The organism is Lentilactobacillus hilgardii DSM 20176 = ATCC 8290 (genome assembly GCF_000159315.1).
In the GTDB taxonomy this organism is placed as follows: Bacteria; Bacillota; Bacilli; order Lactobacillales; family Lactobacillaceae; genus Lentilactobacillus; species Lentilactobacillus hilgardii.
Genome location: NZ_GG669993.1, coordinates 517,416 through 557,933, shown reverse-complemented (window position 1 = coordinate 557,933; position 40,518 = coordinate 517,416). Strand labels below are relative to the sequence as shown.

Sequence of the window (40,518 nt, the reverse complement as noted above, 5' to 3'; positions counted from 1 at the left end):
ATTTCGTTTGCCAACTATCATCCAAGTGATGCTTATCGGTATTGGAACGGCATGGGGATTGATGTCAAATCAAGCAGGCTAAGTAATTATCGGACTAATGGCTATAAGGGGTCATGGAACGGGTATAACGAAACAACGATTGACGTTGAACAGGCAGGGGCAATTGCACCAGATAGTAATATTCGAACATACATAGGTAAATCGGATATCACAGGAATGGTGAATTCACTTGCTGCCGCTGTTGGACAAAATGTTGTTGACGTTTTATCCCTCAGCTGGGGGCAAAGTGAAGCTCAGGTTGCTTATGAAATTAAGCAGGGAGTCACACCAGCAAAATATAATCAAATTATGAACCTGCTGTTTGAGCAGGCTGCCGCTCAAGGCATTAGTGTTTTTGCGGCTAGTGGTGATAATGGTGCGTATGATGGGATTTCCAGCGGTAATACATCTCTTAGCGTCGATACACCCGCCAATTCGCCGTATGTTACTGCCGTCGGTGGGACAACGTTGCCTCGGACGTATACAGTTAATAAGCAAACGGTAAAAATTGAAAAAGAACGCGCTTGGGCGTCTGAGTTTCTATATCCTAATTATAAAAGTCAAAAATTTTTGGGGTTTGAAGATTGGGTAGAAACCTTCTTTGCCGGAGGAGGTGGCGGGTTTAGTAAGTATAATGCAGTGCCTAAATATCAATCAGGGTTCAGTGGTATCGGAACCTATGATGCGACTAGGCTGTGGTCTTTTAAAAATGGTAAAGCAAAACTTCTCGATACGCCTGTTAATATAAGTGGTAAGAGCAAGGGGCGAAATGTACCTGATTTGTCGGCAAATGCCGATCCTAATACGGGGTACTCTATCTTTATTACGCCTAAAAAAGATTCTTCAGCGACAGGTGAATGGGAAATATCAGGTGGTACCAGTGTCGTAGCGCCACAAATCGCAGCCGCAAGCATTTTAATGTCAAATAATTCGGCTGGTAGACTTGGCTTTTGGAACCCTCAAATTTATCGATTTGCGTCTCAATCCAACTCTCCTTTTACAGTGTTGGATAGTCGGACAAATAACACAAACTTGTACTATACAGGTCAGCCCGGTAAACGATATAACCAGGCAACGGGTTTGGGAACGGCTGATTTCAGTAAATTAGATAAACTATTTAATTCATAAAAATCTGGGAGGATTGTATGGACGAGAATAAAAGATTAAAAGCAGGAGATTATTTTGAACGTATCGGTATCTTTGTTGGATTAGTGATTATTGTGATATTCGTGCAATTCCCACTATCATTTATTATGATGGGAGATTTTTCACACTTGGTTAACAATATCATTGCAGTGGTATATATATTAGGGTTCGTCCTTGCAATTGCGGTTGCTGGATATTTTTATCGAAAATATGCGCACCCCCAAAAAATGTCATTAACAAGCCGAGATATTTCGATGATCTTTATTGCTTACGTGTCTTTCTTTGTTGTGCAAATTGGCTTAGGGCTATTAAATCAGGCAATTTATCATCAAAGTTCAACAGCTAATAACAAGATTATTTATCAATATATGAATACAAACCATCTGACATTAATTTTGATGGGGTTCACTGCGGTCTTTTGTTCACCGATTCTGGAGGAATTAGTATTTCGTGGTTTTTTAATCGGTTCAATGTTTACAGCAAATACCCGGGTTGCTGCAGTAATTGTCAGTGGTGTTTTATTTGCCTTTCCACATATGGAAGATTTCAATGTGATCAGTTTCTTGACATATGCAATATTAGGCGGCACCTTAGCGTATTTGTACGTTAGAACTAAGAACATAAAAGTACCAATCGGGTTACATTTTTTAAATAATTTGATTGCAATGGGCATGATGCTGGTGCAAATTGTACTAAATAGTCGTTGAGTTTAATGGGAGGTAACTAAAATGGGACTTCAAGTGCCGCTTTTAAATGATGTATCGCAAGGAATCAAGGGAAACCTTAATTTAATAACGGATGTTTCCGGTGTAAAAGTGGGCCAGATTACCATTAATGATGGCGATGTCCACACTGGAGTTACCGCCATATTGCCACATACAGGTAATATGTTTCGAAGTAAAGTTCCGGCGGCGTCATATGTGATTAACGGCTTTGGCAAAAGTGTTGGTTTGGTTCAAATTGATGAACTGGGCACAATTGAAACACCAATTGTATTGACAAACACATTTGGCGTTGGAACTGCAATTAACGCTTTAACGAAGCGGATGCTGACTCAAAATATTGAAATCGGAGATACTACTAGTACGGTGAATCCGGTTGTGGCAGAATGCAATGATGGTGATGTATCAAATATTCGAAAAATGTATTTGAGTGAAGATGATGTGTATAGTGCGTTGGACGCGGCAGCCGATCAATTTGAGGAGGGGGCTGTTGGAGCAGGCCGGGGTATGATGTGTTATGACTTGAAAGGTGGCATAGGATCATCATCAAGAATTGTTAAAATTGATGATCAACATCAATATACGGTTGGCGCTTTGGTGATGACAAACTATGGTTATTTAACGGACTTCGTTGTGAATGGTGCTTCGGTAGGGCAACCACTTGCGCAGATGCTTGCAGCCGATAAAGAAAAAGAAGAAAAGGGATCGATTATTACCATTCTTGCAACGGATGCACCACTAAATTCACGTCAACTAAAGCGGATGGCCAAACGGGCAACTGTCGGTATCAACAGAACGGGTGGTTTTATTGGAAACGGTAGCGGTGAAATTGTTTTTGCCTTTTCGACGACCAATTTGGTTGAACATTTTTCTGAGAACCAGTTTGATAAAGTGATTCGATTTAATGACAATAAAATTGACTTATTTTTTAGAGCAACGGCTGCTGCTGTTGATGAGTCCGTTTTAAGTTCCTTGGTACATGCAAAATCCATTGTAGACCGAAAGGGACGCTTGCGTCTAAGTTTGATTGATGCAGCAAAAAAACTAGAGGAAAGCCAGCCTCGATATACAGATATGCTCGATATTATGTTCAAGCAATTAGGGGTGGCAAAATGACTCAGCAAGTTTTACTTGGGGTAGAAAACATCAGCCAGCTGTCGTGGGGCGCAATTAACGGTTGCGAAGCGGCCAGCTTGTTAGAAGGGTTTCATTTTAACCAGGAAGCCGTGGAAGTTAGTTATGGTGAATTTTTATTGGATATGCCAATCAGTCAGGATGGTAATCCTTATCATGGCTTTGGCGGCTCTCCCTTCAAAAACCAGTCTGGAAAGTTTGAAGCAATTTTTACCTGTCCTTTGATTGAATGGGGTCGAAAATATGGGATGCTCAGGGATTTAAGTGGCGCTAATTCCAGTTGGTTATTTGACGAGGTCCAAAGGGGCTATCCTGTTTTAACATATGTAACGGTCCATTTTGAACAGCCAAAATGGGAAAAATATCCTTTTGGGCTGGTACCTGTGAATAATCACGCGGTCATTTTAGATGGTTTTGATCAAAATCGGGTTCATGTGAGTGATCCAATTGATGGAAAATATTGGATGGCCAAAGAAAAATTTGAGACAATCTACTATTCCCGTAAAATGGCGGTTTCGCTAACTAAATAAATATGTAACAAAACCAGGCTTGATGAAAAATTCATTAAAAAAGCCTGTTTTTTTATAATATTTATGCTAAATTAGACTTTAAGTTAGGTTCGTTAAGAATCTCACATATTTTGAGGAGTGATTTATAATGCATATATCTCGTAACATATCGGTGTTAGCGAGTGTCGCTGGCATTTCACTGATTCTTGTTGGATGTGGTCAAAATTCTAGTCAACAAAAGAAGACGATTACAACGTCTACTGATTCTGAATTGACAACGGTTGACCCTTCCAAAACCACGGCTGTTGGGACTTTCAACGTTTTGAATAACGTTGATGAAGGGTTATTCCGTTTGGGTAAAGACAGTAAGGTCGAACCCGGAATTGCAACGTCCTCTACTGTTTCAAAGGATGGGAAGACGTATACGTTTAACCTTCGGAAAAATGCTAAGTGGAGTAACGGTGATCCTGTCACTGCCCAAGACTTTGTTTATTCGTGGCGAAGAACGCTTAACCCTAAGACGGCTTCACAGTATGGCTATCTATTTTCGGGCATTAAGAACGCGGATAAAATTCAAGATAAAAAAGCTGCCGTTTCGTCACTTGGCATTAAAGCTAACGGGAAATATAAGCTGACGGTGACATTAGAGCAACGAATTCCATACTTTAAATTGTTAATGGGATTTCCAGTCTTTTTCCCACAAGATTCGAAAACGGTTAATAAATATGGAAATAAATACGGGACTTCATCCAAGACGCAGGTTTACAATGGTCCGTTTACCTTAACTAAATGGACGGGAACAAATCTAAGTTGGACACTAAAGAAAAACAATCATTATTGGGATAAGAAAAATGTCAAACTTGATAATGTGAAGTTCAGCGTTGTTAAGGATCCATCAACCGGATTGAATTTGTTTAACGAAGGCAAGCTGGATATGGCTCAGTTGTCCGCAACCCAATCTAAGCAAATGAATAATAAAAAGGATCTTGTTTCACGTCAGCAATCTTCTAATTATTACATTGCCTTTAATCAAAAAATTAAAGCTTTCAAGAACCTGAAAATTCGTCAGGCCATGTCAATGATTATTAATCGACCAATGTTAGCTGATAAAGTTGTTTCAGGTGGTGCCATCAGTAATGATAGCTTCGTGTCTAAGGGACTGGCAGTATCACCTAAAGATGGGACTGATTTTACGAAAGACGTCACTGCTCCGGCTTCTATGAAATATAATCCAACCAAAGCCAAGCAACTCTTTAAACAAGGTTTGCAGGAGGTAGGTCTCAAGTCACTTCACTTTACGTTATTAAACTCTGATACTTATGATCAAAAACAATTAAGTGAATATTTACAAAGTGCACTTGAAAAATTGCCGGGACTTCATGTGACATTAAATAATATTCCGGGACGTGTCATCCTATCACGACAAGCGGATCATCAATTCCAAGCTACGGTTGCTAATTGGTTTGCGGATTTTTCGGATCCAATTACGTTCCTGAATATTTTAACGTCGACTAATCCAAGTAATATTTCGCGCTGGAAGAATTCGGAATACGATAAATTAATCGATGCAAGTAATAATGATGATGGTGGGAATGCACAAGCGCGTTGGGATGATATGGTCAAGGCCCAAAACCTTGCATTGAATGATCAGGCTATAATCCCACTTTATCAATCTGGTGAAAAATGGATGATTAAATCAAGCGTAAAGGATGTCGTTTACAATACGGCCGGCGCAAACTATAACTTTAAAAATGCTTATATCAAGTAAGGAGGTAGCTATTCGTGACACCGGTCATTAAAAAGATTGAGATCAGTGAGGCTGCAGTTCCTCTAAAAAGACCGTTTGTAACCGCTCTAAGGACGGTTACAACTGCTCGGACACTCATTGTAAAGGTGGAAGACAGTAGCGGCCTGATAGGCTTAGGAGAGGCATCACCGACACCTGTTATCACTGGTGATAGTGTGTCGAGTATTAAAGAAGCAGTTAATGAAATCATTGGACCAAAACTAATTGGAAAATCTTTGGTGAATTCCGAGGACATTAAGGCAACAATTGACCAATCGATGGTTCATAACTCAAGTCCGAAGGCTGCATTAAACATTGCGGTTAATGATTTAATTGCCCAGCACTATCAGGTTCCTTTGTATCAACTGTTGGGAGGATATGCCGACAAAATTCAAACAGATTACACAGTCAGTGTCGGGACAACCGACAAAATGATTGCGCAGGCTAAAGAATTAATGAATGCCAGTTTTTCAACTTTAAAAATTAAGGTTGGCAGTGACTCGGAATCTTCAGATGTTGAAAAGGTTGCGGCCATTCGAAAAGCAGTTGGCCCATCGGTCAATATTCGGTTGGATGCAAATCAAGGATGGCATTATAAACAGGCTGTGTCGGCGATTAATCAAATGGCGAAGCTGGGCTTGGATATTCAGTTGGTGGAACAGCCGGTTGCTGCTACGGATTTCGAAGGGATGGCTTACGTCACTCAGAATACGCAAACATTAATCATGGCAGATGAAAGTATTTTTTCCGTTCAGGATGCACAGCGTTTGATTTCAATGAACGGCTGCGATTTGATTAATTTAAAGTTAATGAAGGCTGGAGGCATCGATAATGCCCTGAAAATCAATACGCTTGCCGAGACAGCCGGTATACCCTGCATGGTTGGTAGTATGATCGAGTCATCTGTTTCGGTAACGGCTGCTGCACATTTAGCCGCTGCAAAGGAAAATGTGAAATATGTGGATCTTGATGCCTCAATGATGTTTTCCAGCAATCCCGTTAAGGGTGGTATATCCAATAAAGCTAATCAAATTTTTTTGCCACATTTTGCTGGACTTGGATTTGCACAACTGTCAAAATAATTGGTTTTTAACGGCAAAAAATTTTGAATCAATTTATATCAAAATATAAAGGGTAAAATTGTTCATTTAATTTAACTATTGAATGATTTAGCTGTAATCGCGTGTTTCTATACGGATAAATCATTGATTTTTTTATGGGAAGTTGGGTCGAAATTATTTTTTGATCCAATTTTTTATGAGATAGGGCCAGAAAACACGTTCTTTTAAGGACGTGTTTTCTTGTCCCGTTTTTACGGCTAATAAACGATAATTACCTGCAATAAATTTCCTTGTTTTATGAATTTACGTACACAGTAACGTTCTTTATATGCTATAATTTTTATTAAAAAAAGTACAATAGATTAATATATGACCAAATCTCGTTGCATAACGTGAATTACCATAACGCATAAGAGTAGCAGTTTTTAACCAGACACAGTGGGAAAGTTTTCAAACTCCTGGTTGACGGAACCGCCGATGAACCCGGTTTTTAAATTGTTCATCTGAAGATGGTCAAGATGGTCAGGTTCAACTACTAGTGAGCGTGCCTAAACAGCATGACTGACATCAGTGTCCGAAGTTGTCGACAAGTGGGGCAACCAAAGGATCGGGGCTGTCAATCAATAGGCAATCGCTAAGTCCCTTGACGATCAACGCAAACGAGAAAAATAACAAGAGGAGGTATCGTATGACCACGTTGGTTAAAGGGGTTAAACTGCGCTTATACCCTAACTAAGCACAAATCAATCAATTATGGCAACTATTTGGCAACGATCGGTTTGTTTGGAATCAAATGTTAGCGACGGCTAATAAACGTTATGAAAATAACCCGAAAAGTCAGTTTGTTGGTGAATACGATATGAATTATCTGCTTAAACGGTTTAAGCAAGAGTACCCTTTCCTCAAAGCGAGTGATTCCACCAGCTTATTTGTGGTTAACCATAACCTTGCGATTGCCTTTAAGAACTTGTTTCAACATCGGGGTGGTCATCCCCGGTTTAAGTCCCGCCATAGCGCTAAGCAAGCCTATACCGGGCAATCAATCTGCGTCGTAGAGGCTAAGCAGCGTTTAAGATTGCCCAAACTCGGGAGTATTCGGACCAGCAAGACTAACCAATTAGCCGACGCCAAAATTAAGCGCTACACGATTAGTCATGACGCAACGGGGCGCTACTACCTTTCCCTGCAGGTCGAAACCGAAGTTCACGACTTGCCGAAGACTCACCAAATGGTGGGCTTGGATATGGGCGTTGCCGATTTAGCGATTGACTCTAACGGGGTTAAGTACGGGACCTTCAAGGCTAAGTGGTTCGAAAAGCAAGCGACGCGTTGGCAATCCAAGTTTAGCCGGCGCAAGCAGCGGGCAACCGTGGCGATGCGTCAATGGAATCATCACCATCAATTATCCAAGCTGGCACTCAATGATTATCAAAATTGGCAACGGGCTAAAATGACCAAAGCGCGTTATCAAGCGAAAATTGCCAACCAGCGCAAAGACTACCTCCATAAACTGACGACGGCCTTAGTTAGAAACTATGATGTGATTGTGATTGAGGATTTGAAAACCAAAAATCTGATGCGCAATCACCATCTAGCCCAGTCCATCGCAAACGCCAGTTGGTCTCAATTCCGGACCATGCTTGAATATAAGTGTGCCTGGTACGGTAAGCAATTAGTGGTGGTGAGCGCCAGGAACACTTCCCGAATCTGTTCAGCGTGCGGTCAGAATGATGGACCCAAGCCTTTAGCTATTCGAGAATGGACGTGTTCTGAATGCCGAACGCATCACGACCGAGATATTAATGCGGCAGTTAATATCCTTAATTGCGGACTAAAAGCTATTGGTCAGGAACTAGCCATGGTAAAAGAGCGAAGTTCTGTAAGTTAGGTTTTCGGTATACCGATGTAACAGCCTAAATACTACTTCGTGTTCCCAGAAGCTCAGTCATTCATGGCCGAGTAGTTCACTTGCTTATGATTATCTATTTGGATAAAACAGGGTCAATTGGTCCAGGAAGTCGAACTTATTTATTGAAAGTCAAATTCGTGGTATCATAATAAAAAACGAATGGGGGTGTCACGGTGGAAACAAGACGTGTTAAAGTGCCTGTGGCAACTATCTGGAAGTCAAAAAGCGCACCGCGTCCGGTCGATGAACCGGCCTTAAATGGTGATGGCAAGAAATGGGTTACTCAAATGAGTAATGAACAATCTGTAAAACTCAGTGACGATGATCTTTTGGAGACCCAAGCATTGTTTAATGATGAATTGATTATTGATCATTTTGATGGCGATTGGGCAAAGGTCTTTGTCAGCAATCAGAAGGATGACTCTGATTCAAGAGGATATCCGGGATGGGTTCCAACAAAACTGTTGAGTGACCAGCAAATTACCTACCCGCCAGTTACGTCAACGGTTCGGGTTGCTGCCAAGTCTGCACAATTGTATGATGCAAACAAAAAACCGTTGATAGAAATTAGTTTAGGGACAATTTTACCTGAAGTAGGCATTGATGGTGATTATCTTGAGGTCGCAACACCTTTAGGCAAGGCGTACCTTGATAAACAAGCATCAGTTTTACCTGTTTCGGGTCAAAATTCTGGTGAAACAATGGTTGAAATGGCTCGTCAATTTCTCGGCATGCGTTATCTTTGGGGTGGCATCAGTTCTTACGGATTTGATTGCTCGGGACTGGTTTATAGTATGCATCGGGTCTTAGGATTTGATATTCCAAGAGATGCTGATGATCAACATGATGGCGGAATGCCGGTTGCACCAGAAGCTATTTTACCGGGAGACTTAGTATTCTTTGGATATGATCATGGGCGTGGCTATGTCCATCATGTGGGCATGTATATAGGTGAAGGTAAAATGATTGAATCACGGACACCTGGAAAAACGATTGATATTGCAAGCCTCACTGAGCCCAAATTTGCTTCTGAATTTGCAGGCTTTCGGAGATATTGGCGATGAGTAAAGATGAGTTTCAGCTAATTCAAAATTTAGTTTCAAAAGCTCCTGAAACAATTGGTTTGATTATCAAAGTTAATCATGAGCAAAAGCTGGCTGTTAATGCAAATAAAGCATTTCGGTCGGCTTCTTTGATTAAGCTGGCTATCTTAAATGATGTATTGGATAGTCATTTTGATTTGGATAAAGAAGTTCATGTACGGAGGGATAAATTAGTTGGCGGGGCCGGTGTTTTACAGCTCCTTTCCGAAAGAATATTCCAACTGAAAGATCTTCTGGCTTTGATGATCAGTGTTTCTGATAATTCGGCTACTAATTTGGTTATTGACCTTATTGGAATGGATCATGTTAATCAATATTTATCTAAAATGGGATTTTATAAAACCCGTCTTAATAGGTATTTGATGGATACAAATGCTTTAGAAAATGGAAAAGATAACTATACAACACCTGCCGAAAGTCAAAGGCTGTTAGAAATGGCCATTGCTAATCATCCAATGACAAAGACCTGGTTTTTGAATCAACAATTCCGATATAAGCTACCCGGTGATTTTGATGAGACAGGTAATGGCATTCAAGTTTATAATAAAACCGGTGAAGGTTATCAGATTGATCATGATGTAGCAGAATTTGTATATGGCAATAAGGTGATTTCCATTGCATTATTGACATTTGGATCAAGAAGTAGAATGAACACAATCCGGTTGTTTAATGACGTTGGAAAGCTGGGTGCAGACTTCCTTAGCCGTTAGTTTGATTGTTCTTTACTCGTCTGTTTTTGATATAGTGGCAGTGGCTGGGACATAAGTCCAAAAAACATTACTTTTTAAAAAGATCCCGTGAAATCAGCGTTTTTTAAGCTGATTTCACGGGATCTTCACTTTAAGGTAGGAACGTTGTGGTATTGATTTTTAACTATTTTCCCAACCTCCTTTTTTACGTCCAATGAACGCTTATCATCATTACCTGCCAATAAATTTCCTTATTTTATGAATTTACGTGTACGGTAACATTTTTTAATATGCTATAACAATTATTTAAAAAGTACAAATAGATTAGTGTATGGCCAAATCTGGTTGCATAATCCGATTTGCCATTACACACGGGGGAACCAAGTATCAAAACGTGACTTTAACTGGGCACGTTGAAAGGGCTTTTAAACGCATGGCTGACGAAATCGCTGATGAATATGTTTTGAAATCTCTGCCCTCCTACTAGTTAGGCGCACCATCTAAACGATCAGTCACTGACCTGGTTTGATGGCTAAAGGGCATGACGGTTTTTCAACTATTCTGTCAGTGTTCGCAGCTACCTACTAATGATTGGCAACCAAAGGATCACCACTGGTGGTCGCCGAGTGACGATGTCGAAATCATCCTGTCAATGAACAGGCAGTTACTAAGAGCCTTGACGATCAACGCAAACGAGAGGAGGTCTTGTATGACCACGGTGGTTAAAGGGGTTAAGCTGCACTTATAACCCCAATTAGGAACAAACCGGTCAGTTGTGGCAACCATTTGGCAACGGGCTAAAATGACCAAAGCGCGTTATCAAGCTAAAATTGCCAACCAGCGCAAAGATTACCTGCATAAACTGACGACGGACTTAGTTAGAAACTATGATTGTGATTGAGGATTTGAAAACCAAAAATCTGATGACAATCACCATCTAGCCAAGTCAATCGCTAATGCCAGTTGGTATCAACATGCTTGAATACAAGTGTGCCTGGTACAGTAAGCAGTTACTGGTGGTGAGCGCCAGGAACACGTCCCAAATCTGTTCAGCGTGCGGTCAGAATGACGGCGCTAAACCCTTAACTATTCGGGAGTGGACGTGTTCTAAATGCCGGACTCATCATGACAGAGATATTAATGCGGCAGTTAATATCCTTAATTGCGGACTGAAAGCTATTGGTTAGGAACTAGCCGTGGTAAAAGAGCGAAGTTCTGTAAGTTGGGGTTTCGGCATACCGATGTAACAGCCTAAATACTACTTCGTGTTCCCGGAAGCTCGGCCATTCATGTCCGAGTAGTTCACACAAAAGATGGTGCCAAGGCACTTCGAGTGATTAAGGAAATCCGTGCAGGCATTACATGGATAAATTGTTACAACCCAACATTTAACGAAGCTCCTTGGGGTGGCTATAAAATGAGTGGTATTGGTCGTGAATTGGGTGAAGATGGTCTTCTAGAGTATCAAGAAACAAAACAAATTAATATCAATTTAAATCCTGGACCAGTGGGATGGTATGAACACTAGACATTGTTTGTAAATAGCAAAATAGCTAAAAAACGTTTCGAATGGCAGTCCCTGCTAGTAGTAGGAATGAACCGATTCGAAACGTTTTTATTGGTAAAAATATTAAACTTAATTATTTGTCTGCATTGTTGTATGAATCAAGATGTTCATCCAGCATTGTTAGGGCAGTTGTACAATCTTCAATTTGTTCATTGGACAGTTGCAGTAAATCTTGACAACTGTTAACACGATCATAGACAGTATCTCGTTGCTCCAGTGCCTTATCGGTTAATTGAATGATAACTGTTCTTTCATCTTGAGGGCTTCTAGTCCGAGTGATCCATCCATGACTTTCAAGTCGTTTTAACAAAGGTGTTAAAGTGCCACTATCCAGATGAAGATGTTTACCGATCTTCTTAACGGACATTGGTGCGTTTTCCCAAAGGGTTAACAAAGCAATGTACTGTGGGTAGGTCAAGTTAAAAGGTTTTAAGGCGTCTTGGTAAAACTTATTGAATTTTTTATTGGCAGTATAGATCTGAAAACATAACTGGGTGTCAAGTCTGATTGGTTGTGTTTCTGGCATTTGGTTCAACTCCGTTCGCGTAGTGTATAATAACATTGTAAATTATTTTGTTTTAAAAGCAAGGCATTTATTTTAACAACGATTAAATTGTAGTCGATTATCTAACTTGGTTAAGGGGGATTTTTACATAATGCAAATGAGCAAAATTAGATTCAGTACATGGCTTTGTGTTATTAGCGTTATTTCTATGATTGGATATTTAGGTTATTATGGGTACTGGCTTTTTAGAGGTCAGCCAAAGTTTTCAAACCAATCACTGCTGCTAATTGAGGTTGGCATTGGAATTATAATTGCAATGTTACCCTTCTTCATTGAATGGGTTGGCCATTTTTATTTTCCACAAGTGGAATTAATTTTCTTTTACATTTTCCTATACATGTCTATCTTTCTAGGGTCAGGTCTGCAATTCTATGGTGTTCAATATTGGGATAAGTATGAACATATCTTGTCCGCAATTATGCTGGCTGGTTTAGGATATGCTATTTTTCAGGGTATTTCTCGATCAAGAAGGAATGCTTGGGATATGCCATTTTTGATGAGTCTGTTTTCATTTACATTTGGCGTTACATGCGGTGTCTTTTGGGAATTTTATGAATTTACAGCAGATGGCCTTGCCGGATTGAATCTCCAGCGGTATGAAGCTGCAGGTCGGATGCTGATTGGTAGAGCAGCACTTATGGATACAATGACTGATTTGATTTCAGATGTAGTTGGGGCACTGTTAATGGCAGTTATTGGATATCTTTTGATGAAGAGAGATCCTAATGCAAGCCGATTCTTGGTATTTCGATCAAAACGTCAAAATATCTTTTCAAGTTACAACTTTTAGTGTAAAATAAGATATGTTGTTTTGTTGCCCCAATGGCGGAACTGGCAGACGCGCAGCGTTCAGGTCGCTGTTTGAGTAATCAAGTACAGGTTCGAATCCTGCTTGGGGCATATTGATAACGTATTGAAGATTCTTTTAAAAGAGATCCCGTTAAACTAACGTTTAGCGAGGTCTCTTTTTTGTAACTAACACTAGAAAACATAAAAAGAGCGGTTGGACAAAATTTAGGCTTGTCACAACCACTCCATCATGCTTATTAATGAATGTAGACTGTCAGTACTGTTATCATTCCGAAAATGACGCCAGGGACGTTAGATATAATGACTGGCCAATCTTTATAAGTTTTAAACCAACCATATCCGACCCATAAAATGGCATTTACCATGGCTACAAGCGGCTGAATCGGAGAAACCGGATGACCAGAAAAGTTAGCTATGATTTCTGGGATATAAGAAACATACATCGAAATGCAGGTGAAGGTTGCTATTTTGCCTAATAGTTTGATCTTTTTGACATGATTAGGATTAAGGGCTTTTTCTCCTTCTGGATATTTTGAAGTATCGAAACGCATGTTGTATTCTCCTCTTTCGTAAATTACTTTTAACTAATACTCTATTGCCATTTAAAAAGTTTTTCTAAATATTGATGTCTCGCTTTAGCGACAATTATTTGATAGAATATCATGTTATTGTATTTATTTTTAATTCTTTAGTCATACTTAAAGACTTCTTAATGATTAACAATACCATTTTTCTAGAAAAATGAATAATCGTCTTCTATTGTGATTAATTGTATAATTTAAGCCCTACTAATTGCTTTTATTTAATAAAAACAGCATTATAATAATTGTAGAGACGTTGATTACGCTTACACAGAAAGGATGAGACACGATGTATGAACACATTCTTATACCACTTGATGGTAGTCGTAACTCGAAGCAGGCACTAGAAGAAGCAATTAGTTTGGCAAAAAAGTTTGATTCAAAGCTGAGTTTGTTAACAGTTATTAATAATACAAACTTTTATTATGGTGCAGGTGCAGCGGGAATGCCACCCAGCATGTATGATGATCAGAAGAAGATGGCTGATAAGATATTAAGTGACGCTAAAAAGTATGTTGATGAGCAAGGAGTCTCATATGAAACATCAGCAGATGTTGGTAATCCAAAAAACATTATTGCCCATATTTATCCTGATCAGCATGGGATTGACCTGATTGTGATTGGCAAGTCAGGGGTTGATGCTTTAAACCGATTACTAATTGGTTCAACGACTGCTTACGTTGTCAGAAATGCAACAACCAAAGTGTTGGTTGTTAACACTAAAGACTAGTCAGATTGACAATGCGGTTCATTTAAGAGCGGCTTATTGAATGTTTTAAATAAAGAGCATCTATCAAACACTTGAATGAAAAATGTTTGATAGATGCTCTTTATTTAAAAACGAAAGGATTTCAAGTGAACAATTAAAGTTTATCAGAAACACGGTATGGTTTTTCATTTGATTTGGAATCTGTATTGGTTTCATTACTGTGCGTAATCGCGTCATCAGCAAGAAAAATATCAAATGATTGGTTGTTCGCACCGTGAACAACCAACACTTTTTTGTCAGCTTCTTGTTTTTGTTTATAAATTTGGGCAGTTTTCACAGCTTCATTGTGGTCGTGAAAATTACCAATTGAGTCCCCCGGGTTAAAGAATACTATTTCATCCATAGGTACCGCTCCCTTCAATGCTTTTTCATACTCTTAAAACCAGTATAACTTATATTGGTGGTAAAATGAAATTCAAAGCCGGTTTGTTTGCACTGTGACGCCGGTTTTTTAAGAAAACATTATACTACTGGTAGCTGTGGCCGTTATCTGATAAAATAAAAACCGTTATGTTCGGTATTTAAGGCTAACAAAGTTAGATTTACAACAAAAGGGGAATTGATTATGTGTGGATTTGTTGGTTATGTTAACCAAAAAGATGTTCCTGAAGGTACAATTAATGACATGGCAGACAGAATTAAGCATCGTGGTCCGGATGACGAGGCTTATTTTGCAGACGAAAACGTATCAATGGGATTTCGACGACTTTCCATCATTGATTTAGCCCACGGTCGTCAGCCGATGTTCAATGCTGACCAGACAAAGGTACTAACTTTTAATGGTGAAATATACAATTACAAAGAAATTCGAGAAGAACTTCGTGATCTTGGATACGAATTCAAGACCGATGTTGATTCTGAAGTTTTAGTTTATGGGTATGAAGAATGGGGACCGGCACTTCTTGATAAATTAAGAGGAATGTTCGCGTTCGTTATTTATGATAAAAAAAATAATGAAGTATTTGGCGCAAGAGATCATTTTGGCATTAAACCGCTTTATTACTATGACGATGGAGACACATTCCTTTGGGGATCTGAAATAAAAGCTTTTCTCGAGCATCCAAATTTTAAAAAAGAACTCAATTTACGCCTCTTACCAATCCATTTGAGCTTTGAGTTTATTCCTTCAAGAGAAACGATGTTTAAGAACGTTTATAAATTGCTCCCCGGTCAATATTTCCTTCATAAAGATGGCAAGACCGAAACACATCGTTACTATAAATTCAATTATGATCATATTGATAACAGCCAAACAATTGAAGGCGATGCTGATAAAATCCAAAAGATTGTTGATGATTCAGTTAAGGCCCACATGATTGCGGATGTTGAAGTCGGTAGCTTCTTATCAAGCGGAATTGATTCAAGTTATGTATTAAATGAAGCAGCAAAGCTTAAGCCAATTCAATCATTTTCAATTGGGTTCCATCATTCTAAATATAGTGAATTGGCATGGTCGACAGAATTTGCCAAGACAATTAAACAAAAAAACACCCCGATTTACATGGATGGCGATGATTACTTTAATTTCCTGCCAACCATGATGTATTACATGGATGAGCCACTGTCTAATCCAGCAGCAATTCAACTTTATTATTTGTCAAAAGAAACTTCTAAACACGTTAAAGTTGCATTGTCAGGTGAAGGCGCCGATGAGTTCTTCGGTGGCTACAATACGTATTTGGAATCGATTCCTTTTGACCGTTATCAAAAATATGTACCGAAACCGGTTAGAAAGGGACTAGCTGCTGTTGCCCGTAAATTGCCTCGTTTCCATGGTAAACGTTTCTTGGTCAGAGGGGCACAACCCTTGAGCGAACGATACTATCGGGTTAATTACGTCTTTAATTATGACGATCGCAGCAAAGTGCTTAAAGATCCTTCAATTAATGTTGATTCCGGTTCCTATACCAAGCATATTTTTGATGATGTCGCTGGTAAGGATGAGATGACACAGATGCAGTACTTTGATATTAATACCTGGTTGCCATACGATATTTTACACAAGGCTGACCGAATGAGTATGTGTAATTCATTAGAGGTTCGAGTACCTTTGGTTGATAAAAAGGTTGCTGAGTTTGCTTCTACAATGCCGGTTAAGACTCGAATTACACCTGAAGAGACTAAGATTGCGTTGAGAACGGCTGCTGAGCGAGAGATGCCTAAAAAGACTGCTTTAAAGGAAAAACTAGGCTTCCCTTCACCAATTGCCAGTTGGATTAATGATCCGAAATATCATGAACGGATTGTTCATGAATTCCATTCAGATACAGCCAAAAAGTTCTTTAACGTTGATCAGCTGGATTTCCTGCTTAAGCAGCATGCCGAGGGTAAGTCCAATATGCAAAAGATTTTTACGATCTATACGTTTATCTTGTGGTATCAGATTTACTTCCCTGAAGATACCACTGAAGACACAGTTAAATTGGTTCACCGTACCAAGATTTAGAATTTGATTAGAATGGAAGGTGCATATATTGGCACAAATTACTGTTGATGAAGTGTTAATGCTTCTTAAGGAACATGATTTACTAGTCAAGAGTCAATTTAGTCGCTTGGACCAAAGTTTCCAATCAGTTGCCTACAATTCTAAAGTTGTTTCTGATAATTGTTTGTTTTTTTGTAAGGGAAACTTTCGAGAAGCGTATTTGGCAGACGCCCAGCAACGTGGTGCCAGTGGATATGTTTCAGAAAAGCAATATCATAATGTCACTATTCCAGGAATCATCGTTAAAAATATTCAAAAATCAATGTCGCTGCTAAGTGCGGCATTTTTTGGGTTTCCGCAGAATAGCTTACCAACGATTGCATACACTGGAACAAAAGGTAAGACGACATCTGCCTACTTTACCAAATCGATACTGGATAAGGTTTATGATCGAAAAGTGGCATTGTTCTCCACAATTAATACGGTTGTTGGAAATAAGTCTGAAGATGTGATTAAATCCAGTTTGACAACACCGGAGTCTTTAGATTTGTTTACAAACATGAATAAAGCAGTTCAGAACAACATGACCCATTTGATTATGGAAGTTTCTTCACAGGCATATAAAAAGCAGCGAGTTTATAATCTTCGTTATGATGTCGGCGTTTTCTTGAATATCTCACCAGACCATATTGGTCGAAATGAACATCCGACGTTTGCCGACTATTTACATTGTAAGGAACAATTGTTGGTTAATTCAAAAAAGTGTGTCATCAATGCTGACAGTGATCATATGGTGGACGTTTACTATACTGCAAAAGCTACCAGTCAGCCCGAAGATATTTTTGTATATCATCGTAAAGGGTCGACAATGAACGAACAATTGCCTAAAGATTTTGAATATCAGTCGCTCGCTGATTCCTTAAGTGAGAATAAAATTCAACTTATTTCTGTTAGTGATAAAGCAAAACAACTTGGAATAGATGGTACTTATGAAATCAGCATTGCCGGTGATTATAACGAGGGTAATGCCGTTTCTGCAGCTATTACAAGTGCTATGATGGGAGCGCACCCAACAGAGATTGAATATGGATTGTCTCATACGACGGTTCCGGGTCGAATGGAAATTTATTCAACAAAGCAACATGGCACAATTTATGTTGATTATGCGCATAACTATGGCAGTTTGCATTCAGTTCTGGATTTTCTTAAAAAGCAATCGCCGGATGGAAACGTGATTGTTATTACGGGAAGTACAGGAGACAAGGGAATTGACCGTCGTGAGGGGCTGGGAAAAGCAATTAATGAATCAGCCAACGTAGCTTATCTAACAACGGATGACCCGGCAACTGAAGACCCCAAAGTAATTGCGGATGAAATTGCGGCTTATATTGATCCAGCACGCGTTAAAACAAGTTACATTGCTGACAGAACGTCTGCTATACAAAAAGCCGTTTTGGAAAGTAAACAGGGGGATCTGGTTGTTGTGGCTGGCAAGGGTCATGATGCCTTTCAAAAAATTAATGGAAAAAATGTGCCGTATGCGGGCGATGCGACAATAGTAGCAAATTTAGTGAAAGGACTATGACTTTAAATGACTAATCAAAGCACCGACTTCACCCCAGTTTTATTAGGCAGTGATTTTAATGTCTATGGTATGGCTCGAAGCTTGTACGATATTTATGGCAAACCGGTTAAAGCGTTTGCTGAGGTAAGTTTGGCACCAACCCGGTATACGAAAATTGTTGATTTGGAATTGATTCCTGGATTCAGTGAAGATCCGGTTTGGATTGATGAGATGAAGAAAATCAAAAAACGATATGCTGATCATAAGGAACCTGTTATTTTAATTGGTTGTGGTGATGGTTATGCTGAACTTATTTCAAAACATAAGGCAGAACTCGAAGATGTTTTTGTATGCCCATATGTTGATTATGAAATGCTTCGGAATTTGAACAATAAAGAGAATTTTTACAAGATGTGTGATAAGTATGACTTGCCATATCCAAAGACAAAGATCATCACAAAAGCGATGTATGAGTCTGGTGAGGAAATAACACAACCCTTTGGATATCCAGTTGCGCTCAAACCTGCAAATAGTGTTGAGTGGCTTGATATTCATTTTGAAGGACGTAAAAAGGCATTTATTATTCAAAATGAAGCAGAATTTAAAGACGTTGTCGCAAAAAGTTATACTAACGGTTATACGTCGGATTTCATTCTTCAAGATTTCATTCCTGGGGATGACAGTCATATGCGGACATTAAACGTTTATGTTGATAGGAAACATCAAGTCAAGTTGATGTGTTTGGGGCACCCGCTGTTGGAAGATCCTGCACCGGCAGCAATTGGGAATTATGTTGCAATTATTCCTGAATATAATCAAGATATCTATAATCGGGTTCAGAAATTTTTGGAAGAGATTGAGTTTACCGGTTATTGCAATTTCGATATCAAATTTGATACACGTGATCAATCTTATAAGTTGTTTGAAATTAATTTGCGGACCGGAAGAAGCAGTTTCTTTGTGACCCTTAACGGCTATCACCTTGCCGATTGGGTTGTACAGGACTATGTTTATGATTCATTGGCAGATCAACAAACAGTTTATGCAAATAAAGATAAACAGCATTACTTCCTTTGGTTAGGCGTAACACCAAAGATTTTTGAAAAGTATGCAAAGGAAAATGACGTAAAAAAACATGCCATGCAATTAATTGATGAAGGTCGCTATGGTGATACATTTTGGTACGCTAAGGATAAAAGTTTAAAGAGATTTGCGTTATACAAATGGATGATGCATAACTATGTTAAAGACTATAAACGTTACTTTGTCGCCAAATAAGGACTGAAATTAAATGAAAAACTTTTTTACAATTATTGGTGGAATGGGAACTGAGGCTACAGAACTTTTTATTCATATTCTAAATGAACGAACACCTGCCAAAAAAGACCAGGAGTATTTAAATTATATATTGGTTAATCATTCAACCATTCCTGATCGAACTGACTATATCTTGGATCATAGTAAGCCCAACCCGTTTATTCCGTTGGCCGAAGATATTAAGCAGCAGAGTCAATTAGATCCAGACTTTTTCGTTATTCCATGTAATACTGCTCATTACTCGTTTGACGATCTTCAGGCGTTGACCAGTGTTCCGATTTTGCATATGCCCAGGGAGACTGTGAAAGAGATTAAGCATGATGTTCCCAGTGCAAAGCGAGTTGGGCTGATTGCGACACGTGGAACTCTTCATGATGGTATATATGATCAGGAGATTCGCCATGCGGGCTATGATTTGGTAAAGCCTGACGAAAAAACGGCTAATCAGACAATGGAATTGATCTACGATGATATCAAAGAAAAGAATCAGGTTGACGGTGATCTGTATCATCAAATCCTGTCGACAATGGTTAATAAGTTTTCCTGTGATGTTGTTATTCTTGGTTGTACTGAACTATCCGTTGCCCAACAGCGGGCAGGCGACCACTCATTTCCAGTGATTGACGCACAAACGGTATTAGTAAAGCGAACAATTGAATTGGCACTAAAGAATCGAGGAATTGCTGATAAGCAACTAGATTAAAAAGACTCCAAAAATCGGCTGCAATAGTTTCACAAATTAATTAATTGCATAGTTTATGCAAAAGTAAAACGGTCAGCTTTTTAAAAGTTGACCGTTGTTTGTATGCCCGCACCGATGATTCCCAAAATGATGAGAATCCAAAGTAGGCGGGGTGTGTAATTAATTTCCTGTTTTCTGCCATATGCTGTTTCGGATAAAGCAATGATAATCAGCGTTATTATGGCACCAATTCCAACTAATAGTGAATGGCGATGGAATGAGCGCAGTCCAATGACAACTTGGCTGATAACAATCATCCAATAAAATAACCGAGAGATCATCATAGAATCGATGACCCGTTTTTTTATATTTCGAGTAAGTCCCCAAATAAAATTAATAAGTAAAATTGCCCAACACATGTAATTGAGTGTAATCCACATTCCGCGATCACCCTTTCAATATTAAGTATCTTTAATTTGTAAGAAAATTGCAATTGTTTTTTATTTTCTTTATAGATAAAAAATGTTTATAAAAATGTTTATGACAAAGGCACGCTGGCATGATATAATATTTATTAGTTATTCTTGCCATGCGGGTATAGTTTAGTGGTAAAATCCAAGCTTCCCAAGCTTGTGTCGCGGGTCCGATTCCCGTTACCCGCTTCGTACAAAGTATGATGTACGATCCAGGTGGTTGTTGTATTTGTTGACAAGTTAGTGACAACAAGTTAACATACATCTGGTACATGATGATTATTCAATAATAAAAGAGGAGTAGTTGGTTAATTAAGTAATGAGCGATTCCGGGATGGTGAAAGCCGGGATACTTATCCAACGAAGCGTGCTTTTTAGAATACTAAATTAAAATAAATTGAGCGGATATTTATATCAATTAGAGTGGTACCGCGGGGTTACTCGTCTCTTACAATTTTTTGTTGTAAGGGCTTTTTTTGTATAGATATCTATGGAGGGAACAGCAATGGATTACAAAGCACAAGTTACTAATTCAATTCTTAGCGTTTTAAACGATGAACTTTCATCAGCAGAAGTGTACGAAAAGTTGGCACAACCGAAGTCACTATCGATGGGCGATTTAGCATTCCCAGCCTTTTCGCTGGCTAAAGTTTTTCATAAAGCACCAAACCAGATAGCTGCGGATTTGGTTTCAAAAATTGACCAAACATCTTATGAAAAAGTTGAAGCAAAGGGCGCCTACATTAACTTCTTTTTGGATAAGGGTAAGTTTAGCGGACAGGTTTTAACAACTATCATTGAAGAAGGCTCAACTTATGGCCAAAATGATAATGGTAAGGGCGGTAATGTGCCGATTGACATGTCATCGCCTAATATTGCAAAGCCTATTTCAATGGGACACTTACGTTCTACCGTTATCGGTAATTCAATTGCAAAATTACTTGTTAAAAATGGATATCATCCAATCAAGGATAACCATTTGGGGGATTGGGGAACGCAATTTGGTAAGTTGATTGTTGCTTATAAGAAGTGGGGCAATGAAGACGATGTCAAAAGGGACCCTATCAATAATTTGGTTAAGTATTATGTCAAATTCCATAAAGAAGATAAGGAACATCCAGAACTCGATGACGAAGCTCGGGAAACTTTCAAGAAATTGGAAGATGGCAATGAAGAGGAAACCGAGCTTTGGAAATGGTTCCGTCGAGTATCTTTGGAGTCATTTAATAAAATTTATGACAAATTAGGTGTTACTTTCGATACGTTTAATGGGGAAGCTTTTTATAACGATAAAATGGATGAGGGTATCCAAATCTTGAAGGATAAGGGTCTTTTAGTTGAGTCACAAGGCGCCCAGGTTGTCAAGCTGGATAAGTATAAGTTAAATCCTGCTTTGATCCTTAAGAGTGATGGGGCAACACTTTATATCACCCGTGATATTGCGACTGCTATTTATCGTGACCGCACATACAAACCAGCCATGAATTTATATGTGGTTGGTTCAGAACAAACCTATTACTTTAAGCAATTAAAGGCCGTTTTACTCGAAATGGGATTACAGTCAGCTGAAAACCTTCATCATATCCCATTTGGTTTGATTACAGTCAATGGCAAAAAATTATCGACTCGTTCTGGAAGAATCATTCTTTTAGATGAAGTTCTTGACGATGCAATTAATCTTGCGAAAAAACAAATTGAGGCCAAAAACCCTGATTTGGAAGATAAAGATGAAGTTGCCAAGGAAGTTGGCGTTGGCGCTATTATCTTTGGCGATTTAAAGAATGAACGAACTAACAATATTGATTTTGTTTTGGAGGATCAACTTAAATTTGAAGGTGAGACTGGTCCTTATGTTCAATACTCGCATGCGCGTGCTGAGAGCATTCTTAAGAAGGCCTCATCCATTGACTTCCACACCACTGACAAAGAACTGGACGATCCTGCTGCATGGGAAACTGTCACAGCTTTGAATGAATTCCCACATGTTGTGGAAAGTGCATGTAAAGACTTTGAGCCTTCTGAAGTTGCTAAATACTCACTGAAGTTGGCAAAAGCCTTTAATAAGTATTATGCTCATTCAAAGGTATTGGTTGAAGATGACAAATTAGGTGCCCGTTTGGCATTAGTCAAATCAGTTTCGATCGTGCTTAAGGAATCTTTGAATCTGTTGGGTGTTAAAGCACCAGACGCAATGTAATTTTAAAAATAAACGTGAGGTTGGGACAATGATCAGTTTGCCCTGCCTTTTTTTGTTTAAGATTGAGTACGCCATCTTTGGGCTTTGCAATGTTTGCCTTTTGTCCGGCAGGCGAACTGTTTTTTAAATCCCCCTTAAAATTTACAACACTTCAGTTTTTGAAATTAACACTTGTGATACAATGTGTTGTATCTACAAAGGAGAGACTAATGAATAACAACAATTCAACTAAATCTTCCCGAAGGTGGTTGGGATCACTTATCAGGAAATTTAATCGGTTTTGTAGAAAATTTCATCTTATTAAATGGCTGGTTGTCTTTTTTCTAACGGTGACACTGGTTGGAAGCATTTACTTAACTTTTCTTGCGAAAACGGCCCACGTTCAAAATCTGGAATCATCTTTGTCAAAGACGACTGAAATTTTTGATGCCAGTAATCAAAAAGCGGGTGAATTATATGCCCAAAAGGGGACATATGTTCATTTGAATAGGGTATCTCGAAATATTCCTAAGGCGGTTCTTTCAACTGAGGACCGAAACTTCTATCATGAACATGGGTTTTCTATTAAAGGGATCGGACGGGCCTTCTTTTTGCTTCTAAAGAATAAATTGCTTCATCATAACTATATTAGTGGCGGTGGAAGTACATTAACCCAACAATTGGTAAAGAATGCTTATTTATCACAAGAGCAAACTATGACCCGAAAATTCAAGGAATTGTTCTTGGCGATTCAAGTTGAGAATGTTTACTCAAAGAATGAAATTTTAACGATGTATTTGAACAATGCTTACTTTGGAAATGGTGTTTGGGGTGTCCAAGATGCTTCTCAAAAATATTTTGGCGAGAATGCCAGCCAACTATCTGTTCCTGATGCTGCAGTCTTAGCAGGGATGCTGACGTCGCCAAGTGCATTTAATCCGATTGATCATCCGAAAGCGGCCAAGTGGCGACGGAATGTTGTTCTTCAATTGATGGTTGAGAATCACAAGTTAACGCAAGCTCAGGCTAACTATTATAAAAAAATGCCCATTGAGGTCAGAGATACTTACGTTCGAAAGGATGGATACAAATACCCGTATTACTTTGATGCTGTTATTGATGAAGCGATTAGTAAATATGGCTTGACGGAATCTGAGATTATGAATCGAGGATATCGAATTTATACCAATTTAAATCAATCTCAACAGCAACAAATGCAGGCAACCTTTAAAAATAACACCTTGTTTCCTGCGAATGCTTCAGATGGGACGGAGGTACAAGCCGCTTCTATTGGGGTTTCGCCAACTACCGGAGGTGTTACCGCCGTTGTTGGTGGTCGTGGGCAGCATGTCTTCCGTGGTTACAATCGGGCAACCCAAATCAAACGCCAACCGGGATCGGCAATGAAACCGCTGGCGGTTTATACACCTGCACTAGAGGCGGGGTATAAATTTGACTCGGAATTGGTTGATAAGAAAAAATCATACGGAACCAATCATTACACACCAAAAAACTACAATAATGTGTATCAGGGAAAAGTCCCAATGTATGAGGCGCTTGCTCAAAGTATGAATGCCCCTGCAGTTTGGTTGCTTAACCAGATTGGGGTTGATCGTGGCTATCAGTCTGTTAAGGACTTCAATATTCCGGTTACAAAAAAAGACAAGAACCTTGCATTGGCCTTAGGTGGGCTGTCATCAGGTGTATCCCCACAACAGATGGCCGGAGCTTATACAGCGTTTGCCAATGGTGGAAAAATCATGAAGCCTTTCTACATTCGCAAAATTGTGGATTCAACCGGCAAGGTGATCGTTGATAATACGGCCAAGCAACAGGGACGACAAATCATGCCCGCCTCTGTCTCAAAACAGATGACCAGTATGATGTTGGGTGTCTTTAATAATGGGACAGGTGCAGATGCTAAACCTTACGGATATTCCGTTGCTGGAAAAACTGGTAGTACTGAAGCAGATAATACCGGTTCTTCAGATGCGACAAAGGATAAATGGATTATCGGATACACACCGGACTTGGTTGTTGCAACTTGGGAAGGTTTTGACAGTACCAGTCAAGCACATCATTTGGAAAACTTAAGCGGTACCGGTATGGGGCCACTCTTTAGAAACGAAATGCAAACAATGCTGCCTTATACTAGAAATTCCAGCTTTAACACCAAGGATGCGCAGACAATTGTTCAGGACCAACAAAATAGTCATAACAATCTCTGGGATACGATTCAAAAGAAAACGGAACAGTATTCTGATTCAATTGGACAAAAAGCAAAGCGTTTTATTGATGATGCTAAGAAATGGTTTGGCCAATAGAGAAAAAGTGTGAACATCAGTATTTGTATGTTAAAATTAACTGACTATAACAATTAAGGAGATTTTTATGTCTGATAAATTAATGGATACCGCATCCCAACTTCAAAGCGAATTAAAAGACGCTGCTCAGTTTGCTGATTTAAAGGCAGCGTTTGAGAAGATCAAAGCTGATCCGGATACTTTTAAGTTATTTACAGCTTTTCAAAAGCTGCAATTACAATTACAACAACAGCAGATGCAAGGTCAACAACCTGCTGAGACTGATATTAAACGAGCTCAGAATATGGCCAATCAGGTTAAAGAAAATGAGTCGATTTCCAATTTGATGACTAAAGAAAAGGCATTAAATGACCTCTTGAATGATGTTAATAGAGTTGTAACCCAGCCAATTATTGACTTATATCGTGATTAATAGAATGCCGAATTTAGTGATTGAAAACTAAATTCGGCATTTTTTACGTACATAATTATATAGAAGGGAACGGTTTTTGAAATGAAATTTATTCATGCAGCAGATCTCCATTTGGATAGTCCCTTTTTAGGCTTACAAAACCATACGATTCCCAGGGATCTTTGGGATAAAATTCGAAATTCAACGTTTACTTCTTTTGAAAGAATCGTTAATGATGCAATTGAACAGAATGTTGACTTTGTGTTGCTTGTAGGAGATCTATTTGATCGAAATGATCATAGTGTTCATGCTGAAACTTTTTTGGTTCAACAACTGAATCGGCTTAATGATCATCAAATTCCCGTTTTGATCTCATTTGGAAATCATGACTATTTTAGTGGTCGTGTTAATCAACTGGGTTATCCGGAGAACACATATGCTTTTAGCAATAAAGTGGCAACTACCACTTTATTATTAAAGGATGGCCAACGGGTAGCGATTTCAGGATTTAGTTTTGGCAGTCAATGGATTAAGGATCCAATCATACAGGATTATCCTCAAGCAAGTAACGCAGATTGGAATATTGGTATGTTACATGGTAGCTTGGCCACTTTAAACTCTCCGGAGGCCAATTATGCCCCATTTAATTTAAATCAGTTACAAGAGAAAGGATATGATTATTGGGCACTGGGGCATATTCATAAAAGGCAGTCGCTAAATCCCCAAAAAACGATTAATTACTCTGGGAACACGCAGGGGCGACACATTAATGAATCTGGTGAAAAAGGTTATTTAATGGTGGAAGCAGCGCAACATGTTTTAAAGCCAAAATTTGTTGCAACAGCGCCAATCATTTGGCAAACAATCCAAATTGAATTCAATGGTGAATCCGTTGGTGAACTACCGGAAACCATTTTTAGCCATTTGGCGTCACTTAATTTTTATAAATTAAGTTTTCTTAAAGTGGTTCTAGATAGTCATATAACGATTCCATCGGACATACTAAAGGCCATTTTTGACGGTACATTTTTGACAGCACTTCAGAATTTAAACACTCAAAACTGGCAGCAGTTAAATTGCTGGATAACATCAATCAAAGTTCACCAATCTAAACCAGTGATAATCAGTCGTCTGGACCAAGCCTATTTTGATCAAGCAAAGTCGGAGACATTTACGAAAGAAACATTATTCGACTTGGCTGGTTCTCTGAAGGCATTAAGCTTTATTAATGATGATTTGAATGCTCAAGATACGTTAAACGATATTTTTAATCGTTCAACAGCGATTCTTCAGGAGAATATTGATCATGAAGAGGGTGATTCATAATGATGATCGACTATTTGAAAATATATGGGTATGGTAAGTGGATTGATACGGAAATTCCTTTTAATCAATCGTTAGAGATGATATATGGTCCAAATGAAGCTGGTAAAAGCACGATTATTGACTTCATCATTTCTGTCTTATTCGGGTTTCAAAGTAAACGGCAGGCAATTCATGGCCAATATATTCCCAAAAATCATCAAGATATGTATGGCGGTGAGATTATCTTTAGATATAAAGGCCACCGTTACCGGTTGATTCGGACTAAAGGACCAAAAGGCGGGACGGTTCGATTTTTTGATGAAAATCAACATACCGAACTAAGTGAAGATGATTATCATAAAATCATTTCTCCTTTGGATCGAAACGCCTACCAACAACTTTTTTATTTTGATGGAGAAGATCAACAAGCTGCGTATCAAATGAGTGAAGATGAATTGCGTACGCGTATTCAACAGATTGGGATTACCAATTCAGACCAGTGGTTTGGTCTTCAAAAAGAGCTGGAGAAACAAGCGAAGTCAATTTATTCAGAGCGTGGACGAAAGCCTGAACTTAATCTTCAGCTAAAACGTTATCAAGAACTTGAAGATAAAGTACAATCAGCGCGACAAGATTATCTAAATTTTCAGGCGCTAAAAAAGGAAGCTGTAAATACAAGTAATCAGTTGCAAACTGCTCGGCGTAATTTGAAGAAGCTTCAAGACAGAAGTCAGGAAAATCAGCGAATTGCCTCATCATTTCCACTTCTGGCAAAATATAATGAATTGCAGTTGGTTAACGAATCGCAACTTCAAGAGGGATTTTCCGATGCAGACGTTTTGACATTTCAAACCTTGAACTCCCGTATTTCATCCTACCAGGACCAGTTAAAAGCTAATAAAAAACAAATGGAAGAGATAGCATCAGAAATCAATGAATCGCCATCACAAAGATTTTATGAACAAAACAAAGTGAAAATTGATGAGCTGACAGCTCAGTTAGTTGAAATTAAAAATAAATTGCCACAGTTTCGATTTGTAGATGAACAATTGGCAGATAATCAGCAACAACTCACTAAAACTCAAAATGACCTGCCAAGGAATAAAAGTGGTCAATTTCCAACTCCTTTTAATGATGCTGATCTGATATTGGTAACAACAATGTTAAATCAAAGTCAAAACGTTGAAACGAAAGCTGGAAGTCGACGTCAACAACGGGGGCGGTCAAATGATCGATCAAATTATCTGATCTACTTAATTGCCGGTATAATTGTGTTGCTGACTATTTTGCTACACCGTTTTGCTTTTAGTTGGATGGGATACTTTGCGGCCGGCTTTGTAGCCTGGTATGGTTTTAGTCAGCAGCAGACCGGTCGTGATCGGAGTGTCCAGTCGCAGTACGCGCAGGTAGGAAGGTTTGACGACCAATTAACGACTCTTGTGTCGAAATACCGATTAGAAGGGATTTCACAAAGTCAGTGGTTGTCAATTCAACCCGGTCTGAGACGTTTGTTGGATTTAATTGATCAAGAAAATAAACTGAAAAGTCAACAGACGTCTTATCTTCAACAAATAAATCATTTTTTAGCAAAGTGGCAGTTTGCGAGTCACTGGATTCCATCTAATGACGACGTTTTGACGCATCTTGCTATTATTGATCAAACAGTTTCTCAATGGCGAAGGCAGCAGGACAATTATCAAAGTAGGAAGGCAGGGTCTCGAGCCTATGAACAGACTATTGCGCACCTTCGAGATCAGCTCAGCAGCGAACAGGGAAAACTAATTGATTTCCTTTCTAAACGTCATTTAAAGTCTGAAGATGGTTTTTACGATGTGCTGAATAGACAAAAACATATTCAGGCAAAATTGGAAAGAAAAAAAGAGCTGTTTGACCAATTGAAATCGGCAGGTATGTCTGATTTTCAAGAGATGGATCGAGACGGTTTTCAAAGGCAATCAAGGGCATTAGAAAATGAATTGAGTCAGCTCCATGAACAAATTGATAACTTAACTCAAAAGCAGACAAAACTGACTATTCAAATGAATGATCTTATTAGTAATGGTCGTTATTACGATTTAAAGCAGGAATTGGCCAATCAGGAATCGGAAATCTTGGAGAATGTTCACAAATTCTTGGCAATTTCACTGAGCTATCAATGGCTCCAAAGAGTGCTTGATATCGCAACTAAGGGACGTTTACCAAAAGCGATAAAGGGCGCTAAAGCATATTTTAGCGTGATGACACAGGGAAATTATTCAGATGTCCGGTTCGGTGATCATATTATGGTTACTAGAGCGGATGGGGAACAATTTAATGTTAACGAGTTATCAAAAGGAACTTTGGAACAGCTTTATTTATCGTTAGTATTTTCGATGGCTGTTGGATTTAGTGATGACTATCCGTTGCCTATCATCATTGATGATGGCTTTATGAGTTTTGACGCAACTCGAAAAAAAGCGGCCTTTGATGTGATGAAAACAATTAGTAAACATACACAGGTATTGTATTTTTCAGCTCACCGTGATTTATCAGGTAATTTAAATACGATTGATTTAACAAGGATATAGGAGGGTGGTTTAAAATGGCAAAACACTTGATGGATTTTTCTTTAGAAGAAGATTTTGAGATATATGTTTTGATTAAAAATGCTGACAAACGGGTCGCAAAAAACGGGAAGTCATTTCTTTCTATTACATTTCAAGATCAATCCGGTCAAATCGCCGGTATGTATTGGGACGCAAGTGAACAGGATGCGCAACAATTTGTTCCCGGAAGAGTGGTTTATCTAAAGGGAAAACGAGAAAACTACAAAGATACGCCTCAGATTAAAATATATGAGATGCGCTTGACTAAAGCCAATGAGCCACATGATCCACTTATGTTTGTTAAACGTGCTCCTATGACAAGTCAAGAAATGAAAGACTACATTAACCAAACGGTTTTTGAAATTACTAACGCAACATATAATCGAATTGTTCGAGCGCTACTTAATAGACATGCAAAATCATTTTTCAGTTATCCAGCAGCAAAAAGTAATCATCACGATTTTGCAGGAGGACTGGCGTTTCACACAATTTCAATTCTGCGACTTGCTCATTCTGTTGTTAAACAGTATCCGGATATTGATGCACCGTTGCTTTATGCTGGGGCTGTTTTACACGATCTAGGCAAAACGGTTGAATTATCGGGACCGGTTGGAACGGAATATACTTTGGCAGGGAATCTTTTAGGTCATTTAAGTATTATTGATGCTGAAATTGTTGAAGCGGCGGACAAATTGGGCATTGATGGGCAAAATGAAGATTTACTTTTATTGCGACATATGGTTCTGTCCCACCATGGATTACTTGAGTATGGGTCACCTGAACGTCCAAAATTATTAGAAGCGGAGATACTTCATGACCTTGACGAACTGGATGCCTCAATCATGATGATTCAAGGTGCGCTGACAAATGTTGTTCCCGGTGATTATTCCGATAGAATTTTTGGATTGGATAACCGGCGCTTTTATAAGCCGCGCATACCAAATCATTTACAAGATAGCGGAAAAGATCCAAGTAGTTTATTTTAGGCACTAAAAAAACGGCTGAGAGTTTTAAACTCCCAGCCGTTTTAATCATACAATTAATTAGAGCTTACTTCTTCTTCGAAGAGCTTGAAAGGTAGTCAGATAAGACGTTTTGAAGATCTTTGTCTTGAATTGTAACCTTACCTTTTTTAAGGACCTTAGAAACAACTGAATGTAACGTATCGCTGTCTGCTAAGCGCTTGTCGACGAGTTGAGTCTTCAATTCGCTTTCATGGTCTTTGTAAGTTCCCTTTGCAGGGTGGTTAACCATTTGAATAACTTGATAACCATATTGAGTCTTAACAGGTGTCTTGGTGTATTCGCCATTCTTCAACTTGAAAGCAGCCTTCTTGAAGTTTGAATCAAGAGAAGTGTTTGTGTTGTCAAATGCCGAAATTCGACCGCCCTTATTCTTGGTAGCAGTATCAGTTGAGTACTTCTTAGCTAAGCTTGAGAAGCTCTTACCAGCTTTAAGTTGTTTGATAACCGTTTCAGCAGTTGATTTCTTTGAAACCAAGATTTGATTAACAGTTACTTTTGGTTGATAAGACTTGAATTGTGCTTTCAACTGAGCATCGGTAAATTTGGTGTTATCCCGCACTGCTTGTTGTAATAAAAGATTTGAACGAATCGAATCTTTCAACTGTGAAGCAGTCATACCATTTTGCTGAAGAACAGCGTTAAATGATGAGCCGTATTGCTTCTTATACTTGTTGAAGTCTTTGTTAACAGCAGAGTCCTTAACCTTTTTGCCGTATTGTTTTTCCAATACTTTGTTAAGAATCATTTGTTGGAATACCTGCTTACCACTTGATGTACCCTTCAAGCTGCTGTAATAAGCACTTTCAGTAATCTTACCGCCGTTAGTAGTTGCAACTGATTTGCTACCACAAGCTGCAAGCGTAAAACTCATGAGTACTCCGGCTAAAACGATTAGCCATTTTTTCATACAAAAACACATCCATTTCTACATATAGTATTCGTTTGTAAAGCAAACGTTCCGTACAATAATAACATATTCTTGGCAACATACCTAAGCCACCGTTGAACTTAAACAAAAATTCATAAAATTGTGATTATGGTTTATTTATTTTTGAACTGTATTTGTTAATCTCATCAATTCTCGGCTGAATTTGAAACTGCGCTTCGTCAATATCTCTTTGCAATGCAATTAAAACTTTTTCAAGTTCAGGAATTTGATCTTTAAACTTATTAAGGGCCTGCTTAAAATCTTCGTAGGCGACTTTCCAATCAGAATAGGCCTGTTTTTTTACTCGAAAACTTTTTCTTACTCGTTTTGCGAAAGCTTCAGGCGTTTCTTTATTGGTATATAAGTAAACACCAAATAAAAACGCAGCTGCACCAGCCATTTTCAATCCGGTTTTCATAATTAATCTCCTATATGTGCTACGATTGAATCCTGAATTTTCTTCAAATCATCTGGCGTATACTTATTGGAGTTATCTTTAAAGGTCATTGAGAAGTCGTCATGGTTGGTATATCGTGGTACCAAATGGAAGTGAGAATGAAATACCGATTGATAGGCAACCTGTCCATTATTATTAAGAATGTTCATACCTTTTATATCCGGATTGGAGTCTTTAACAGCTCTGGCAATCTTTGGAATTCTTGAAAAAACTGCTGCAGCGAGTTCCGGGTCGTACTCAAAAATATTTGCGATATGTTTTTTGGGAATAACCAAAGTATGACCAGGGGTTCCTTGAGAAATATCGAGGAAAGCTTTTACAACATCATCCTCGTAAATAGTGTAACTTGGAATTTCATTTCTGACAATTTTACAAAAAATACAATCTTTCAAATGTTTTACCTTCTTTCTGTCAATGCTAACAATCATTATAACATCAATGTCGACCCGAACTAATTCAAAGACTAATTTTCTATGTTATAATTTGTTTTGTATCTGTTTTTGTTGATTGAAAGACTAAACTATTAGAATTGTGGAGTGAAATAATGACCTTACAAATTTCCAATCTTGTTGGTGGATATTCCCAAGTTCCCGTTTTGAAGGATGTTACCTTTGATGTTAAGGATGGGGAATTAGTCGGGTTGATCGGACTTAATGGTGCCGGCAAATCCACAACAATTAATCATATTATCGGTTTGTTAACACCGTTTAAGGGATCAGTTAAAATTAATGGTGTGGCAATTGATGACGATGTAAAAAAATATAAACAGCAGATTGCATACATTCCCGAACAACCGATTGTTTATAAAGAATTGACACTAAAAGAACATTTAGAAATGACCATGCTTGCTTATAATTTGGATCAGAATGAGGCATGGAAACGAGCGGATAAACTATTAAAAACATTCCGATTGGAAAATAAATTAAACTGGTTTCCTGATAATTTTTCAAAAGGGATGCGACAAAAGGTCATGATTGTTTGTGCATTTTTGACAAATGCCAAATTATTTATTATTGACGAACCGTTTCTTGGACTTGATCCGTTAGCCGTTAACGATTTGTTGAACTTGATTTCCGAAAGAAAGAGGCAAGGGGCAAGCATTTTAATGTCAACGCATGTTTTAGACACCGCGCAACGTTACTGTGATCGCTTTGTCTTATTACATGATGGCAAGGTCAGAACAGAGGGTACTTTAGCCCAATTACAAGCGCTTTTTCCAGAAGCCGGCAAGTCACTCAATGATATCTACCTGACGCTAGCAAGGGAAGGCGAGGCTTCATGAAAACATTGTTTAAAAAACGCTTGGGTGCTCATTTAACTGAGTTAACGAAGTATTTGAGACTTGTTTTTAATGATTACTTTGTTTTAGCACTTGTTTTCATGATTGGTGGATTAGGGTATTATTATTCTAATGCGCTTAAACAACTGACAACCGGTCTTTGGTGGGCACCACTTCTTATTATCATTGTGCTTCTGATCAGTGTCCAGACAGGTAGGATGGCAACACTGATTGAGGATCCGGATTATGTTTTTTTATTGCCGAAAGAGGCCGAGTTGATCGGCTATCTCAAACGTGCTTTTTGGTATAGCACAATACTTGCAGCTTTGATGCAACTATTATTCTGGATAGTTTTGATGCCCTTTATACAAGTTACAGTTTCTGCTTCTGCGCCTCAACTATTTTCCTTATTGGGCACCATCATATTCTTAAAAGTAGCTTGGATGAATGCCGATTTTGCCAGGAAATATCATTTGCAGCATAAATGGATGGGAAATCGATGGCTCTTTCGATTGATCATTCCAGTTGTTGTGCTGGCAATCTCTATCTATGTTAATTACTTTATAGGGGTCATCTTAGCTGCGATCGTCATGATTGGTGGATTGTTTACTCAAAATGCTTGGAAAAAACGCTCTGTAGATTGGCAAACACTGATTGCCGATGAAAATAGTCGCATGCATTCAATTTACCAATTCTTTAATTTATTTACTGATGTGCCATCGCTAAGGGGTTCTGTAAAACGAAGGAGATATTTGGACTGGCTGCTACACAAAATTAAGCTTTTGCCGGACAACACCTATTTGTACCTTTATGCACATGGCATTATTCGTGATAATGAGATGAGCGGTTTATATGTAAGATTAACAGTTATTGGTACGTTACTCCTGGTTTTTATTAAAGGGGAAGTCTTACCAATTGTTTTGTGTTTACTGTTTCTCTATTTAATTGGCTTCCAAATGATCCCGTTCTACTTTCATTTTGATGACAATGCGTTTGTTCACATTTATCCAGTTACAACTGAGTTTCAATTAAAGAATTTCCAAAGAGTGCTGTTAATGATGATGGGGACTGTTGCGGTCATTTTTGCAATTGCGGTCATTGCCGTGAACTTAACAACGCCCGTTACGGTTATTGGCGTGCTCATTGGTGAAGCGATAGAAGTTGGCTTGTTTATTTTTATGTACGTACCAAGAAGAATTAAAAAAAGTGAATTTAGTAGATAACGATAAATTTGATAAATTAAATGAAGAGGTGAAAAGTTTGCGTGTAAGAAATAAACCTTGGGCAGATAGTTACATTAAAGATCATGCGGATTATATTGTAACAGAGCCCAAAAATTGGCTTGGCAAGTGGCAGGAACGGTTCGAAAGTAAGCAACCATTAAACGTTGAAATTGGTACCGGCAAGGGACAATTTATTATAGAAAATGCAAGGGCCCATCCGGAAGTTAATTACATTGGCATTGAACTTCAGAAATCGGTGATTGCAACTGCACTTCGAAAATTCATGGAAGATCCATTGCCAAATCTACAATTTGTTTTGACCGATGGTGCTAACTTGGACGAATTATTTTTGGCGGGTGAAATTCAAAAAATATTTCTGAATTTTTCAGATCCATGGCCCAAAAAAAGACACGCAAAAAGGCGATTGACATCGCCTGGCTTTCTTAAAACGTATCAAAAAGTACTTGCTTCAAACGGAGACATCGAATTTAAGACCGATAATCGGGGTCTCTTTGAGTACACACTAGTGACAATGAACAATTTTCCGATGATTTTTGATGATGTATTTCTTGATCTTCATCAATCACCAGAAAATGAGACTAACATTGAAACTGAGTATGAGGAAAAGTTTAGTCCGAATGGGCCAATTTATAAATTAGTTGCTCATTTTAATTCATAGACTTCTTCTTTTAACGTTTTATTAGTTAAGTAATTGACCCAGAACGCGTGAACTTCAACGTTACCGTCATTGGTTTGATAATTATAACCAAAGTGGAAAATAGGGGACGTTGACTTTGCTTTTTCAAAAGAAACGCTCCAATGCCCGAGATATTTTCCGTCAATAGTCAAATCACGATGTTGTTTAATCATTTTATTTAAAAGGCTTTCGCGAATTCGTGATTTCTGGTAATCTTTATTCAGATTAAATATTGCGTAAACGCTTGTAACAATACTTGCGAACATGACACTTTGATAAAATGATTTAGTTTCCATAGGTGTTCACCTCTTTAGCGATAGTTGTTTAAACTTAAGTATACGCTTTTAGGAACAAGGCATTGAGCAAAAGCACATAATAATTTGGATTTATGCGATATAATTTGGTTGCTTACTAAATGAAAGCAAAAAGTTTGAAGGGATGATAAAGTCATGAAAGAGTTACCTAAAACCGATTTAGCTACCTTGGAATCTCAAATTCCTGAAGGTAAATATATGTTGTTCTTTACAGCGGGATGGTGCCCTGATTGCCGGTTCATTAAACCTGCAATGCCTGAAATCGAGCAAAAGTATCAAGACTATACATTTTTAAAAGTTGATCGAGATGAAAATATTGATTTAGCTGGTGAAATGGATGTTATGGGGATTCCAAGCTTTGTTGCCTATGATAATGGCCAGGAGATTGGTCGTTTTTCAAATCCTGATCGCAAGACTAAACAAGAAGTTGAAAAATTTATTGATTCATTAAATAAATAAAGATGGATAGGGAAGGATAAAATAATGTTAATTGCGAGTTATAACCCTAAGAACACGGGTGACACGATGGTGGTAATTATAAATCAGGATGTGAATAATCAGGAAACGGTTGTTCACGACAACGTTGCTCGTATCTATGATTCAAAAACCGATCAAACATTGGGGTACAACTTCTTAAAAGCAAGTCAAATTCTTCCTGAAGTTATTGATCAAAACGGTCAGATTGATTTAACAGAAGGGCAAGTTCAAAAGTTAAATCAATTTTTGACTGCACATGGTTTTCCGGGTGACCTTAAAGCGGATGAAGAAGCACGGTTTGTCGTGGGGTATGTCAAAACAATGACAGATCATCCACGGTCTGATCATTTAAAAATAACAACGACGGAAGTTGATAACGGTCAGGAATTGCAAATCGTTAGTGGATCGCCAAATATGCAGGCCAGCATTAAAGTTGTTGTTGCAAAAATTGGTGCAATGATGCCCAACGGATTAATTATTTGGCCTGGAGAACTTCGGGGTGTTGAAAGCGATGGTATGATTTGTTCAGGACGAGAACTTCAGATTCCTCATGCACCACAAGTTCCAGGAGCATTAATTTTACCGGATGATTATCAAGCGGTGGGAGAACCGTTCGATTTCAAAAAAGCACAACATTTATTCAGTTAATTATAGAAAACAAAAGGTGAGAAAGTATGAAGTATTATGACGGACCCGCCTTTTTTCGTCGTCGAGATTTAATCAAGTCGCGAACGCCTAAAAAGGGGAAAAATAAATACCAATCAGCACCTGATTATTCTCGCAAGCCGACTCGTGATTTAAAAAAAGAGGATACGCATTTTACAGATAATAGAGTTAGTGATGATACAACACCTGCTTTTTTGAAAGAAATTCGTAATTTTGTACCGAATCAGCGTGATGTGAATGCAAAAAGAAGAAAGCAAAAGAAACAAATTGAGACAAATTATTTTGTTAGTCAGAAGAATCGACGATCAACATATTATTCAAAATTAATGGATCAGTTGAGGACATCTGATGATGATTTAATTGTTCTTGAAGATCCTTTGAATTCAGTGACTCAGAGTGAAAAAGGAACATTAAAAAAGACTGATGACCATATTTTAGAGCATCACAACATTACACCAAACACGGAACAGCTCGAAGCTCCTCTATCTGATTCTGATTTGAATCATAATACTGACACTGACCGAGTTAACCAAACCGATGAGGGCGATTTAAAAGAGAACGTTGGCAATTATGAAAAAGATGATCTTGAGAATGAGTTGAATCATCATGTGATTGATAGCTCGAAATCCACAAATTCGAGACCGGAAGTTTCACATCCAATTAAGCACGGATTGGGACAATCGCTGGTTTCAATTGTTGATAGTGAACGTGCTGCAAAACCTGATTTGTCTTTATTTCATGAGCAGACAAAAGATGGTTTGTCCGACACTAAAGAAATCTCTGCGAAAGATGATCAAAAGCGACAGCCAGTTGTTGAAAAATTGGCTGTTGAAACTTCCGGTTTGCCAACGGAGACAGCTACAATCCAATCTCAATCATCTACGTCAACTGATGGGTATCATTTTCCCTCTTTGGGCTTATTAAAAAAGCCCCAACCAACTGATGAAAATGCAATGGATGACTGGATAGAAAACCAGATAGAGACTTTAGACAAAACCTTTCATGCGTTTAAGGTGAATGCTCAAGTTGTTGATTGGACGGATGGACCGACCGTTACCCAATTTCAGGTTAAGTTGGCTTTAGGCGTTAAGGTAAGTCGAATTACCAATTTAACCGATGACCTTAAACTTGCACTAGCGGCTAAAGATATTCGTATTGAAGCACCAATCCCTGGCAAATCAACGGTGGGCATTGAAATTCCAAACCCCAAACCAAGACCAGTTGTCCTTTCTGAGATTATTTCTACTAGTAACTTCACTAATAGTCGTTCACCACTGACTACCGCAATGGGAGTTGACCTTTCCGGGACACCAAGAATTGCGGATGTTCGGAAAATGCCGCATGGCTTGATTGCCGGTGCCACGGGTTCAGGAAAAAGTGTCTTTATTAATAGTTTATTGGTTTCTTTACTGTATAAAGCAACACCAGCAGAATTGAAACTATTGCTGATTGACCCTAAAGCTGTTGAGCTGGCCCCTTACGATGGCATTCCGCATCTTTTATCACCAGTTATTTCGGATCCCAAATCAGCTGCTGCCGCATTGCATTGGGTTACAAAGGAAATGGACCAACGATACGAAAAGTTATCTGCTGCCGGTGTTCGAAATATCGAGCAATTCAATAAAAAAGCAAGTGATGCCGAGGAATATGGCTTGAAGATGCCATATATACTAGTCATCATTGATGAATTAGCTGATTTGATGATGGCTGCTTCCAGTGAGGTTGAAGACTACATAGTCCGAATTACACAAAAAGCGCGTGCCGCTGGGATTCACTTGATTGTTGCGACTCAACGACCGAGTGTTGATATTGTGACTGGAACGATTAAAAATAATATTCCATCACGAATTGCTTTTATGGTTTCAAGTCAAGTGGACTCCAGGACAATTCTGGATACCGCTGGCGCAGAGCGATTGTTAGGACGTGGGGATATGTTGTATCTTGGAAATGGAGCTAGTCAACCAATTCGTCTTCAAGGCGCGTTTGTCAATAACAAAGAATTGGAAAATGTGGTTGATTTTGTTCGTCAACAGGGGCAACCTCATTATTTATTTACACCGGATTCATTAAAGGCTGCTGTTGATAATAACGAGTCACAAGATGATTTAATGCCACAGATAATGAAATTTATTGCTCAAGAAGACACAATTTCTACTTCAAAGCTTCAACGAGTATTTTCAATCGGGTATAATAGAGCTGCAAACATAATTGACAGTTTGCAGGATCGGAATTTGATTTCTGAACAACGTGGTTCAAAACCTCGGACGGTTTACTATCATCCGGATGATGAAACAAGCGATGAATCAAAAGACGAGAAAGAGTAAATCTAAATTAGATGGGATAGGTAGGATGCAATATGAATTCAGATACGGTGTATCACTTTGTAGGTATTAAAGGAACAGGAATGAGTGCGATGGCTTTAATCCTTCATGATCGAGGTGAAAAAGTTCAGGGCTCTGATATTGAACAGTACACATTTACGCAACGTGGATTGGAACAGGCAGGTATTAAAATATTACCCTTTGATGCCAATAATATTCACGAGGGTTTAACTGTCATTGCGGGGAACTCCTTCACTGATGATCATCCAGAAATTAAGAAAGCTCGAGAGATGGGCTTGACGGTATACCGTTATCACGAATTTCTTGGAAAGATAATTAAGGGTAAAACAAGTATTGGTGTATCTGGTGCTCATGGTAAAACAAGTACAACCGGATTGCTTTCACATGTTTTGTCCGGAATTGCACCAACCGATTACTTAATTGGTGATGGCTCTGGTAGGGGTGTGCCAAATGCTCGTTTCTTCGTTTATGAAGCGGATGAATATCGACGTCATTTCTTGGCGACCGAACCTGATTATGCCATCATGACTAACATTGATTTTGATCACCCTGACTACTATAAGAACATTGACGATGTCCAAGATGCTTTTCAGACGTTTGCCAACCAAACGAAGAAAGGAATTTTTGCTTGGGGCGACGATAAGCGTCTTCGTAAATTAAAAGCCAAGGTTCCGATTTATTATTATGGACTTAATGATACCGATGATTTTCAAGCCTTTGATGTTAAGCGAACGACCAAGGGATCAAGTTTCCATGTGAGATTTAAAGGTAAGGACTTGGGGGAATTCACAGTTCCATTATTTGGTGAACATAACATCTTTAATTCGTTAGCGGTAATTGCCGTTGCATACTCTGAGGATGTAGATCTTGAAGAAATTCGAAGAGAGCTGAAAACGTTTGATGGCGTTAAGAGACGCTTTTCAGAACGTAAAATTTCCGGAATGACAATTATTGATGATTATGCTCATCATCCAACTGAAATTAAAGCAACGATTGATGCTGCCAGACAAGAATACCCAAGCAAAAAAATTGCGGTGGTTTTTCAGCCACATACGTTTAGTCGTACCATCGCGTTAATGGATGATTTTGCGAAGAGTTTGAACTTGGCAGATGAAGTTTTCTTGACCCAGATTTACAGTTCACCGCGTGAAAGCTCTGGTAAAGTTTCAAGCGAGGATCTTTCAAGGAAAATCACAAAGGGCGGCAGAATCTTGTCTTCCGATAATATGTCACCTTTATTGGATTATGATAACGATGTGATTATTTTTATGGGTGCCGGCGATATTCAAAAATACGAAAAGACTTATGAAGACCTTCTAAGTCATCTTAGCAAGAATAATAATTAAGATTTCTTAGGAAAAGCCATTGATCGAGATATTTTGCTTGATTAATGGTTTTTGTTTGTTAAGATTACTTATTAAGAGATGGAGTAAATTCCGCAACTGTTTTGATTTATTTGTTGTAAAATTAAGGCAGGG

General features: G+C 38.6%; 37 protein-coding genes, 2 tRNA genes and 1 pseudogene. 32 read left to right on the top strand and 8 right to left on the bottom strand.

The genetic code is table 11. From position 1 onward, the window contains the following. The 11 genes and pseudogenes from HMPREF0519_RS14360 to HMPREF0519_RS13330 all read left to right on the top strand — a co-directional run. Positions 1 to 1,167: S53 family peptidase (locus HMPREF0519_RS14360; RefSeq protein ID WP_004561655.1), on the top strand; the 1,167-nt coding region annotated here is incomplete at its 5' end. A gap of 17 nt (positions 1,168 to 1,184) precedes the next feature. Next, positions 1,185 to 1,892, top strand: coding sequence for a CPBP family intramembrane glutamic endopeptidase (locus tag HMPREF0519_RS06760; protein WP_004561653.1), 708 nt, complete (start codon positions 1,185 to 1,187; stop codon positions 1,890 to 1,892). A gap of 21 nt (positions 1,893 to 1,913) precedes the next feature. Continuing rightward, entirely contained in the window at positions 1,914 to 3,023 is a 1,110-nt protein-coding gene (locus HMPREF0519_RS06755) for a DmpA family aminopeptidase (protein ID WP_003560831.1), read from the top strand. Beyond that, positions 3,020 to 3,571, top strand: a complete 552-nt coding sequence (locus tag HMPREF0519_RS06750) for a C39 family peptidase (protein ID WP_004561652.1) — start codon at positions 3,020 to 3,022, stop codon at positions 3,569 to 3,571. Before HMPREF0519_RS06755 ends, HMPREF0519_RS06750 begins: the two co-directional genes overlap by 4 nt. A 127-nt stretch (positions 3,572 to 3,698) precedes the next feature. Continuing rightward, positions 3,699 to 5,318, top strand: a complete 1,620-nt coding sequence (locus tag HMPREF0519_RS06745) for a peptide ABC transporter substrate-binding protein (protein ID WP_004561651.1) — start codon at positions 3,699 to 3,701, stop codon at positions 5,316 to 5,318. Between the two features lie 14 nt (positions 5,319 to 5,332). Continuing rightward, positions 5,333 to 6,418: a dipeptide epimerase gene (locus tag HMPREF0519_RS06740; RefSeq protein WP_004561650.1), complete on the top strand. Its 1,086-nt coding sequence runs from the start codon at positions 5,333 to 5,335 to the stop codon at positions 6,416 to 6,418. Between the two features lie 721 nt (positions 6,419 to 7,139). Then, positions 7,140 to 8,285, top strand: coding sequence for an RNA-guided endonuclease TnpB family protein (locus HMPREF0519_RS06735; protein ID WP_225429191.1), 1,146 nt, complete (start codon positions 7,140 to 7,142; stop codon positions 8,283 to 8,285). A 194-nt stretch (positions 8,286 to 8,479) separates the two neighbouring features. After that, positions 8,480 to 9,370 carry a C40 family peptidase gene (locus HMPREF0519_RS06730; protein ID WP_004561648.1) on the top strand — a complete coding sequence of 297 codons (891 nt, stop codon included), beginning with the start codon at positions 8,480 to 8,482 and terminating at the stop codon, positions 9,368 to 9,370. Beyond that, positions 9,367 to 10,119, top strand: coding sequence for a serine hydrolase (locus tag HMPREF0519_RS06725; protein WP_004561647.1), 753 nt, complete (start codon positions 9,367 to 9,369; stop codon positions 10,117 to 10,119). Before HMPREF0519_RS06730 ends, HMPREF0519_RS06725 begins: the two co-directional genes overlap by 4 nt. A 766-nt stretch (positions 10,120 to 10,885) precedes the next feature. Next, positions 10,886 to 11,285, top strand: a pseudogene (locus HMPREF0519_RS13685) (RNA-guided endonuclease TnpB family protein); the annotation flags it as partial. Positions 11,286 to 11,353: 68 nt separating this feature from the next. Beyond that, positions 11,354 to 11,626: an aldehyde dehydrogenase family protein gene (locus tag HMPREF0519_RS13330; protein WP_311319213.1), complete on the top strand. Its 273-nt coding sequence runs from the start codon at positions 11,354 to 11,356 to the stop codon at positions 11,624 to 11,626. A gap of 112 nt (positions 11,627 to 11,738) precedes the next feature. Here the strand turns inward: HMPREF0519_RS13330 and HMPREF0519_RS06720 are convergent, their stop codons facing one another. After that, a complete protein-coding gene (locus tag HMPREF0519_RS06720; protein WP_003554409.1) occupies positions 11,739 to 12,191 on the bottom strand; it encodes a MarR family winged helix-turn-helix transcriptional regulator in 453 nt (150 codons plus the stop codon). Between the two features lie 130 nt (positions 12,192 to 12,321). Between HMPREF0519_RS06720 and HMPREF0519_RS06715 the strand changes: the two genes are divergently transcribed. Next, positions 12,322 to 13,020, top strand: coding sequence for a DUF2238 domain-containing protein (locus HMPREF0519_RS06715; RefSeq protein WP_004561645.1), 699 nt, complete (start codon positions 12,322 to 12,324; stop codon positions 13,018 to 13,020). 26 nt (positions 13,021 to 13,046) lie between these two features. Then, positions 13,047 to 13,130, top strand: a tRNA-Leu gene (locus HMPREF0519_RS06710). Positions 13,131 to 13,276: 146 nt separating this feature from the next. Here the strand turns inward: HMPREF0519_RS06710 and HMPREF0519_RS06705 are convergent. Beyond that, positions 13,277 to 13,591 (bottom strand): SemiSWEET family transporter, encoded by a 315-nt coding sequence (locus HMPREF0519_RS06705; protein WP_003554407.1) that lies wholly within the window; start codon positions 13,589 to 13,591, stop codon positions 13,277 to 13,279. A gap of 319 nt (positions 13,592 to 13,910) precedes the next feature. On the opposite strand from HMPREF0519_RS06705, the gene HMPREF0519_RS06700 reads away from it, so the two are divergent. Further along, positions 13,911 to 14,351 carry a universal stress protein gene (locus tag HMPREF0519_RS06700; RefSeq protein ID WP_004561643.1) on the top strand — a complete coding sequence of 147 codons (441 nt, stop codon included), beginning with the start codon at positions 13,911 to 13,913 and terminating at the stop codon, positions 14,349 to 14,351. 133 nt (positions 14,352 to 14,484) lie between these two features. Here the strand turns inward: HMPREF0519_RS06700 and HMPREF0519_RS06695 are convergent, their stop codons facing one another. Further along, positions 14,485 to 14,733 carry a hypothetical protein gene (locus tag HMPREF0519_RS06695; RefSeq protein ID WP_003560803.1) on the bottom strand — a complete coding sequence of 83 codons (249 nt, stop codon included), beginning with the start codon at positions 14,731 to 14,733 and terminating at the stop codon, positions 14,485 to 14,487. A gap of 222 nt (positions 14,734 to 14,955) precedes the next feature. On the opposite strand from HMPREF0519_RS06695, the gene asnB reads away from it, so the two are divergent. Genes asnB through HMPREF0519_RS06675 form a run of 4 tightly spaced genes read left to right on the top strand, consistent with a single transcriptional unit; the run spans position 14,956 to position 20,399 of the window. Further along, positions 14,956 to 16,836 carry an asparagine synthase (glutamine-hydrolyzing) gene (gene asnB / locus HMPREF0519_RS06690; RefSeq protein ID WP_003554404.1) on the top strand — a complete coding sequence of 627 codons (1,881 nt, stop codon included), beginning with the start codon at positions 14,956 to 14,958 and terminating at the stop codon, positions 16,834 to 16,836. Positions 16,837 to 16,855: 19 nt separating this feature from the next. Continuing rightward, entirely contained in the window at positions 16,856 to 18,400 is a 1,545-nt protein-coding gene (locus tag HMPREF0519_RS06685; protein WP_004561642.1) for a UDP-N-acetylmuramoyl-L-alanyl-D-glutamate--2,6-diaminopimelate ligase, read from the top strand. 6 nt (positions 18,401 to 18,406) lie between these two features. Continuing rightward, positions 18,407 to 19,657: a carboxylate--amine ligase gene (locus HMPREF0519_RS06680; RefSeq protein WP_004561641.1), complete on the top strand. Its 1,251-nt coding sequence runs from the start codon at positions 18,407 to 18,409 to the stop codon at positions 19,655 to 19,657. Between the two features lie 13 nt (positions 19,658 to 19,670). Further along, positions 19,671 to 20,399 carry an aspartate/glutamate racemase family protein gene (locus HMPREF0519_RS06675; protein ID WP_004561640.1) on the top strand — a complete coding sequence of 243 codons (729 nt, stop codon included), beginning with the start codon at positions 19,671 to 19,673 and terminating at the stop codon, positions 20,397 to 20,399. Between the two features lie 80 nt (positions 20,400 to 20,479). Here HMPREF0519_RS06675 and HMPREF0519_RS06670 read toward each other — a convergent pair whose 3' ends face one another. Next, complete coding sequence (locus HMPREF0519_RS06670) at positions 20,480 to 20,818, bottom strand: DUF1516 family protein (protein ID WP_003560793.1); 339 nt, start codon at positions 20,816 to 20,818, stop codon at positions 20,480 to 20,482. A 151-nt stretch (positions 20,819 to 20,969) separates the two neighbouring features. Here HMPREF0519_RS06670 and HMPREF0519_RS06665 point away from each other — a divergent pair. From HMPREF0519_RS06665 to HMPREF0519_RS06635, 7 genes are all read left to right on the top strand, one after another. After that, a tRNA-Gly gene (locus tag HMPREF0519_RS06665) sits at positions 20,970 to 21,040 on the top strand. Between the two features lie 316 nt (positions 21,041 to 21,356). Continuing rightward, positions 21,357 to 23,048, top strand: a complete 1,692-nt coding sequence (gene argS / locus HMPREF0519_RS06660; RefSeq protein ID WP_040472735.1) for an arginine--tRNA ligase — start codon at positions 21,357 to 21,359, stop codon at positions 23,046 to 23,048. Positions 23,049 to 23,257: 209 nt separating this feature from the next. Beyond that, positions 23,258 to 25,351 (top strand): PBP1A family penicillin-binding protein, encoded by a 2,094-nt coding sequence (locus HMPREF0519_RS06655; protein ID WP_225428938.1) that lies wholly within the window; start codon positions 23,258 to 23,260, stop codon positions 25,349 to 25,351. A gap of 67 nt (positions 25,352 to 25,418) precedes the next feature. Further along, the gene (locus HMPREF0519_RS06650; RefSeq protein ID WP_003560787.1) at positions 25,419 to 25,763 is read left to right on the top strand and encodes a YlbF family regulator; all 345 of its coding nucleotides are present in this window, start codon (positions 25,419 to 25,421) and stop codon (positions 25,761 to 25,763) included. Between the two features lie 81 nt (positions 25,764 to 25,844). Continuing rightward, positions 25,845 to 27,068 carry a metallophosphoesterase family protein gene (locus tag HMPREF0519_RS06645; protein WP_004561637.1) on the top strand — a complete coding sequence of 408 codons (1,224 nt, stop codon included), beginning with the start codon at positions 25,845 to 25,847 and terminating at the stop codon, positions 27,066 to 27,068. Further along, complete coding sequence (locus HMPREF0519_RS06640; protein ID WP_004561636.1) at positions 27,068 to 29,614, top strand: ATP-binding protein; 2,547 nt, start codon at positions 27,068 to 27,070, stop codon at positions 29,612 to 29,614. The genes HMPREF0519_RS06645 and HMPREF0519_RS06640 overlap by 1 nt, the downstream gene beginning before the upstream one ends. Positions 29,615 to 29,628: 14 nt before the next feature. Further along, positions 29,629 to 30,618, top strand: coding sequence for a 3'-5' exoribonuclease YhaM family protein (locus HMPREF0519_RS06635; RefSeq protein ID WP_004561635.1), 990 nt, complete (start codon positions 29,629 to 29,631; stop codon positions 30,616 to 30,618). A 64-nt stretch (positions 30,619 to 30,682) separates the two neighbouring features. Here HMPREF0519_RS06635 and HMPREF0519_RS06630 read toward each other — a convergent pair whose 3' ends face one another. The 3 genes from HMPREF0519_RS06630 to HMPREF0519_RS06620 form a co-directional block, all read right to left on the bottom strand. Continuing rightward, positions 30,683 to 31,564 carry a peptidylprolyl isomerase PrsA gene (locus HMPREF0519_RS06630; RefSeq protein WP_004561634.1) on the bottom strand — a complete coding sequence of 294 codons (882 nt, stop codon included), beginning with the start codon at positions 31,562 to 31,564 and terminating at the stop codon, positions 30,683 to 30,685. Between the two features lie 127 nt (positions 31,565 to 31,691). Next, positions 31,692 to 32,003: a hypothetical protein gene (locus HMPREF0519_RS06625; protein ID WP_003560776.1), complete on the bottom strand. Its 312-nt coding sequence runs from the start codon at positions 32,001 to 32,003 to the stop codon at positions 31,692 to 31,694. A 2-nt stretch (positions 32,004 to 32,005) separates the two neighbouring features. Then, the gene (locus HMPREF0519_RS06620; RefSeq protein ID WP_003560774.1) at positions 32,006 to 32,470 is read right to left on the bottom strand and encodes an HIT family protein; all 465 of its coding nucleotides are present in this window, start codon (positions 32,468 to 32,470) and stop codon (positions 32,006 to 32,008) included. A gap of 116 nt (positions 32,471 to 32,586) precedes the next feature. Between HMPREF0519_RS06620 and HMPREF0519_RS06615 the strand changes: the two genes are divergently transcribed. Genes HMPREF0519_RS06615 through trmB form a run of 3 tightly spaced genes read left to right on the top strand, consistent with a single transcriptional unit; the run spans position 32,587 to position 35,223 of the window. Further along, entirely contained in the window at positions 32,587 to 33,324 is a 738-nt protein-coding gene (locus tag HMPREF0519_RS06615; RefSeq protein ID WP_004561633.1) for an ABC transporter ATP-binding protein, read from the top strand. Continuing rightward, positions 33,321 to 34,544, top strand: a complete 1,224-nt coding sequence (locus HMPREF0519_RS06610; protein ID WP_004561632.1) for an ABC transporter permease — start codon at positions 33,321 to 33,323, stop codon at positions 34,542 to 34,544. Before HMPREF0519_RS06615 ends, HMPREF0519_RS06610 begins: the two co-directional genes overlap by 4 nt. 37 nt (positions 34,545 to 34,581) lie before the next feature. Next, positions 34,582 to 35,223, top strand: a complete 642-nt coding sequence (trmB, locus tag HMPREF0519_RS06605; protein WP_035462907.1) for a tRNA (guanosine(46)-N7)-methyltransferase TrmB — start codon at positions 34,582 to 34,584, stop codon at positions 35,221 to 35,223. Here trmB and HMPREF0519_RS06600 read toward each other — a convergent pair. Beyond that, a complete protein-coding gene (locus tag HMPREF0519_RS06600; protein WP_004561630.1) occupies positions 35,208 to 35,537 on the bottom strand; it encodes a hypothetical protein in 330 nt (109 codons plus the stop codon). The two genes, trmB and HMPREF0519_RS06600, sit on opposite strands and share 16 nt — an antisense overlap. Positions 35,538 to 35,690: 153 nt before the next feature. On the opposite strand from HMPREF0519_RS06600, the gene HMPREF0519_RS06595 reads away from it, so the two are divergent. Genes HMPREF0519_RS06595 through murC form a run of 4 tightly spaced genes read left to right on the top strand, consistent with a single transcriptional unit; the run spans position 35,691 to position 40,386 of the window. Beyond that, on the top strand, positions 35,691 to 36,014 hold the full coding sequence (locus HMPREF0519_RS06595; protein WP_003554386.1) for a thioredoxin family protein: 324 nt from the start codon (positions 35,691 to 35,693) through the stop codon (positions 36,012 to 36,014). A gap of 24 nt (positions 36,015 to 36,038) precedes the next feature. Then, positions 36,039 to 36,680, top strand: a complete 642-nt coding sequence (ytpR, locus tag HMPREF0519_RS06590; protein ID WP_003560763.1) for a YtpR family tRNA-binding protein — start codon at positions 36,039 to 36,041, stop codon at positions 36,678 to 36,680. Positions 36,681 to 36,706: 26 nt separating this feature from the next. Further along, positions 36,707 to 39,022, top strand: a complete 2,316-nt coding sequence (locus tag HMPREF0519_RS06585) for a DNA translocase FtsK (protein WP_004561629.1) — start codon at positions 36,707 to 36,709, stop codon at positions 39,020 to 39,022. Between the two features lie 32 nt (positions 39,023 to 39,054). Continuing rightward, positions 39,055 to 40,386: a UDP-N-acetylmuramate--L-alanine ligase gene (gene murC, locus HMPREF0519_RS06580; RefSeq protein ID WP_004561628.1), complete on the top strand. Its 1,332-nt coding sequence runs from the start codon at positions 39,055 to 39,057 to the stop codon at positions 40,384 to 40,386. Positions 40,387 to 40,518: the final 132 nt, after the last annotated feature.

Excerpts from the sequence above, each read along its gene's own strand:
- HMPREF0519_RS06625 (WP_003560776.1), bottom strand. The coding sequence starts at position 32,003 with ATGAAAACCGGATTGAAAATGGCTGGTGCAGCTGCGTTTTTATTTGGT.
- HMPREF0519_RS06675 (WP_004561640.1), top strand. The coding sequence starts at position 19,671 with ATGAAAAACTTTTTTACAATTATTGGTGGAATGGGAACTGAGGCTACA.
- HMPREF0519_RS06715 (WP_004561645.1), top strand. The coding sequence starts at position 12,322 with ATGCAAATGAGCAAAATTAGATTCAGTACATGGCTTTGTGTTATTAGC.
- HMPREF0519_RS06695 (WP_003560803.1), bottom strand. The coding sequence starts at position 14,733 with ATGGATGAAATAGTATTCTTTAACCCGGGGGACTCAATTGGTAATTTT.
- ytpR (WP_003560763.1), top strand. The coding sequence starts at position 36,039 with ATGTTAATTGCGAGTTATAACCCTAAGAACACGGGTGACACGATGGTG.
- HMPREF0519_RS06655 (WP_225428938.1), top strand. The coding sequence starts at position 23,258 with ATGAATAACAACAATTCAACTAAATCTTCCCGAAGGTGGTTGGGATCA.
- HMPREF0519_RS06620 (WP_003560774.1), bottom strand. The coding sequence starts at position 32,470 with ATGATTGTTAGCATTGACAGAAAGAAGGTAAAACATTTGAAAGATTGT.
- HMPREF0519_RS06705 (WP_003554407.1), bottom strand. The coding sequence starts at position 13,591 with ATGCGTTTCGATACTTCAAAATATCCAGAAGGAGAAAAAGCCCTTAAT.
- HMPREF0519_RS06700 (WP_004561643.1), top strand. The coding sequence starts at position 13,911 with ATGTATGAACACATTCTTATACCACTTGATGGTAGTCGTAACTCGAAG.
- HMPREF0519_RS06610 (WP_004561632.1), top strand. The coding sequence starts at position 33,321 with ATGAAAACATTGTTTAAAAAACGCTTGGGTGCTCATTTAACTGAGTTA.
- HMPREF0519_RS06755 (WP_003560831.1), top strand. The coding sequence starts at position 1,914 with ATGGGACTTCAAGTGCCGCTTTTAAATGATGTATCGCAAGGAATCAAG.
- HMPREF0519_RS06680 (WP_004561641.1), top strand. The coding sequence starts at position 18,407 with ATGACTAATCAAAGCACCGACTTCACCCCAGTTTTATTAGGCAGTGAT.
- HMPREF0519_RS06645 (WP_004561637.1), top strand. The coding sequence starts at position 25,845 with ATGAAATTTATTCATGCAGCAGATCTCCATTTGGATAGTCCCTTTTTA.
- HMPREF0519_RS06615 (WP_004561633.1), top strand. The coding sequence starts at position 32,587 with ATGACCTTACAAATTTCCAATCTTGTTGGTGGATATTCCCAAGTTCCC.
- murC (WP_004561628.1), top strand. The coding sequence starts at position 39,055 with ATGAATTCAGATACGGTGTATCACTTTGTAGGTATTAAAGGAACAGGA.
- HMPREF0519_RS06600 (WP_004561630.1), bottom strand. The coding sequence starts at position 35,537 with ATGGAAACTAAATCATTTTATCAAAGTGTCATGTTCGCAAGTATTGTT.
- HMPREF0519_RS06670 (WP_003560793.1), bottom strand. The coding sequence starts at position 20,818 with ATGTGGATTACACTCAATTACATGTGTTGGGCAATTTTACTTATTAAT.
- HMPREF0519_RS06595 (WP_003554386.1), top strand. The coding sequence starts at position 35,691 with ATGAAAGAGTTACCTAAAACCGATTTAGCTACCTTGGAATCTCAAATT.
- HMPREF0519_RS06725 (WP_004561647.1), top strand. The coding sequence starts at position 9,367 with ATGAGTAAAGATGAGTTTCAGCTAATTCAAAATTTAGTTTCAAAAGCT.
- HMPREF0519_RS06635 (WP_004561635.1), top strand. The coding sequence starts at position 29,629 with ATGGCAAAACACTTGATGGATTTTTCTTTAGAAGAAGATTTTGAGATA.
- HMPREF0519_RS06720 (WP_003554409.1), bottom strand. The coding sequence starts at position 12,191 with ATGCCAGAAACACAACCAATCAGACTTGACACCCAGTTATGTTTTCAG.
- HMPREF0519_RS06650 (WP_003560787.1), top strand. The coding sequence starts at position 25,419 with ATGTCTGATAAATTAATGGATACCGCATCCCAACTTCAAAGCGAATTA.
- HMPREF0519_RS06640 (WP_004561636.1), top strand. The coding sequence starts at position 27,068 with ATGATGATCGACTATTTGAAAATATATGGGTATGGTAAGTGGATTGAT.
- HMPREF0519_RS06630 (WP_004561634.1), bottom strand. The coding sequence starts at position 31,564 with ATGAAAAAATGGCTAATCGTTTTAGCCGGAGTACTCATGAGTTTTACG.
- HMPREF0519_RS06745 (WP_004561651.1), top strand. The coding sequence starts at position 3,699 with ATGCATATATCTCGTAACATATCGGTGTTAGCGAGTGTCGCTGGCATT.
- asnB (WP_003554404.1), top strand. The coding sequence starts at position 14,956 with ATGTGTGGATTTGTTGGTTATGTTAACCAAAAAGATGTTCCTGAAGGT.
- argS (WP_040472735.1), top strand. The coding sequence starts at position 21,357 with ATGGATTACAAAGCACAAGTTACTAATTCAATTCTTAGCGTTTTAAAC.
- HMPREF0519_RS06585 (WP_004561629.1), top strand. The coding sequence starts at position 36,707 with ATGAAGTATTATGACGGACCCGCCTTTTTTCGTCGTCGAGATTTAATC.
- HMPREF0519_RS06760 (WP_004561653.1), top strand. The coding sequence starts at position 1,185 with ATGGACGAGAATAAAAGATTAAAAGCAGGAGATTATTTTGAACGTATC.
- HMPREF0519_RS06750 (WP_004561652.1), top strand. The coding sequence starts at position 3,020 with ATGACTCAGCAAGTTTTACTTGGGGTAGAAAACATCAGCCAGCTGTCG.